A 57671-nucleotide genomic window follows, 5' to 3' on the forward strand; every position below is an offset into this window, starting at 1 on the left:
CATCTGCCCGACTTTCTCCTCCAAAGTCATTAAAGGCAAAAGCAAATCTATACGTTGTTCAATAGTTTTATTTTTATCCAGATACGGCTTTTTTTGTGCATTCATATTTCCAACGGTAAACAGGGACAAAACCCCAATAATTATTATTTTTTTATTTTTCATGGTTAGTTTTTTTTTAAGATGCTAAGGTTCTAAGGCACTAAGATGCTAAGTTTATTTTGGGCGTGTCCCGCCGAAAAAGGCGGGTCGGGCTATCCGTTTCAAGTCCTCGCACTTCCTTCGTCAGGCTGTGGGCTTTCCACTTCTATCCCTCACGCGAACGGTTTCAAAATATTTTTTTAGTCTCTTATTTTCCAACACACAGTTTTGTCATTTCGACGAAGGAGACCCGAGCGATAGCGAACAGGCGAAGCAAATCTCCACAAGAAACTCCTCACCGAATGTCTCATCTTTGTCAAATCCCGAGTATGATTTCTCCTTTCAGTCGAAATGACAAAGACTAAAATCTAAAATTCTGTCGTAAAACAAGAAGCTGGTAAATTTGCTTTATTAAACAAATCAGATTGTATTGTATTTCCCCACGCAAACCTTACCTTCTCAGGTTTAGGAACTTTTTTGCTCGTCAAAATCACTTGGTTGTTTTTTATTAAAACTTCAGCAGAAAAGAAAGCGCCATCGGATCCAGCCAACTCAAATTGACTCGAAACTTTATTTTTGAAATATAATCCGTCAGCATAATCAAATGAAACCGTAACTTTATTTTTCTCAATTTTAAAGTCTTTAAAAAGCGGCCCATTAACCAAATTAGAATTGGTTTTGTAAACTTCGGCAAGCGCCAAATTAGCCAAACGAATTCCGACCTCCTTTTTATTCTTTGGATGAATATCAATCGTATCTGAAATATCAGAAGTCAAAACCATTCCGGTTTTTGAGACTTCATTTAAAAGTTTTCGTTGTGAATTTCGAACGGTTACATTCGAAAAATTATTGCTTCCTGTTTTAAATGGCGCAATCTGAACGAAATAAAAAGGGAAATCGTCGTTCCAAGCTTTTCTCCAAGAAGTAATTAAAGCCGACAAAGTTTTATCATAAACCAATGAACCAACATTCGATTCACCCTGATACCAAAGCGTTCCGGCAATTTTAAATCCGACAAAAGGATAAATCATTGCATTATACGCCCGTCCTGGTTGTCTTGGACCGTATTCCTGTTCGTTTAGTTTTTTAGCATTTTCTAATAAAACAGCATCGTTATTAACGACTTCTTCCGGCATCCATATTTCTGCAGGAGTTCCTCCCCAATTGGATGAAATTAATCCTATTGGAACATTTTTCAAATCTTCGCGCAAGCGTTTGGCAAAAAAGTAACCAATTGCGCTGAAGTATTTCATAGTTTCCGGTGTCGATTCGACCCAGTTTCCAAGTAAATTATTTTGTGGTGAAGTTGCAGTTAACTTTGGAACAGTAAAAAACCGAATATTTGCATTCGTTGCGTTTTTCATTTCTTCTTCTCCATTGTCAATTCCCCAACTTACTGACATTTCCATATTCGATTGCCCGGAACAAACCCAGACTTCACCAATTAAAATATTTTTTAAAACAACTTCATTATATCCTTTTATTGAAACTGTAAAAGGTCCGCCCGCTTCTGGAGTTTTTATATGAAGCTCCCATTTCGCCTGATTATTAGCAACGGTTTTGTATTCCTGATTGTTCCAACTTGAAACCAATTTGATTTCTTCTTTTGGATTTGCCCAACCCCAAACCTTAACTTCAGAGTTACGCTGTAAAACCATATTGTCGCCAAAAATATTCGGAAGGGAAACGTTTGCCATCATTGTACTGGAAATCAACAAAAAGAAAACAAACTTAAATATATTATTTTTCATTTAATAGCTTTTTTAAAAACGGGGCATATTGATCTGCCATCACTTTTTGATCTGCAACGTCAGGATGACCTAGACAGCCATTCGGTTTCATTGGTTTGAATTTGAAAATCAAAATTGATTTGTGCGCTTTATCATTTGCAAAAGCATTTTTGACTTTATTTAGACAATCTTCAAAAACAACTGCTTTTTCACCATTAACCATTGGACTGTTTGTAATTACAATCTGCGCTTTTGGATTATGCTCATAAAGCATTTTTATAAAATTAATGTAATTCGAAACATACTTTTCAGCATTAAAAGGAAGTCTTTCTTTTTTGCCATCTCCGCCAGAAAAATCATTTGTTCCCAAAGCAATACTGATAATATTGGGTTGAAAAGCAAAATCATATTTAGGTTTTGAATTGTCTTTTGTCAAATATAAATTTTGATACACATCCGGCATTATTGCTTCGTCTTTGTTTTCATCATTCCAGTTTCTGTACATCCCAATTCCTGATACAGAACTATTCAAATAATCAACACCAATAGTTCTCGAAAGCGTTGGGCCATAAGCATAATAACCGTTATGATGATCCATATATTCTCCTTTATCACAATCAACAGAATCGCTAGCGGCGGCGCATGTAATAGAATCACCAATAAATTCTATTTTCTTTTTCTTTTTAAAGGAAATTGTAGTCAGTTTTGCGGTTGTTCCTGCAAATAAAACACCTCCGGTGTGTGCTTCGGTATTTTTATAAATCTCTAATCTGTGTTCTTTTTTATTCGAAGTAATTTTGACTGGAAAAGACTGTGCATCTCCTTTTTCAATTTTAATTTTCCCAAGATACTTTCCATCTAAAACTAATGCAACATAATTATGATGTTCATAAGAATCAACGCTTTGAAGTTTAATCGAACATTCGTTTCCTTCAAAATTAAAAGAAACCGAAGAAGCAGTTCCAATTAAAACAACATTATCGTTTTGAAGTTTTTCGATTCGACCTTCGTATAGAAAAGTTTTATTTTGATTTTGGATTTGCGAAACACAAACGGTTGCAATCTGCAAAAACACAAATAAAAAAGATATTTTTTTGAGAAACATAAGTTATTTGTTAAAATATAAATAGGATTCACAAATATATTTGAATCCCGTGATTCAAAAAGATACTAAAATGTCAAAACGTAATAAAAAAACACCACATAAACACATCAGATTTCAAATTCTAATTATAAAATCTTACAAATTCTATTGTTCCCTTTGAATTCAGAAAAGAACAGTCTACTTTTATAAATTAATTATTTTCTGAAAATGAAATCATCCTTATATATATTTTTATTGTTTGTTATTCTATTTTCTTCTTTTAAAAATAAAGAAAAAGAAAAGCAAATCCATGTTCATTTTGAAACAAATAAGAATCAAGCTGATCGAGATTCAATTGTTGCTTATGCTAAAAAATATTTAGGAACTCCTTATGTATATGCAGGCAATGATCCAAAAAAAGGTTTTGATTGCTCTGGTTTTGTTAATTATGTTTTCAAAAACTATGGAGTGACTTTACCAAGAAGTTCTGGCGAATACAAAAACATTGGAACAAAATTAAATCCTGAAGAATTTAAAGTGGGCGATATTTTAGTTTTTTACGGGTACAAAGACAAAACAATTATAGGGCATCTGGGCATTATTTGCGAGGCGAATGGAATGAAGTCAAAATTTATTCACGCATCGTCAGGAAAGGCACAATGCGTTACCATCACCTCATTAGATACCGAACATTATACCAATCGTTTTTACAAATGCATTGACGTTTTGACAAAATAGTTTTTGCTGCAAATTACACGAATTGGTAGCAAAATTTTTTATTCTTCAGTCAATAATTTAATCAGGCTTTCATCTCTTTGATAAATGTCTTTATAAAAATTTAGATTTCCTTTTCGGTCCACCCAAGCAGTAAAATAGCCAATATAAACAGGAACTTTCTTTTTCAATGTGCACCAGCTTTCTTTTCCGGCATGCATCGCTTTGTCAATTCTTGCTGGTGTCCATTGCGGATCATTTTTCAACAATTCTATAGCCAGTTCGCGAGGTTTTGCGACACGAACACAACCATGACTAAAAGCTCTGCTTTCTCTTTCAAACAAACTTTTTGCAGGTGTATCATGCAAGTAGATATTACTTGAATTTGGAAATAAAAACTTCACTAAACCAAGTGAATTATTTTTCCCTGGAAGTTGACGAACAGCGCCGTTATTCCATTCCAGATTTTTCTTTTGCAAATAATTTTTATCCTTTGCCATTCCGGGTTTAATCTCCGAATTGATAATACTTGTTGGAACATTCCAATACGGACTAAAAACAATATTATTCATCATTCCGCTGAAAATAACCGTTTTTGTCATCGCTTTTCCAACCACAACTGGCGAAATAAAAGCGATTTTTCCATCCTCAATTATATACAATCTAAATTCAGGAATATTGACTTCAATGTATTTTTTCCCTTTTTCCAACTCAGGATCAATCCATCTGCAACGTTCCATATTTACAATAATTGTTTTAATTCGGTCAGAAACCGGAATATTCAAATCCTCAATATGTTCTTTCAGAATAGTGTTTTTTGGTGTATAGCCATGACGCAATTCATACGTTTTCATTGCATTAATCAAAACCGTATCGCAAACCGCACTTTTACTATCTTCTTTAATATCTTTTGTAACAAAAAGCCTTTCTCTAATTTGAGTTACAATTGCAGATGAATCACCTAATTTCAAGTTTTTAAACTCTTCTTCAGTTTCAATTGTTTTCCAGCCTCCTTTTTTTTCAATATCACGATATTGTTTTAAAACATCGCGCAGTTTATAATACTGGCTGAACATTTTGCTCTTATGATCATCATTGATCGTTGATTTTTGAAAAATAGAATCCGTCAGGGCACGGTAATTCAGTTTTTTTCTTGGCAAAAGCCATTCAAGCGAAATACTAGTTTTTTCGTCAACACCAGAATATACTTTTTCGGCATAATAGAAATACAGATTAGAAATCATTAAGTCTGTACTTTCTTTTGAAAGTTTATTATCGTTGTTGCTTTCAAAAACAGCATTGATTTCTTTATATGGAAAATTGGCTTTTAGTCCTTCTTCATCAAGACCTTTATATTTATTGAATAAAGTATGTGCAAACTCATCAATTCCTTTATTGTCTTGCCACAATTGAGTCGATTTATTTTTTTTATATAAAGCCTGAACCTCATCCTGAAATTTGTCAAGTTTGGGATATGCAGTATAAAATGCAGCAATTTTTGTACTATCTATTGACAGTCTGAGTTCCGGTAGCTCTGCTTTGACTTTTACTTGATTTTCTTCTTTTTTATCCCCTTTCGAATTACATGAAACAACAATAAAAAGGCTTATAACGGCAATAAACTGATACCAAATTTTCATAATACAATTTTTAATAAAAATAGGAAAGTTTTAATAAATACAAACTTTTCTAAAATGAAATTTTCGATAAATCACTAGCATCCAAACAAATAAAAAAAAAGCCCCAAATACGCAACATATTTGGGGCTTTCGATATAACCAACCTATTAAAATTCTATTAGATAACAGTTCCTTTTAAAGTAAGAACTTTAGGAGTCGTCTCGGCACTAGTTGTAACAGTTACCGTTTTTGTAAAACCGCCTTTGTTCGCTGCATTATAAGTTGCAGTAACTTTAGCTGTTTTTCCTGGCTGAATTGGCTCTTTTGTATAATCTGTTGCTGTACAACCGCAAGAACCTTGAACATTTGTAATTACTACAGCTGTTTTTCCGGTATTTTTGAATTCATAAACGATAGCTTTTGGAGTACCCTGAGGAATTTGTCCAACATCTATTGTTTCAGCTTTCCAAACAATTGTTGAAGCTGTTTCAAATTTTTCTGTTTTAGAAGTTAACGATTTTACAGGCGCAACTGCAGAGAAAGACATTAAGCCTAATGCCAAAACTAACATGGAGATTTTAATCATTTTCATAGTTAAATATTTTTAATGGTTTATTGTTCTAAATTTCTATTTCAAAAGTATTTCAGATAAATTCAAATCGCTGTTAACCGGTCTCAAATCTTTGTTAACGACTTGTTAAGGGGTGTTTTTAAGCATAAATTTGATTAATATTACACTTTTAAAAAGCCATTTTTCTTGAAAATAAACAGACTTAATAGTATTATCCTCCTCGGATTAATTGCCATTATTAGCATATTGGTAGCGCAATTGCTTTGGACAAAAGAGGCATTTACATTAGAACAAAAAAAACTGAGCCAAAAAGCTCATATTGCCTTGCTTGAAGTTTCCCGAAAATTATATGAAGGAACTGATCACGAACATTCTTGCCAAAATCCTGTTCAAAAAATTTCGAACGATTATTATATTGTCAACATAGAGAATGATTTTGAACCCGATATTTTGGAATTCTATTTGAAATCGGAATTCAAAAAAATGAATATTACGACCGATTTTGAGTACGCTATGTACAATTGCCAAAGCGATGAAATGGTTTACGGCGATTATGTTTCTTTGTCTAAAAAAGGAAAACAAAACAAAACCGTATATTTTCCTAAACATAAAAATCTGGTTTATTATTTTGCCGTTCGTTTCCCAAATGAAACTACTTATTTGTTTAGTTCTATGCGTTTTTGGTTTGTGCTTTCGACTGCGCTTATTCTGATTTTGCTCATTTATGTGTATTCTATTTTTAAGCTTTTACAGCAAAAAAAATACTCAGAACTGCAAAGGGATTTTATCAACAATATGACGCACGAATTTAAAACGCCTTTATCTTCTATTTTGATTGCTTCGAAATATCTAATCGAACAAAATCCGATTAAGGAAGACAAAAAGCTGCATACTTATACTGATATTATCATCAAACAGAGTCATAAACTGAACAATCATATTGAGAAGATTCTCAACATTGCCAAATCAGATTATGTGCCTTTGGAAATAAAAAAAGAAACCGTTTTAATTGTTCCTATTATTGAAGAAACGATTGAAAACATTCGATTAAAATATCCGGAAGCCAATGTTAGAATTGAATCGGCATCGGCAGAATATAAAATTGAAACTGATGTTTTTCATTTCCATAATTTGATTTACAATTTATTAGACAATGCTATAAAATACTGTACTGACAAACCAGATATTCTGGTTCAGATAACTTCGCATAATCAAACTTTAAAATTGGCTTTTATTGATAATGGAATCGGAATTCCGGTTAAAAACATTTCTTTTATATTTGATAAATTTTATCGCGTAAAAAACGAAAAAAGCAATGAAGTAAACGGTTTTGGTCTCGGCTTGTATTATGTAAAAGAAATATGCAACCTTCAAAACTGGAAAATAAAAGCCGAAAACAATTCAGAAAAAGGCGTTACAATAACTTTGTCCATTCCTTATAAAAAATGAAACAGTTCAAAATACTTTATACAGAAGATGATGAAACTCTAGCTTTTTTAACCAAAGATAATTTGGAACAAAGCAATTATGAAGTTGTGCATTGCTGCGATGGAGAATCGGGGCTTCAGACTTTTAAAAAGGAAAAGTTTGATATTTGCATTTTTGATATTATGATGCCAAAAATGGATGGTTTTGATTTGGCTACAGAAATCAGAAAATTAAATACTGACATTCCAATTATTTTTCTTTCGGCCAAAACTTTAAAAGAAGATCGAATCAAAGGACTTCGTTTAGGTGCCGATGATTATTTGGTAAAGCCTTTCAGTATTGAGGAATTGATTTTGAAAATTGAGATTTTTTTAAAGCGTTCGCAGAAAAATATTCCGTTAGAAAAATCGGTTTATGAAATCGGAAAATATCATTTTGACATCAATAATTTTATTCTTTTTAATGAAAGTGAAAAAATCAGCCTGACGCAGCGCGAAGCCGAATTGCTAAAACTCTTTCTGGACAACAAAAATCTAGTTTTAAAAAGAGAACAAATTTTGACCGCACTCTGGGGAACCGACGATTATTTTATGGGAAGAAGCCTTGACGTTTTTATTTCCAGACTTCGTAAGATTTTAACTGGTGAAAAAGGAATCTCGATTGAAAACCTACACGGAATTGGTTTTCGTTTTTCAGTTGAATAATTCTTTTTCTTCGAATAAATCGTAACAATTCTGCTAAAAATAAAGAAAAATCTGTAAATGGATTTTAAAAAATCTTTGTATTTTTAAGTTCTAATTTTGTCAGATATGAAAATACATCATTTGCGAAATGCGACCTTAGTAATTGAAACCGAAAAGCATGTAATTCTGGTTGACCCAATGTTGGGGAAAAGAAAAACAATTGCTCCATTTACTATTTTTCGTTACAAACCAAAAAGAAATCCGCTTGTTGCTTTGCCAAAAAACAGTCGGGAAATTTTGAGTAAAGTGACGCATTGCTTAATTACGCATTTACATCCTGATCATATTGACAAAGCCGGAGAAGTTTTTTTAAGACGAAAAAGCATTGCTGTTATTTGCAGTGCAAAAGATGAAAAAGAACTCTCAAAAAGAGGTTTGAATATTGTTCAGACGCTTAATTACTGGGAACCTCAGCCTTTTCTTGATGGAAAAATCATTGGGATTCCGGCGCTTCACGGTTACGGATTCATTGCTAAACTTATGGGCAATGTAATGGGATTTTATATTGAACTTGCCGATGAAAAATCTATCTATATAAGTTCTGACACCATTTTTACTGATGATGTTCAAAAAGCATTAATCGAACTTAAACCCGATATTGCAACCGTTGCCTGCGGAACTGCACGATTAGATATCGGACAACCTTTATTAATGCAAATGAACGACATTTTAAAATTTACAGCACTTGCGCCAGCAAAAGTTTTTGCTAATCATCTTGAAGCTTTAAATCATTGTCCCACAAGACGCGAAGAATTAAAAAAAGCGCTTTTAGAAAATGATCTTTTATCTAAAACGGCTATTCCTAGTGACGGGACTTTTGTGGAATATTGATTTTTTTTCTACACCTCTTCAAATCTTTGTCGAGCTACTTACGGAGATTCCTCGTTCCTCGGAATGACATACTTTGAGTGTATACTTTTTAAATAACAACTTCAATGAAGGATTTTCCGTCTAGTTTGTCATTCCGAGGAACGAGGAATCTCCACAAGAAACTCCGCAATTCTATTCAAATAAAGAATTCAAAAAATAAAGTTCCGGATTAATTGTTTTTATTAATTCAAGTTTTTTGCTTCTATCCCAACCTTTAATTTCCTTCTCTCTAGCAATTGCTTCTTGAATCCAAGTAAATTTTTCATAAAACAACAAAAATTGAACATTATACTGTGAAGCAAATGTTTTATTTTTTGATAAAATGTTGTCTTGATGCTAACTTAATCTTTTCCTTAAATTATTGGTAACTCCTGTGTAGAAAACAGTTTTTGCTTTATTCGTTAAAATATAAATATAATAAGTATGATAGCCATCTTGATAATGCATAAAGAGAATTTCAAATTTCAATAAAAATAAGAAAATTCCTAAAATCACAAAACTAACAACCCAAATTCCCTCAACGTATTTATTGGTTTTGAATACCAAAACAATTCAAAATCTTCCAATTGCGTTTCGAAATCATTTTTCACTTCTTGAAAAGTATAATTTTTAGTAGCTGAAACTGAAATATTTCTCAAAATAGAAAGTAGCCATTCGCCTTCATCTTTGCTGGTTTGAATGGCAAAGCTTTCTTTTTTATCATGAAAAGTCAGCGACATCATTTCCCAACTTTTGCCTTTTTTGGACTTTGTGAAAATTTCTGCTGATGGTTTTCCTCCAAGCCAAACTACTTTTGCATTTGGTTTTGTATTGAAATCATTTTGCTCTTCTAAAGCATTAAAAATAAAATCGGGATGGATTTTTGTTTTTGGAATTTTAAAATCGAACCAATCCTGTAGTTCGTAATCAAAACAGATTCCGTGCATAAAATTAAAAAGTGATTTCTTTAATCCGAAACTAAATTTATCGTGATTGATTCCTGTTGAATCTGTGTAATCAATATCATTATTAGCAAAAGTTCCAATTGTTTCTGTTTTTTTAGTCACGCCAAATTTCTCCGGATATAACCCAACTGGACTATGCGCCGTAAGTGCAAACTGATGCCAAAATCCAGATTGCAAAACTCCTGCTTCAAATAATTGACGAACCATTTCTAAGCTGTCAACCGTTTCCTGAATTGTTTGTGTCGGATATCCGTACATCAAATAGGCATGCACCATAATTCCGGCTTCGGTAAAATTTCGCGTAACTTTTGCAACTTGTTCAACGGTAACGCCTTTATCGATTAATTTCAGTAATCGATCTGATGCAACTTCTAAGCCACCAGAAACGGCAATACAACCGGAAGCTTTCAATAATAAACATAAATCTTTTGAAAAACTTTTTTCAAACCGAATATTTGTCCACCAGGTTACAGCTAATTTTCGTTTCAAGATTTCAAGCGCCACAGCACGCATTAATGCGGGCGGAGCAGCTTCATCAACAAAATGGAATCCGTTTTGCCCTGTTTGTTCTATTAATTCCTCCATTCGATCGCAAAGCAAGCTTGCGGCAACTGGTTCATACACTTTTATGTAATCTAAAGAAATATCACAGAAAGTACATTTCCCCCAATAACAACCATGCGCCATTGTGAGTTTATTCCAGCGTCCGTCGCTCCACATTCTATGCATTGGATTTACGATTTCGATAACCGAAATGTATTTATCCAAAGGCAAATCTGAATAATCTGGCGTTCCAACTTGTGACTGTTTATAATCGTGTTTTAAAGAATTGTTTTTGTAAACTACTTCTCCATTTTCTAACAAAAATGTTCTTTTAAAAGAATTGGAATTTGGGTTTTCTAAATTGAAAATTAACTCTTCAATTGGAACTTCACCGTCATCTAAAGTAATGAAATCAAAAAACTCAAAAACACGTTTATCTGAAAGCGAACGTAATTCTGTATTTGGGAAACCGCCACCCATTGAAATCTTAATTTCCGGATGATTTTGTTTGACCCATTGTGCACATCGAAAAGCACTATATAAATTTCCCGGAAAAGGAACTGAAATTAAAAAAAATGTTGGTTTTATGGTTTCGATTTTAGTTTTCAAAAGTGAAATTAAAATCGAATCAATATAAGTTGGTTGCTGCTGAAGTGCTTCGTATAATTCATCAAACGAATTGGCGCTTCGGCCTAAACGTTCGGCATATCGGCTGAAGCCAAAATTATCGTCGACACATTCAACAATAAAATCAGAAATATCTTCAAGATATAAAGTCGCCAAATGTTTTGCTTTATCCTGCGTTCCCATTGTTCCAAAAGCCCAATCGAGTTCTTCTAACTGTGCAAAACGAGAAGCTTCCGGAAGAAAATCTTCCTGGCAAATTTGAAGAGCCAATGTTGGATTTTTCCCTTGCAGAAATTGAATTACAGGATCAATTGTTTTTACATATTCATCTTGAAGAGCAAAAATTCTTTTTGAATTATCTGAGATTTCAGAGTTAACTTGAAACCTGAAACTTGAAACTTGAAACAAATCCAAAAGCCCTTTTTTTGAAAATAATTCCAAAATCACATCAATACCTAAATCTGCCTGAGCGGATTCAATATTTTTGGTGTTTAAAAAACCTTTTATATACGCCGTCGCCGGATACGGAGTATTCAGTTGCGTAAATGGAGGTGTAATTACAAAAAGTTTCGTTTTCAAAAGGGAATTATTTTTCTGCAAAAATACGGGTTATTAAGGACTTTTTCAGGAAAAGATTTTGTTGAATGTCGTTTTGATTTTTTGACTTGGTTTTGTAGATAATTAATTACATTTGTCTACCAAACTAATTTGTCTACATGCAAAACAAAAGCACTTTATTTCGTTTTTTTATCCTTTTTATTCTTCTTTTTTCAGCTACAGTCCAAGCACAAAATTTCAAATGGGTAAGACAAATAAAAGGAATCACATATGATTATAGTGATTTTGCAAACGAAATGGAATTAGATCAGGATGGCAATACTTATGTCTTTGGTGAAACTGAATCTTTTTTATTCGATCTTGACCCTACTGTTTCTGGTGTTGAAATTATAAATAATTCTCATATACAAAACTTTAGAAGCTTATACTTAATAAAACTTGATAAAGATGGAAATTATTTATGGGGAAAAATGTTAGGCAATTACAAAAGAGGTGGTGAGTATACATACGGAATGAAAATAGACAAGGACGGTAATTTGAATCTTTTTGCTACTATTTCAGAACTTAACACTTCTCAAAATATCATTGATAGTTTTATAACAATAATGAAATTAAAACCAAATGGAGATTTAATTTCAACACAAAAAATACCAAGAAATTTTAGCGGCGGCGCTAGTATAAATCCTTATTCTTTTGATATTGATAATCAAAATAATATTTTCGTTACGGGATATTTTATTGGCAGCATAATTCTTGACCCCTCAAATCCTTCAGTAAATCTAACCGCAACCGGCATTGACAATTTTATTCTTAAAATTTCAAATTCAGGAAAATTTGAATGGATTAAGGCTTTTGATAATCCTAGCGGAAGTATTGGTTACTCTAAAGTTATTGTAAGAGAAGATGGAAATTTAAATTTATTAAATGGAGAGAGTTTATATAAAATCAATTCTGCAGATAATTCAATTATGTGGAAAAAGGATTTTATTGATCAGGGAACTGATACCTTCAGCGTTACTAAAAATAATATAGTACTAGTAAACCATAAAAATGACATTAGTGCGATTGTTGATGTTGACCCGTCTCCAACTTCGACTGTAAATGTTTTCAATAACCATTTTATCATATTTTTAGATTTAGAAGGAAATTTTCAGACAGTAAAAAAATACACAAAACCTACTAATGGCAATATTCAATTTTATTCACTTGCCGAAGACAATAAAGGAAATTTTATTTTTGTTGGAAGTTTTAAAGACAAAGTTAATTTTGATCCGCTGAATAGTAATTTAACCTTAACTTCAATTAGCGACTATGGCGAAGGATTTTATTTAAAACTCGATGCAAACAAAAACTTTGTAGATGCTTTTAAATTAGGTCATGAACAGCCACAGTTAAGCCCTTACAACAACTGTTATTTGTTTCAAATGAAAAGAATAAAGCTTTTGGGCGATGATAATTACATCGTTGGTGATTTTATGTGGACTTGTGATTTTGACCCGTCATTAACACAACAACACACTTTAGGAACTGTAAATGCTGGAACAATAAACCGAGATGGTTTTGTTTTAAAACTTGGGTCTTGCCAAAGCTCAAAACCAAATGGTGATGAAAATCAATATTTTTGTGCCGCGAGCAATACAATTGCGAATCTTCTCCCAAATTCAGCTAATATAAAATGGTACAGTTCTTTAAACTCGACAACTCCACTTTTAAAAACCGATCCGCTTGTTGATGGTCAAACCTATTACGCAACTCAGCAAAGTGAAAATTGTCCCGAAAGTACAGAACGTCTTGCTGTTTTAGTTCATGTTGTTTCAAAACCATTAATGCCAACGATAATTAATTCATCCTTTTGCAAAAAAGAGAATCCAACATTAGACAATATTCAAATGTCTGGACAAAATATAAAATGGTATGATTTGGCAACAAACGGAAATATTTTACCTAATACAACTCTATTAGAAGATAACAAAACGTACTATGCTTCACAAACTGTCGGATGTGAAAGCGACAGAACTCCTGTTTTGGTTAGAATCTATGACAATCCTTCGCCAACCGGAATTAAGGATCAGCAATTTTGTATTCAGCAAAATGCAACTCTAAGCAATATCAATGTTACAGGCCAAAATATAAAATGGTATGACGCTTTGACGGCCGGAACGCTTTTACCAACGACAACGGCTCTTCAAAATGGTATAACTTATTACGCTTCACAAACCTTAAACGGTTGCGAAAGCGAACGAATTCCTTTTGCTATTACAATTCAAAACACTTTAGCGCCAGCAGCAAACGCAAATCAGTCTTTTTGTACAAATCAAAATCCAACAATCTCCAGTATCCAAATCACCGGAACTTCAGTAAAATGGTATGACGCTTTAACAAACGGCTCTCTATTAACCGGAACTACAAATCTTGTAAACGGAAAAACGTATTATGCTTCACAAACTATAAATAATTGCGAAGGACCGAGATTTGGAATAACTGTTTCGGTTGTAAATACACCTTCTGCACCAACAGCAAATGCTACTCAATCATTCTGCAAAAATGAAAATGCAACGCTAAATACTATTCAAATTTCAGGACAAAATATAAAATGGTTTGATACAGCAATGTCTGCCTCAACTTTGCCAAGCACAACTTTGCTAGAAAACAATAGAACTTATTATGCATCGCAGACTGTTGGATGTGAAAGTGACAGAACTCCTGTTTTAGTTCATGTTTATGATACGACATTGCCTACTGGAAATAACAGCCAACTTTTTTGCATTGATGAAAACGCAACAATTGCAAATCTCGCTGTTACTGGAACAAACATAAAATGGTACGATTTGGCAACAAATGGAACTATTTTACCAAATACGACTTTATTACAAAATAAAATTTACTACGCGACCCAAACATTAAACAATTGCGAAAGTGAAAGATTTGCTGTTATCGTAAAAATTCAGGATACTCAAAATCCAATTGCCGATTCGCCACAAACATTCTGTATTCAGCAAAAAGCAAAAATCAGCGACATCAATATTTCCGGAGAAAACATAAAATGGTTTGAAAGCCCAACTTCGACAATAAGTTTGTCTGAATCAACTTTACTTGAAAATGGAATTACATATTATGCTTCAGAAACTATAAACAATTGTGAAAGTGAAAGAATTTCAGTTGCAATTAATATTCTTGAAGCAACTGCTGGCAATTGTATTAATTTAGTTGAGGAACTTCCCTTTCCTAAATTCTTTACCCCAAATGGTGACGGATATAATGATTATTGGACAATAGATTTCGAATACTTAGCGCCAAACACAGGAATCAAAATATTTAACCGATACGGAAAATTCATTAAAGAGCTAAACAACAACGGCTTTTGGGATGGGAATTATCTCGGACAGCAACAACCGGCATCAGATTATTGGTTTATTGTAACGAGATTAAATGGCAAAGAATTCAAAGGACATTTTAGCCTAAAGAGGTAACATTATTTTATGAAACGCATTTTATTTTTTCTATTCTTTTTATTTTTCATTCCTGTATTTTCTCAAAATAAAAACCAATCTATTGGTTTCAAAGAGAATAAAGGTCAGATTATTGATCAAAAAGGAAAATCAAATTCTTCCGTTTTATATTTATTAAATTCTAATGGTTTAAATGTTCAATTGAAGAAAAATGGATTTTCATATGATGTTTATGAAGTAAAAAAAACTCCCGTAACACAGCCAAATGATCCAAGAAATGAACGAGAAAATGCTTCACATTTTCAAAACAAGAAAAACGAGCAAGAAACTAATTTTAAACTAGAATATATTTTTCACAGAATTGATATTGACTTTGTTAATTCAAATTCTAAAGTTGAATTAATTGCAGAGCAGAAATCTTCTGATTTCGACAATTATTACAATGTTCCGAGTAAACCCGAAGGAGTTACTGCTGTTTATCAATTCAAAAAAGTTACTTATAAAAACATTTATCCAAATATTGATGCTGTTTTTACAATTCCAGCTGATCCACAAAAAACCGTTGAATACAATTTTGTAATTCATCCCAAAGGAAAAATATCTGATATTCAATTAAAATTTAATGGTGTCGAAACAGATTTGGTTGACAACAAAATCCAAATGAATGTTCGTTTTGGAAAAATGGAAGAAACACTTCCTGCAAGCTGGATTGAAGATAGAGGAAGCAAAAAGGAAATTGAAGTTGGATACAGAAAAATTAAGAAAAATATTTATGGATTTAGTTCTTCAAATTCTATAGATGGCAAAACTATTGTAATTGATCCTGTGCCTATTAGATTGTGGGGAACTTACTATGCCGGAAATAATAGTGAGTATTCTACTGATATTTGCAACGACTTAAAGAATAATGTATACTTTTCTGGCTATACATGGAGCACTACAAATATTGCTACTACCGGCAGTTATATACAATATTATTATGCTCATTTTTATGGAAACGGGTTTGTTGCTAAATTTAACACGGATGGTGTCAGAGTTTGGGGAATTTACTATGCAGCAGTTCCGACAGCTATAAAAGTCGATACAAATGAAAATTTATATTTTACTGGAAGTGTGAATGTAGGCAGTGATATAAACAACTCTTTAATAGCTACACCAGGTTCGCACCAACCAGAATCTAAAGGATATTATTTTAATGCTTTTTTAGTAAAACTTAATTCTTCTGGAAACAGAGAATGGTCAACTTTTTACGGAGGTGATTATATGGATATAGCATATGACATTGCTATTGACGCACAAAATAATACATACTTAGTTGGACAAGCCATGAGTTCTACTAATATTGCTTCTACAAATGCCCACCAGCCTAAACATGCCGATGATTATTATGGAGATGATGGCTTTATTGCAAAATTTACACCACAAGGAGTTAGAGTCTGGGGAACATATTTTGGAGGAGAAAGAGATGAACGAATCCTCTCTGCCAATATTTCTGACGATGGTTTTTTATATGTAACAGGAAGAACAAGTAGTACTGGCGGCATATCAACAACAAACAGTTTAGTTGGTTTTGTTTCAGGGATGATTTCAAAATTTAATTTAGATGGGCAACAAATTTGGGGAAGATACTTTAATGGATCTACATTCAGTTTAATAGACAAATCTACCTTAAAAGGCCAATTTTTATATTTTATCGGTACAACAAACGATCATAATAATTTAAAGAGTACCAATACTTTCAATGAAAGTTTTATGGACTTACCAATGAATTTTGGCACTAGCAGTTATATCGCCAAATTTGATGTCAATACGCAAAACCTAGTATGGGGAACCTATTTTGGAGAAATTATTCAAGATATAGCTATAAACTCTAAAGATAAGATCATAATTGAAGGCTGTACTAGTTTAAAATCTGGAATTGCTACTGCCGACGCTTATTCTACAGCACCTCAATATGGTGATGCTTACATGATCAAGCTAAACGAAAATGGGCAAAGAGAATGGGGTACATACTATGGAGGAAATGCCAGCGAAGGTATTAATGGAGCTGCAGATGTAAACAATAAAATTTCTTTAGATCTCTTAGATAATATTTATTTGATAGGAAACACTCAAAGTTCGTCTGGCATTTCGACCCCTGGCGCACATCAGGAAAATTATTCATTAAATTCCGTTGGAGGGCTTTATAATGTATATTTAGCTAAGTTTCAAGATTGCTTATCAAATCCAATAGCGTCAAGTAACTCTCCAGTCTGCATTGGAAAAACATTAGAGCTAAAAGCATCTGGTGGAACAAATTATTCATGGACTGGCCCAAATGGATTTACTTCGATAGATCAAAATCCTACTATTCCAAATGCAACAGCCAGCAATAGTGGCGAATACAGCTGCTTAATTACAGGAACTGGCGGTTGCGACGATACAAAAAAAATAAATGTCGTTATTGGTGATATTGAAAAACCAATTCCTGATTTAACAACTCTTCCAACCATAACGGGTGATTGCAATACAACTGTAACAACAATTCCAACAGCTAATGACGTTTGTGCAGGAGTAATAAATGCAACAACCACAAGTCCGTTGTCTTATGCTTTGCCAGGAACATATACAATTGTTTGGAATTACAATGACGGCAACGGGAATTCAGCAACACAAAATCAAACCGTAATTATCGTAAGTCAGCCATTACCAACAGCAAATTCTCCACAATCTTTTTGTGTTCAGCAAAATGCAACTTTAAATGACATTCAAATAACAGGTCAAAACATAAAATGGTACAGTAACTTAACAAACGGAACAATTGTTTCATCCTCAACTGTAGCTCAAGACAAGACAACCTATTATGCATCACAAACTATAAACGGTTGCGAAAGCAGTAGAATTCCAGTTACCATTAATATCCAAGTCACTTCTGTGCCAACAGCAAACGCAAATCAGTCTTTTTGCACAAGTCAAAATCCAAAAATATCGAGTATCCAAATCACTGGGACTTTAGTAAAATGGTATGACGCTTTAACAAATGGTTCTCTATTAGCCGAAACTACAAATCTTGTAAACGGCAAAACGTATTATGCTTCACAAACTGTAAATAATTGTGAAGGGCCGAGATTTGGAATAACTGTTTCGGTTATAAATACACCTTCTGCACCAACAGCAAATGCTACTCAATCATTCTGCAAAAATGAAAATGCAACGCTGAATACTATTCAAATTTCAGGGCAAAATATAAAATGGTTTGATACTAATATGTCGGCTGCCCCTTTACCCAATACTACTCCATTAGAAAACAACAGAACATATTATGCGTCGCAAACTATTGGATGCGAAAGTGACAGAACTCCAATTTTAGTTCAGATTTATGACACTCCTTTACCAACTGGAAGTAACGCCCAACAATTTTGTATTGATGAAAATGCAACTATTTCAGCGATCAATATTCAGGGAACGAATATAAAATGGTATACTGCCCAAACTGCGGGAACGCTTTTAGCGAATACTACTTTGCTTCAAAATGGAACTTATTACGCTACGCAAACATCAAACAATTGCGAAAGTGAACGATTTGCTGTGAACGTAAAAATTCACGATACTCAAAATCCAATTGCCGACTCGCCACAAACATTCTGTATTCAGCAAAAAGCAAAAATCAGCGACATTAATATTTCCGGAGAAAATATAAAATGGTTTGAAAGCCCAACTTCGACAATAAGTTTATCCGAATCAACTTTGCTTGAAAACGGAATTACTTACTATGCTTCAGAGATTGCAAATAATTGTGAAAGTGATAGGATTCCTATTGTTGCCACTATTCTTGATGCAACTGCTGGCAATTGTATTAATTTAGTTGATGAGCTTCCTTTCCCAAAATTCTTTACCCCAAATGGTGACGGATATAATGATTATTGGACAATAGATTTTGCGTATTTGGCTCCAAACACAGGAGTCAGAATATATAATCGATACGGAAAATTCATTAAAGAATTAAACAATAATAGCGTTTGGGACGGAAATTATCTTGGACAACAACAACCGGCATCGGATTATTGGTTTATTGTTACCCGAGTTAACGGACAAGAATTTAAAGATCATTTTAGTTTGAAGAGATAAATTGAATTATAAAGTCCACATTGATTTAAAAAAAGCTAATCAATGCGGACTTTTTTCTTAAGTAACAATTTATCTATTTCGTTTGTACCATCATCCAGTTTGATATTTCTTCTAAAGCTAAAGGCGAAAAAGTCTGTTCAATTTTTTCATATTCTTCGGGAGAACCTGTTTTTGACTCTTGAAAAAGATGATTTAAATTAGGAAGTTCTTTTGTTTTTACATTTTTATTTCCTGCTTTCAGCAACGTTTTTTCAATAGCTTCTAAATCAACAGTTGCAGGAACTTGTATATCTTTGCTGCCGTTAAGGGCCAAAACTGGGCATTTTACTTTTGCTAAATTTACTGCCGGATCCATTTTTAAAAAATAATACATCCAGTTATTTGTAAATTGTGGCGTTAATGATTTTGCAATTTCTTCATTATATTTTGATGCAAAATAAGTCGTAACATCTTTTTTCAAATTTTCATCATTTGTTTTAGATACAAGAATGATATCATAAGCACCTCTAAAAATTTCCTGTGCTTTTTGAATATCATTTTCGGGAACTCCACTTACTCTTTCAACCGCTTCTTTTTGCAGAAGCAGTAATTTATCTCCACGAAGTCCTGGTCCTGCCAACAAAACAATAAAATCAATTGCCTTTGAATTTCCAGCAACAATTGGAGCAATTACTCCACCTTCGCTATGGCCAATCAATCCAATTTTATCTTTATTAATTTCCTTTCTGGTTTGTAAATAATCAACTCCAGCCTGAACATCTCTTGCAAAATCGGCACTTGTGGATTTTGAAATATCCCCTGTAGATTGCTCAACACCGCGATCGTCAAAACGCAATACAGCAAATCCTTTTTTGGTCAAAAAATCGGCTAAAACCAGAAAAGGTTTATGCCCTAAAATTTCTGAATCTCTATTTTGTCCTCCACTTCCAGAAATCAAAATCACTGCAGGAAAATTGCCATCTTTTTTAGGAAGAGATAATGTCCCTGCTAAAACTACTTTGTCCGTTTTATTTTCGAATTTCACATCTTCAGTATAATAAGGATACGGTTTTTGAGGTTCCTGAGGTCTTGCATAAACTTGTTTCTGAATAATTTCCTTAGATAAATTAAGTTCGGTAGATTGTCCTCGTTGCGTAAATTTTCCAACAATAATATTGTCTTTATTCAAAATTCCTTCGTAAGAAATTTGAGCCTTTGGCATTTCTAATTTTAAAATAGAATTATCAAAAGAAGCTTTTTCCATAGGAATTCCTATAACTTTCTGATCAGGACTATCCATTGTCGCACCATATCCTGTTTCGGTTTTATTGACATGAAACACAACTCTTAATTGAGTTCCCGGCACCTTTAAAAGTCCGTTCCATTGTCCTGCAATTTCTTGCCCGTTCATTATAAAAGAAAGTAAAGCCGTAATTATAATAAGTATTGTTTTTATCATTTTTATTGAAATAAATAAGGTATTATTAGTAATTAAGAATTGTGATTTTTTTGTTTTTTCTCCAATTGTTTAAATTTGATGAAAGAGTATGCAATTGGTACAAAAGCTAAAGTAAATCCAATGCCAACAAAAGCTTTTGCAAAAATAAAGCCTGAAAAAATGATACCACCAAGGACGATAATCAAACCGCCAAAAAACCAAAGCTTCCCGGCAAATGTATGTGTAGCTTTCCAAACTTCCTGGCTCTCCAGTGTCCAAGGTGTTCTGATTCCGATAAAATAATTGGGTTGAATCACTTTAAAATAATTTCCCATTACCATCAACAGAATCCCTACTAGAATATACATTAAATTTGGATTTGAAGCCGACTGATTTTTTGAAACATATAGAAGAAATACAGCTAATAAAGACATAAACGAAACCATAAAAAACTTCAATTTATAAAACTTTTTTCCCATTAAAGAAATCCTTTTTTTAGGATCTAATTTTGCTGCAGCGAACATTACAGCATACATTAATACAGGAAGGATAAAAACTATTACAACCAGAAAAGACTTATTTCCCCAACTATCAATTTCTCCTTTCATATTCCAATGAACTGGAACTCTTTCTGGAAGACTGTTCCAAATAAAAGCCAAATACGCAAACGGAATCAGAACAATTCCAATAATTGGAAGCTCTTTTTTAAATTCTAAATTCATTATTTTATTTCTTAAAAGTTAGTATCCATTGCAAAACATCTTCCATTATTGTGGTATTAATAGAGTAAATAATGAATTGCCCTTTTTTTTCGGATGTAATTAAATCGGCTCGTTTTAAAATATCTAAATGATGAGAAATACTAGGTTTCGAAATATTAAAAGCATCAGCAATTTCTCCCGCTGTCAAATCTTTCTGCTTCAACAGTTCAAGAATCTCTCTGCGGGTTGCATCATTTAATGCTTTAAAAATCTCATTCATCATTTATATATTTAGACAAATATCTAAATACTTTTTTAATTGGCAAAAAAAAAGCAGTATTTTTTTACATTACTGCTTTTTAATATTTATAAATATTCTTTTAAAACTTATGTTCGTCTTTACTTATTACCAAAAATGAAAATAAAGAAATACAAGCAGCCGCTGTCAAATACAAGCCTACGTAATTCACACTATAAGTTGATGCCAACCAAATTGCTATCATAGGCGCAAAAGCAGCTCCTAAAATTCCCGCCAAATTAAAAGTTAAAGATGCGCCAGAATAACGAACATTCGTAGGAAACAACTCTGATAGAAAAGTTCCCAACGGACCATAAGTAAAGCCCATTAAAGCCATTCCGATACAAGCAAAAATAGTAACCAGAGTAATATTTCCTGAACTCAAAAAGTAAGAAAAGAAAAATCCGAAAATTGCAATCGCTATTGTGGCCAAAATAAGCATTTTGCGACGACCAATTTTATCAGCAACCACAGCCGAAACTGGAATAAAAATGGCAAAAAACAATACCGAAAATAATTGAATTAACAATCCGTCTCTTTTAACAATTCCTAAATCTGAAGTTGCCCAGCTCAAAGTAAAAACAGTCATCAGATAAAAAACCAAAAAAGTTGTAATAGCGCAAAATGTTCCAAAAATCAATTGATTTTTATACGATTTAACCAAAGTCAAAAATGGAACTTTTACTTCCTCATGCTCTTTTTTTGAATTTTCAAATGAAGGAGTTTCACTAATTTTTGTTCTGATATAAAACCCAACAACAACTAAAAGTGAACTAGCAATAAACGGAATTCTCCATCCATAATCCATAAAATCTTCATTGCTCATTGAATCAGTCAACAATAAAAAAGTACCGCCTGAAAGCAGCAATCCAATTGGAGCGCCTAATTGCGGAAACATTCCATACCACGCTCGTTTATTTGGTGGCGCATTTTCAATTGCCAACAAAACTGCTCCTCCCCACTCTCCGCCTAAACCAACACCTTGTCCGAAACGACATAACATCAATAATAAAGGAGCTGCAATACCAATACTGGCATGACTTGGCAAAAATCCAATTGCAACCGTAGAAATTCCCATAGTTAATAACGCTGCAACTAAAGTAAATTTACGTCCAATTTTATCTCCATAATGTCCAAAAAAAGCAGAACCTAAAGGGCGCGATAAAAAGGCGATTGAAAAAGTTGCTAAGGACTGCAGAGTCGCCATTGTTGAATCGGCACTAGGGAAAAATAATTGCGGAAAAACCAATACTGCAGCATTGGCATAAATATAAAAATCAAAAAATTCAATTGTGGTGCCTATAAGGCTTCCAAAAAGAACATGTTTTAGAGAGTTTTTCTGATCAGGGCTAGTTTTCATGTAAAATAGATATAACTTTTTTTTGATTACAAAAATATAGTTTCATTATTAATAATTCATGTTTAGCCAAAATAGTTTTAAAACAACAATTACTTTTTAACAAATTTAATGTGTTTTATGTTTTATAGATTTTCATTTAAGCCAAAATTAAAAACTTGATTTTATGATCTTTAATAATCGTTAACAAAAAATCAAATCATAAGCAATCGTTAAAAACGTTTTTAACTGTATATTTTCATTAAATTTACAGCTATCAAAAATAAATCTAAAATTATGCCTACCGACTGTATCAGCTATCAAAATTCAGGATATTTCTCTACCTTGATACAAGATTATTTAGATCAAAAACCAGCACTGCAATCTTTATATAATAATTTTCCAACATTGGAGAATTTCGAAAAACAAATCCAGGAAAAACAATCCAATTTTGATAACAACAACCGAATTCCTTTGGTTGAAACGCTAAAAAAACAATATCAAAATAGTGAGATTTCAGATTTAACTAAACAAAATATTGAGCTTTTAACATTAGAAAATACTTTTACAATTACAACTGGCCACCAATTAAATTTGTTTAGCGGTCCTTTGTATTTTTTATATAAAATCATTTCGACAATTAATTTGACCAAAGAATTAAAGTCAAAGTATCCATCGAATAATTTTGTTCCAATTTATTGGATGGCGACCGAAGACCATGATTTTGAAGAAATCAATTACTTTAATTTTAAAGGAAAAAAATTCAGATGGAACAAAGAAAGCACTGGTCCGGTTGGCCGACTTTCGACTGAAGGTTTAGCCGAATTTTTCGAAATTTATTCCTTAGAATTAGGATCAAATACAAACGCAAATATTTTAAAAAAGCTTTTTGAAGATGCTTATTTAAAACATGATAATCTAGCGGATGCAACGCGTTTTTTAGCCAACAGTCTGTTCGCAAATTACGGATTAGTGATTTTAGATGCTGACAATGCCAATTTAAAACATGCTTTTATTCCATTTGCAAAAGAAGAGTTAGAGAAAAACACTTCTTATAAAGCTGTTCAAAAAACAATTGAAACTTTAAAAGATTATACGGTTCAGGTAAATCCCCGTGAAATTAATTTATTTTATATCGAAGATAATTTGCGTGAAAGAATCATTTTTGAAAACGATAAATATCACGTTAACAATACCAAAATATCATTTTCTAAAGATGAAATCTTCACATTATTAGAAAGCAATCCAGAGAAATTCAGCCCAAATGTAATTATGCGTCCGCTATATCAAGAAATTATTCTTCCTAATTTATGTTACATTGGCGGAGGCGGAGAAATTGCGTATTGGCTGGAATTGAAATCTTTTTTTGATGCTGTAAATATTACTTTTCCAATAATTTTAATACGTAATTCAGTTCTTCTTTCTACAGAAAAACAAGCTAAAAAAGCCGATAATTTAGGTTTAACCTGGAAAGATTTATTTACAAAACAGGAAAATCTAGTAAATGCGATTACACACAAAATTTCAGCTTTCCCAATTGATTTAGCACCTCAAAAAGAATTGCTGAAAACACAATTTGAATATCTTTACAATCTAGCCAATCAAACTGATAAATCATTTTCCGGTGCCGTGAAAGCTCAGGAAGTAAAACAGACAAAAGGTTTAGAGAATTTAGAAAAACGTTTATTAAAAGCACAAAAAAGAAAATTAAGCGATCAATTAGAACGAGTAATCGACTTGCAATGTGAATTGTTCCCAAACAACAGTTTACAGGAACGTCAAAGCAATTTTTCTGAATTTTATCTGGAAAAAGGCGAACAGTTAATTCCGCTTTTAATCCAAAAACTAAAACCATTAGAAATGAATTTTAATATTATAACAATTTAAAAAACAATAAAATAATAATTCTTGAGAGCCAAATAACCACCTATCTTCTCAAAATTATTATCCAATAAACCAAATAGCGATTTTTAAAATTATTAACTAACCTATTTACCCTAAACCAATGGTAAAAGAACGCTTAATTTCGCTAGATGTCTTTCGCGGACTCACTATTTTATTAATGACAATTGTCAACAATCCCGGAGACTGGGGCAATGTTTATCCGCCGTTACTACACGCCGAATGGAACGGTTGCACGCCAACCGACTTAGTTTTTCCATTTTTTGTATTTATTATGGGAGTTGCCATACCACTTGCAATGCCTGATAAAATCTACGACAACACCACATTCAATAAAATTCTCATTCGTTCCTTAAGAATGTTCTGCCTTGGAATCTTCTTTAATTTTTTTGGAAAAATTCAGCTATTTGGACTTGAAGGAATTCCCCTTTTGATTGGCCGTTTAGCCATCACTATTGCTGTTGGATATGCTTTAATGGGAAGTTTTAGTTCAAAAGTTAAAAACATTTTAGCATTTTCAATTCTGATTATTTACTTCTTTCTGGCTTATAGTGGTATTGAAGCTTATCAAGATGTCAGACTTCCTGGAGTTTTACAACGAATCGCAATTGTCTATTTTGTAGTTTCTCTTCTATATTTAAAAACTTCTCAAAAAACGCAAATTATTACCGGAATAGTTTTGTTACTCGGATATTGGGCATTAATGACACTAATTCCAGTTCCCGGAATTGGAGAAGCAAATCTCGATAAGGGAACAAATCTCTCTGCGTGGCTAGATGGCGTTTTATTAAAAGGACACATGTACCGAGGCACCGTAACTTGGGATCCTGAAGGAATTTTAAGTACCCTTCCGTCAATTGTAAACGGAATTATAGGATTGTTGATCGGGAAAATTCTGCAATTAGATACAACCAAAATTCAAAAAGCCCAAAAAATGGGTATTGTAGGAACCACGCTTATATTTTTCGGTTTGCTTTGGGATGTTATTTTCCCAATAAATAAATCAATCTGGACCAGCAGTTATGTTTTATATACAACAGGACTGGCGACAGTATTTTTAACCATTTTATATTTAATAATCGACATTAAAGATTATAAAAAAGGATTTAAACTGTTTTTAATCTGGGGAGTAAATCCAATGATTGTATTTTTTACATCACAGATTATTCCGCAAGCTTTAGTAATGATTGAATTCCAAAATCCGCATGCTCCTTCAGAAAAAATCAACTTATTAAATTATCTGTATAGCTTCTGGATTGCACCATTTTTTAATAATCCAATGACAGCTTCATTAGCTGGAGCATTAGTTTATGTAGGCATTTGGACATTTATCTTATGGATATTCTACAGAAATAAATTAATATTTAAAGTATAATTTTCCTTATCAAATTATCAAGAGGTGGACAGTTGTCTGCCTCTTTTTTTATGGCAATATTCATAATTGAGACTTTTCTTAATCAAAACATCATTCTAACCTATTTAAATTATGAATTTATTAAAATCAATTCGCAAAAAAAGTCTACTTTTGCACAAAATTAAAAATAAGCAATAAAATGGCAACAAATAGAACTTTTACAATGATTAAACCAGATGCTGTTGCAAACGGACACATCGGGAATATCTTAGCAATGATTACTAATGGAGGTTTCAAAATCGTTTCATTAAAATTAACTCAATTAACTGTAGCTGATGCTCAAGCATTTTACGCAGTTCACGCAGAAAGACCTTTCTACGGAGAATTAGTTGAATTTATGTCACGCGGACCAATTGTTGCCGCAATTTTAGAAAAAGACAACGCAGTAGAAGATTTCAGAACTTTAATTGGAGCTACAAACCCAGCTGAAGCTGCTGAAGGAACTATTCGTAAAGCATACGCTACTTCTATCGGAGAAAATGCAGTTCACGGTTCTGACAGCGATGAAAACGCTGCAATCGAAGGTGCATTCCACTTTGCTGGAAGAGAGCAATTCTAATAATTTTAGATTGTAGAGTTAAAATTTCAGATTACTGAACTTAACGATCACAAATAAAAAAATCCATTCGCCATGGCGAATGGATTTTTTTTATACTGTAAAATCTAAAATCTAAAATCTAAAATCTAAAATCTAAAATCTAAAATCTAAAATCTAAAATTAACGAAGTACGACATCTTTCACTACTTCACGCCCCAATTCTTCATTAATCATTTTTACGATTTTTGATTTTCCATGGCTTAATTCTTCTCTTAAAACAGCCGAACCCAATTCAACATAAAGCGTACTTCCTTTCAAAACAACATTTCTCGTGTATGTTTTAACTCCATTTCCCATTAAATTTGTCCAAGCCTCTTTTACATCAATTTGATCCATTCCAGGTTGCAATTTATTCACCTGAATAATCTGCTGCAAAACAGCTCCAATCGTACTTTCGTTATTTAGTCTTTTCGCCATCATTCAAAATATTAATTGGTTCCGCTTTTTTATAATGATATTCTTTGTTCTGATCATTTTTAACTACAAATTCTTTATCAGAAATTGAAATTAATTCCTCGCTCCATTTGGCATAACTCGTTTTATAATCCAAAAATGTGCCTTTATCCGTAAACCTAACCGATACATTTTCAAAAGTATTTGTTGTCAAAAAAGTCCCATCAAGTTGCGCCATCACTTTTGTCCTTTTTCCTTTGGTCCCTTTAATTTCAAAAAAATCAAAATTCTCATTCATTCCGTACGCCTTCTCTTCTCCTTTATCAAAAACCACTTTTTCAATTTCCCAATATCCATTCAGTTTTGCAATATCTGCGGGTTTTATTTCTTGTTTGCAGCTCACAAACAAAAGTGATAAAACCAAAATCATAAAAGTGTTTTTCATAATAAATATAATATTAATAAGAAGCTGATACCTGCTGTCCGCTGTATCTTTTGCGCCGAACCCCGGCACAAAAGGATGTCGCTCCCATCAGGGCTAGGGCTCCCGTTTTCAAAAGAAAATTTAGCGAACTACAAAGTTAAACTTATAAATTTCAAAAGAAATAAAAAATTGCAAAACCCATTAAACTATTTTATATATTTTTGGTCAAACCCCAAACTAAAACCAAAAAACATGACTAAAACCTTTTGTACCATCCTGACAATCTTATTGTTTGCAAGTTGCAGCAAAGATTCTACTGAACCAGAAACAACTCCTTCAGAAAGTATGTATTTCCCGCCAATAACAGGAAATACTTGGGAAACGAAATCAATAGCTGATTTAAAATGGAATCAAAGTGCCGTTCAGCCTCTTTTAGATTATTTGCAGCTCAAAAACTCCAAATCATTCATAATCCTAGTTAACGGCCGAATCGTGTTAGAAAATTACTTCAACGGACATTCAGCAACAACACCATGGTATTGGGCCAGTGCTGGAAAAACATTGACTTCAACCGTTACTGGAATTGCACAACAAGAAAATTTATTAAATATAAATGATAAAGTTTCAAAATATCTAGGCACTGGCTGGACAAGCGAAACATTAGCACAGGAAAACCTAATTACCTGCAAACATTTATTAACGATGACATCAGGATTAGACGACAGCACAGACGATGTCGAACCTGCCAATTTAAAATACAAAGCCGATGCCGGTTCTCGATGGGCATATCACAATGTATACGTAAAGTTACAAGATGTTGTCGAAAAAGCAAGCGGACAAAAATGGGAAAGCTATTTCAACAGTAAATTAAGAGACAAAATCGGAATGAACGGTAATTGGGTTCAAATCGATGTCAACAGTGTCTATACCAGCAACACAAGAAGCATGGCGCGTTTTGGGCTTTTAATGCTAAACAAAGGAAAATGGGAAAACAACACCATTTTGAACGAAGCTTATTTCAATGAAGCCACAACAACCTCACAAAACATCAATTTAGGCTATGGCTATTTATGGTGGCTAAACGGAAAAGCTTCCTACCATTTACCACAATCGCAACTTACTTTTCAAGGAAGCGTAATTCCGACTGGACCAAGTGATATGTTTATGGCATTGGGAAAAAACGATCAAAAAATATATGTTATTCCGAGCAAAAAAATGGTTGTAATCAGAATGGGCGATGCAGCAGATAACCAAAATCTTGCACTATCCGATTTTGACAAAACACTTTGGGAAAAAATTAATGCTTTGTATCAATAAAAAAGTTTTTAAATGGGAAAAGCGGTTTAAAACTTTTCCCATTTAAAAACTCATATTATTTTCAGAAAATAAAACTGAAAATAATTATCGTTTGGTTTTCATTCTTTTTAGAACTCCCATAAAAAAGAATCCTATTCCAAGAACTAATAAAATATAGTAAAAAGAAAGACTGTTATCTCTTAACACATTCGCCAAAACAAAACAGATAACACTCGCGAAATAAAATACTACAGGCGATGCATTTTTTATAGATTCGAAACTCATTTTTAATTATTTAAAGAAACTGTCAACGAATTCATATTTATTAAAGACTTGCAAATCTTCAATTCCTTCGCCCACGCCAATATATTTTACCGGAATTTTAAATTGGTCCGAAATTCCAATTACAACCCCGCCTTTTGCTGTTCCATCTAATTTTGTTACTGCAAGTGAAGTTACTTCAGTTGCTGCAGTAAATTGTTTTGCTTGTTCAAAAGCATTTTGACCTGTTGAACCATCTAAAACCAAAAGTACGTCGTGCGGAGCATCAGCAACAACTTTCTGCATTACACGTTTTACTTTTGTCAACTCGTTCATCAAATTGATTTTATTGTGCAAACGGCCAGCGGTATCAATAATTACAACATCTGCATTTTGAGCTACAGCAGATTGCAAAGTATCAAACGCTACAGAAGCAGGATCACTTCCCATATTTTGTCTTACAATTGGCACATCAACTCTGTCAGCCCAAACCTGCAATTGATCAATTGCTGCAGCGCGGAAAGTATCAGCAGCACCTAAAACAACTTTGTGACCTGCTTTCTTAAACTGATAAGCTAATTTTCCAATTGTTGTTGTTTTCCCTACTCCGTTTACTCCAACAACCATTAAAACGTAAGGTTTTTTATCTTTTGGAACTTCAAATTCAGTTGCTTCGCCAGTATTGGTTTCAGACAATAACGCTCCAATTTCATCTCTAAGAATCTGATTCAATTCGTCAGTTCCTAAATATTTATCTTCGGCAACACGTTTTTCGATTCTCTCGATAATTTTCAAAGTTGTATTTACACCAACATCCGAAGCTACAAGAACTTCTTCCAGATTATCTAAAACATCATCATCAACTTTAGATTTTCCAGCAACGGCTTTACTTAACTTTGAGAAAAAAGTAGTTTTTGTTTTTTCAAGACCTTTGTCTAAAGTCTCTTTTTTTTCGGTAGAGAATAATTTTTTAAAAAAACTCATTTTTTTGTAGATTTTTTGATTATTAGATTTCTTGATTTTCAAATCAGAAATCTAAATCTTTAAAGAAAGTGCAATTGTTCCTCAAAAAAGGACCAATTGTTACGATTCTCTAAATTTTTAGACAAATATAGGTAATAAAAAAGCTACTTCCGAATGAAAGTAGCTTTTCTATATAATGTAATTGTAATTATTTCTTTTTCAAGAATTCATCAACTTCTTCAGGAGCCATAATAGATTCTACGAATGTATATGCACCAGTTTTAGGAGATTTTACCATTTTGATGGCTTTTGATAATCTCTTAGAAGATGTTTGTAACGATGCTACGGTTTTCTTTGCCATGATTCAAATGTTATTTGAAGCTTTTATAAAACTCTCATGGCTAAACCATTCGAGATTTACAAAAATCTCTAATTATTACTTAATTTCTTTATGAACAGTTACTCTTTTCAAGATTGGATTAAATTTTTTAATCTCTAATCTGTCTGGAGTATTTTTTTTGTTCTTAGTTGTAATATATCTAGAAGTTCCTGGAACACCAGAAGTCTTGTGCTCAGTACATTCTAAAATTACTTGGATTCTATTACCTTTCTTTGCCATCTTGCTATATATTTATTTAGGAAAAGATTATTTGATAAATCCTTCTGACTGCGCTTTTTTCAAAACAGCAGTGATTCCATTTTTATTAATTGTTTTTATCGTAGATGCTGCTACTCTAAGAGTAATCCATCTATCTTCTTCTGGAAGATAAAAACGCTTTTTAACTAAGTTTACAGAAAACTTTCTCTTAGTTTTGTTCATAGCGTGAGAAACGTTATTTCCTACCATCGCTCTTTTACCTGTAAGGTCACAAACTCTTGACATTATACTTATCTTTTATCGTTATTCAAAATCAGGGTGCAAAGAAAAGAAAAATAAACCATTGTAGCAAAAAATTATTGCACAATTTTTAAAATTTCTTTCTGTAATATTTCTAAACTCTTAATAGTCGCTCTATCTATCACTTTTTCACGTGGTTGACCAAAGTTAAATTCTTCTACAATTATATCATCTGGTGTTGCCAAAGCTATAAAAACAGTACCAATTTCAGCATCTGAGTCACCTTTTGACGGTCCGGCGTTCCCAGTTGTCGCAATTGCATAGTCGGTTTTAAGCATCTCTTTAACACTCAAAGCCATAGCCTTTGCAACCTCTGCACTTACAACCGAATATTCATCAATTAAATCTCGCGAAATACCCAAAACATTGACCTTCGCTTCTGTCGCGTACGAAACAACGCTCCCTTTAAAATATTTTGACGAACCTTGCACAGAAGACAAAAGCGAAGCAATCCTTCCTCCAGTACAGCTTTCCGCAGTTGAAATTGTTTTATTTTGTTTCGAAAGCAGTTTGCCAATTACGGTTTCAATTGTTTCATTTTCTTCGTAACCAACTATTATATCATGAATTATCGCATCCAACGACTGAACATTGTCTTCAATTGCTTTCTCCAATTCTTCTTTATCTGTTCCTCTTGCAGTTAAACGCAAACGCACCCTTCCAGGATTTGGCAAATAAGCCAATTTGATAAAATCTGGCAAGTTATTCTCCCATTCTTCAATGCGTTCAGCGACTAAACTTTCGCCTTGACCATAAGTTAAAATGGTTTTATGAATAATATAAGGACGCTTGTATTCTCTAACTATTTTCGGAATTATTTCTTCTTCAACCAAATATTTCATTTCATATGGAACTCCTGGAAGCGAAACAAATACAGTATTTTCCTTTTTCATCCACATTCCTGGTGCAGTCCCAACCTGATTATGAAGAACCGTACAAGTTGAAGGTACCAAAGCCTGATCTTTATTCAATTGTGAAATTGGTCTTTTATAAAAACCTTCAATCAGTTGTGTTACGTGCGCCAAAACTTCTGGATTTACAACTAACTCATCATCAAAATATTCGCAGAAAGTTTTTTTGGTGACATCGTCTTTTGTCGGCCCCAAACCACCAGTCACAATAACAATATCAACTTTGTTTTGAAGCTGGGAAAAAGTATCTAAAATTTGTTTTTTATCATCACTTATCGAGATCATTTCCGTTACCTCAACTCCAATTCGGTCTAATGATTTCGCAATAAAACCTGAATTCGTATCAATAATCTGACCTATTAATATTTCGTCCCCTATAGTTATAATAGTTGCTTTCATAACATTAAAATGCTTTATTATTTCTTACATAAGTAAGCCAAAAATTTACAATGGAATATTTTTAAATTTTGTCTTTGGAGAGAGGTATTAAAGCGCCTTTACAAGTTAAAAGCCGCTTTCACAAAATTCACGAATAACAATCTTAACTTATTCCTGTTTTTTTTCAACAGGAATAAATCAGATTTTAATTTTTAAAGATCAAAGTCTTTTTTGATTTCTTTTATTGCTTCTTTTACTTGTATCTTAATACTCTTAAAAGTTTCAACAATATCTTTTTTCTTGCCTTCTGCTTTTGTCCATGCTTCTACTTGAAGAATTTCTTCAAAAGCCACATTCAAGCCCATCAAATCTAGCGTAGGTTTTATTTTGTGCGCGTATGAATAGGCATATTTATGATCCTTTTTCTTAATTCCTTCTTTGATTTGCTTTAAATCTTCAGGAACTTCAGTAACAAATAATTTTAGAATTTCATTTACAAATTCCGGATCATTATCTGAAAGCGCATATACTTTCGAAAGGTTATACTTTAAAGCCATTATTTTACTTGTATTCTGAATAATTTTTTATCTTCTAAAAATCCTTCTAAAACATCATTTGGTTTTACCGCAGCAACACCTTCAGGAGTTCCTGTAAAAATAATATCCCCAATTTTTAATGTAAAAAACTGCGAAACATACGACACAAGTTCATCAATTTTCCACAACATCAAACTTGTATTTCCTTTTTGAACGGTTTTAGAATTGTTTGTTAACTCAAAAGTAAGATTTTCCATAGAAACGAAATCACTTTTTGGTAAAAAATCTCCAATGACCGCAGAGCCGTCAAATGCTTTTGCTTTTTCCCAAGGCAATCCTTTCGCTTTTAATTTGTCTTGTAAATCTCTGGCAGTAAAATCGATACCTACACTAATTTCGTCATAGTACTTATGAGCAAACTTAGGTTCGATATACTTTCCTACTTTGTTAATTTTAACAATTATCTCTATTTCGTGATGAATCTCCTCAGAAAATTCTGGAATTACAAACGGATGTTGTTTTAACAAAACTGCCGAATCCGGTTTCATAAAAACCACAGGTTCCTCTGGACGTTCGTTTTTTAATTCCGCAATATGATTGGTATAATTTCTACCGATGCAAATAATCTTCATTTCTTTTTAAGTTGCTAAGATTCTAAGACACTAAGATACTAAGAACTTAGCGCCTTAGAATCTTAGCACCTCAGAACCTTATTTCGTATTTAATTTTCTTAGTTTAATTCCTGTCAAAACTTTTTTCGTATACAAAGGAAAATCGGCATTTTGGATCCAGCTAAAATATCCAGGTTCTGTTTCCAAAACTTTTTCAACTTTGACACCTTTGTGTTTTCCGAAGGTAAAAATCTCCTCATCATCTTGATCAAAAGCAATCATTCCGGCAAAATCAGCAATTTTTTTACGCGTTGTAAATTCAGACAACACTTTCATATCATTTTCCAATTCAGGATAACGATCCAACTGCGCTTTTAAAATTTCGTAAGTCGCCATTGTATCAGCTTCTGCCGAATGCGCATTGTCAAGCGTTTTTCCACAGTAAAATTTCAAAGCCGCGCTCAAAGTACGCTCTTCCATTTTATGAAAAATAGTCTGGACATCAACTGAAACTTTATTTTTCATATCAAAATCAACCCCCGCACGAAGTAATTCTTCGGCCAAAAGCGGAATATCAAAACGATCTGAATTAAAACCTCCCAAATCACTGTCTTTTATCATATTATGAATATGTGGAGCCAATTCTAAAAAAGTCGGCTCATTTGCCACTTTTTCATCGGTGATACCATGAACAGCCGTAGTTTGTGGAGGAATTGGAATAGTAGGATTCACTAACCATGTTTTGCTTTCCTTATTTCCGTTTGGAAAAACTTTAAATATTGAAATTTCTACGATACGATCCTTACCGATATCAATTCCAGTTGTTTCAAGATCAAAAAAGCAAATTGGTTTGTTAAGTTTTAATTCCATTTTAATTTTTATAAGATTACAAATGTAAATTTTAAAGCCGACTTTTCCGACCCTATTTTTATTTTTTTGCCCACAATTAGACTATTTTTTAAATTTTAACTTCAAAAAAGAATCTAAAATAGCGTTGTCTAAAATTTATTTTTCTATTTTTTCACTAATAAAAAACCCGGAAAACGAAATCATTTTCCGGGTCTAAAATTTATTTATAATAGATTAGAAATCTCTATCTACATCAAAAGCTTCTAAATATTCTGCTACTCTTTTTACAAAACTTCCTCCTAATGCACCATCAACAACTCTGTGGTCATAAGAGTGCGATAAGAACATTTTTTGACGAATTCCGATAAAATCACCTTCTGGAGTTTCAATAACAGCAGGAACTTTACGAATTGCTCCAAGTGCTAAAATTCCAACTTGCGGTTGATTGATAATTGGCGTTCCAAAAACACTTCCAAAAGTTCCTACATTCGTAACTGTGTATGTTCCTCCCTGAGTATCGTCTGGTTTTAGTTTTCCTGCTTTTGCACGGTTTCCTAAATCATTAACCGCTTTTGCCATTCCAACAAGATTCAACTGATCTGCATTTTTAATTACAGGAACAATTAAATTTCCGTTAGGCAAAGCTGCCGCCATTCCTAAGTTTATATTTTTCTTTTTGATAATATAATCACCATCAACAGAAATGTTCATTCCAGGAAAATCTTTAAGCGCTTTTGCAACCGCTTCCATCATAATTGGCGTAAAAGTCAATTTCTCTCCTTCTCTTTTTTCGAAAGCTGTTTTAACTTTATCTCTCCATTTTACAATGTTTGTAACGTCAACCTCAATAAACGATTGTACGTGTGCTGAAGTCTGAACCGAAGCTACCATGTAACCTGAAATCAGTTTACGCATTCTGTCCATTTCAATAATTTCGTCACCTCCATTCACTGAAACCGGAGCAGCCTGCTGGCTTTTTTGAACCACTGGCTCTGCTGCTGGAACTACTTTTGGAGTTTCAGCAACAACTTTTGGTGCTTCTTCAATCGCTTTTGGTGTCTGAACAACTCCTGATTTGCGATCTTCAACATATTTTAAAATATCTTCTTTAGTAACTCGTCCATCTTTTCCTGAACCCTGAATTCCGTTAAGTTCAGCAACAGAAACTCCTTCTTCTTTAGCAATATTTTTCACTAATGGAGAAAAGAATTTATCCGATGAAGCAAAATCCTGAGGAGCGCTTACAGTTTCTTTTACCGCTTCAATTGTCTTTTCAATTTCTGCCGCCGCTACCGGAACTACTGCTTCTTCAACTTTTGTTTCAGCTGGAGCATCACCTTCTGTTTCAATAATTGCAATAGTTTGCCCTACCTGAACTAGATCATCTTTACCAAATAACTGTTCAACTAAAACTCCTGATACCTCGCTTGGCACTTCGCTGTCAACTTTATCAGTCGCAATTTCCAGTACAGCTTCATCAGCTTCAATTCTGTCTCCAACTTCTTTCAACCAGTTTGTAATAGTTGCTTCAGCGACACTTTCTCCCATTTTAGGAAGTTTTAATTCAAATCTTGCCATATTGTTAACCTCAAGGGTGATTTTGATTTTCAGATTGCGAAATTACCGAATTTTTTAAATATAAATTACATTTAATATAATTTTTTACTCAATTTTTACAATTTGCCCTCTGTCATTTCGAGAATTGCTTCCAATAATAAAATTTGTTTTTTTGGGGAAAATCTTAAAAGTAACGTTCTTATCTTTAAGAGTTTCTATGATTTTGATACATTTTTTGAATGAAACGTACTGATTATCTAAAATAATCTCAACCTTTTTACCCTTAAAAACGTGGCACGAATTTACCATTTTTTCTTTTTTGAAATCTAAAAACTCTACTTTATTTTTTAGAATTGCAGGCAATTTTTCAGACAAAATACTATTTGAAGAATAAAAAATATACTTTTCTGGTGAAAGTTTTCGTTTTGGTTTTCCTTGAAACATTTTAGCAAAAGCAAAAAACCAAATTCCGATTTGAATGAATGCGCTAAAAAACAATGATTTCTTGAAATGCTTTTTATAAAAGAAATTCATTGCTTCCTGAAAACGTTTCATATATTTTTCATCTTTTATTGTGCTCTCACCTTTATAATGCAAAACTGTTGTTTCATGAAAATAGTAATTTGACTTTTGTTTGAGCAACGCACGATATGACAAATCGATATCATCGGCATACATAAAACAATTTTCGTCGAAACCTTTTAAATCCAGATAAAGTTCTCGTTTCATAAACATAAACGCACCAACAAGAATTTCAACTTTTCCGTTCTCATTTTCGTCAATATGCTGTGCATAATATTGATTGAAATTTTTCAATTTTGGAAAGATTTTATACAAACCTAAAACTTTTGTAAAAGCAACCCAAGGCGTTGGAATACCACGTTTACTTTCAGGCAGAAAATTTCCCGTTCCGTCGATTAGTTTACAGCCAATTATTCCTAGATCGTTTTTTTCTTCGGCGAAAGCCAAAATTTTAGCAAAAGTATCTTCAGCAACTATGGTATCGGGATTCAAAATACAAATGTATTTGCCTTTTGCTTCCGCAACTCCAATATTGTTTCCTTTTGGAAAACCAAAATTTTCTTTGTTTTGAATGAGTTTTACTGAAGGAAACTTTTCCTGAATCATCAAACAGGAATTATCTGCCGAATTATTATCGACAACAATAATTTCAGCATCAAGCGTTGCAATTGCTTCCTGAACACTTAAAACGCATTGTTCCAGAAAGTATCTTACATTATAATTAAGAATTATTACCGATAATTGCATGAAAATTTTGGGCTGATGATTTTTGGGGAAGTTAAAAATTTTCTGTTAATCCCAATCGTAAAGACCAATCGTTTTTACTTATTCCGTAATCCAAAGCTAAATTGCTATTGTTTTTTTTATTCCATTTAATTCGGACTCCGGTTCCAACCGCTGGATGCCATTTGTCAAATTGATAGGTATCCAATTTTGAAACCGATGAAATATTGGCAAAAAAAACGGCTCCAAAAAAACCATTTCTGGTTATATCAGTTCGATATTCGGTTTCAAAATAAATCAATGCGTTGCTTCGGTATCTGTTTTTTGTAAAACCACGTCCCGTTTTCCCATCACGATCCCAGCCAATACTTGGTAAATCAAGATAATGAGGTTTTCCTCCAAAAGTTGACCAATAAAATGCTCGCGACGCCCAAACGCGATGTTTGGTTTTACTGAAAGAATGGTATTTTCTTGCATCAAAATACAATGATTGCCATTTGTCGCCGTTTACACCGCTTGTATTTATTCTCAAATCAGCTTCTATATACATTCCTCCTTCGGGATTAACGATGTTTTTTCGGGAATCATACAAACCTTGAATCGCGAATCCAAAAGAAGTTTCATCTGAAAAATCTCCATTCATGTATTTTACATAGTCTGTTTCTTCATCTATATAAGATTCCTCAGAAATATTAGTGTAATTATCATAAAGAAACCCCATTCCTAACCGATAATTACCAACAACTTTTCGTGTAATAAATTGATAAAAACGCCATTGCTTATAATCTAAAGTTGACATTTCTTCTTTTGAATTATTATCGCCCAAGCCGTAAGTAAGCTGCGGATAAATTAGATAACGATAATCGCCAATGAAATTCCACTTATTGTCTTTTGTATAAATATAAGATTGAATTGGAAACACATATTGATTGCTAAAACTAAAATAAGGCGAAAACGAAACCTGTGACATATTTGTTGTTTCATGATCCTCACCCAAATAAAAAGTAGTCAAAAAAGAGATTACGAGTCCGTTTGAATTATTTGCACCAACCGGAACTGGCAATAGAGAAAAAGCCAATTTTCTATCTCTGCGTTCGTTGATTGTATCATTTTTTTTAAAGATTTTTTGAATGACGTCTAAAATATCTTGACTTTGCACAGAAATACTATCATTTTGCGAATAACAAAATGGCGAAACAAAAATTAAAAACAAGATAAATTTTATTTTTAAACCACTCATTAAAAAGAAGTTAAGAATACATCCTAACAAATTTAAAACTTTATTAAGACAATAGCATCTTTTCAAAAAGAATTACAGAAAGAAAATTAAGTCAGTAGAAAAAGTATCTTTGAAAGAACGAATATTGATTTCAAAAACAAATTTAATTATGCTTCGATTGTTTTATCTGCATATCGTATTTATCTTTTTAATTTCCAGTTTTAACAACAAATCCAATTTGGAATCAATAAATCTTGTAAAATCAAACACTTGGTTTATTGCTGGTCCGGCCAATGAAAATCAGGAAACGATAAATGCTGTTCGCCAAAAAGAAGGCATTATAAGAGTTACTGCCAAAGATTTTCCGAGAGGTGAAATTGAATTAAATGTTACTATTATTCCATCAGAAACAAATGACGGAATTCCGAAAAATTTATCTGCCGATTCTGGTTTTGTTACTATTATATACAAATCGACTCAGCTGATAAAATTACAGGCGCGAGAAGGAAATCCGGAGGGAACAGGTTGTATACATGGAGGTTCGCATCCCATGACTGATTTACCGGCATCTCCTAACAGTTTTACTACCTTAAAAATTCCCTGGAAAAACTTCAGGCAAGATGGATTAGTTGATGGGCGACTTTTGAATATTCATAACCTGTGTAAATTCAATTTTGTGAATTACAAACCAATTTCGGGAGCACTATTAGAAATAAAATCTGTTATAATTCAAAATTAAAAAAACATGAAACCAAGACTTTTTCTTTTACTTTTTATTACATTTTTAAACTTCGCCTACAGCCAAAAAAAAGCTGCAACTCCAAAAATAGACATTAATGGTGTTTGGGAAGATATCAATTCTGGCGTTCAAAATGCTGTTGCGATTATTTCAGATCAAAATGGAAAAATTATATTTTCGCATTATTTAGAATGGAAAGGTCAAAAATTTGTAGAAAGCGGCACAGGAAAAAGAACAGGAAATACAATTACCTATACAGTAAATGTGACTTTACCAATTGAAGGCTGGGCAACTGCCGGAACTCATACTTTGGTTTTATCTGAAGATGGAAACACACTTGAAGGAACTTTTAAAGACAACAAAGATCGAAATGGTCCAATCGCATTTAGGCGAGTTAGATGATTTTGTTTCAAGTTTCAAGTTTCAAGTTTCAGGTTTCAGGTTTTGCTTGTGAAACTTGAAACCTGAAACTTGAAACTATTTTTTCTATAAATGCAATTGAATTTTATATCTGTTACAAATTTTCATTACAAAAAGCATAATTGTTGAAAATAGCAGCGACCAGATAATTCCTGGAACTCCCACCCTAAAATATCCTGGAATAATATGAAAATTAAGTGCTTTACAAAAGTAATAAATAACGCCAGGCAAAATATAAATCAACAACGGATTTGCTGCGGCTGGCATAAAAAATTCGCTCCATTTTGTTTGCTTTTTAATTTCCATAATCCAATACAGAAGATAAAACAATGCTGTACAAATTGCTGCTGAAAACATGGTCCAGGAAGGTGTTCCTTTAATTTTTGAAATTCCAAAATAAGGACGAAGCAAATATCCTGTTATTAAAAACAAGAGCGTAAGGCCAATTACTGGCCAATTAATTTTTACTTCGGTTTTGCGATCAAAAAATAATAACGAAATTATAACTCCGCTAGTTACCAAAGTAGCATGTGTAAGATGCCCGGCAATAAAACCAAACCAAGGCAACTGATGTAAAGCCGTATCTTCAGTAAGATTGATTGAATTACAAACGACACATAAAACTAAAAATGCTGTCATGGCCCATAATCGTCCACAAACCAACCAATAATAAACCACGGTAAACAAATAAGCCCAGCCTATAAGCCCCAGAATTCCCCACCATTTTGGCGTCATTCCTCTTTCGCCATTGTCCTGAATATACAGAAAATACAGAATTACCAAAACAAGCATACCACCATATTGAAGTGTGTATTTTAACCCAATCGGGAAATCTTTTGTGTATTTATTCCAGATTGGAATTGGCATCGCATATGCTAAAAGCGCCCAAATAACTGGAGTAATCAACATTTTTGAGGCGTCATAACCATATTCTGCATTAACCATAAAGACACCAATAATAATTAAAGCCAAAGCTCTTTTGAGTGTGTGAATCCAAATTGTCTTAGGACTATCTCCTTTTATTAATCTTGCATTAAATGCAAATGGAATCGACATTCCTACAATAAACAAAAAAGCAGGAAAAACTACATCAACAAAAGTCATTGCATCGGCATCGGCCGGCATGTGTCTCATCCATTGCGGCACGTTCTTTATACTTGCAAGTTCATTTACAAAAATCATTACAAAAATGGTAATTCCGCGCAAAGCGTCTATAGAAAAAACCCTTTTACTAGATAAATTTTCTTTTATTTTCATAAATCATTAAATTATTATTAGAAACAAATATAAAATAATACTTGAGATAGAAAAATTAGATGACCATTATAAACGTATCTGTAATAAAAAGTTTACTCTTTTTGATATAAAATACAAGGTACTTTACTTACTTTTGCAGCATGTTATCATTCTTAAAGTCAAAACCGTATTTAAAGGACCTATTAGCTGGAAATTATGTTGATATTCATTCACATTTATTACCAGGAATCGATGATGGTGCCAAAACCATAGCAGATACAAGCAAACTTGCCAAGTCCTTTCAGGAAATGGGTGTCGTTCAATTTATTACAACACCGCATATTAGCCATTATATTTGGAATAATTCACCTGAAACTATCATTACAAAACATCAGGAAACCCAAATTTTGTTGGAAGCCGAAAATATTAAAATCCCCTTTCAGGCTGCTGCAGAATATTTCATGGATGACTGGTTTGAAACCCATTTTCAAAATGAAAAATTATTAACACTAAAAGACAATTATGTATTGGTTGAAATGTCATATATGAATGCACCGATACAATTATACAAGATTCTTTTTGATCTTCAGGTTGCAGGATATATTCCGGTTTTAGCACACCCAGAGCGCTATTTATTTTATCATAAAAATTTTAGTGAATATGATAAATTAAAAAAAGCGGGGTGTTTATTTCAACTTAACTTGCTTGCAACAGTAGGTTACTATGGTGGAGAAATCATGAAAGTTGCAGATGAACTTCTTAAAAAAGGAATGTATGATTTTGTTGGAACAGATGTACATCACAATAATCACATCGCATCATTCAATCAGAAAGTAAAGATTGACAACAATAATATTAAAACCTTAAAAGAAATTATTGCGAATAATCAATTCTTTAAATTTTAATATTATCTCCTCAATTAAAAATATTTGATAAAAAAAAACGGCTCAATTACTTGAGCCGTTTTTTTATAAAATCCCTTTTATTATTTTGAGATTATTCTTTTGTACCAAGGTTTCTTCTCTACCCTAACACCATAGCCGTAACCATAACCATAGCCTTTCGTAGAATCTGTATCATTAAGTACGATACACATATTTGGTAATTTTTTCTCTTTGTAGAAAGTATTTGCAATATTCAGCATACGTTTTTCAAGAACATTTGCACGCATTACATATACAAACGTATCAGCATTTTTGGCGATTAATAATGTATCGGTAACCAAACTAACTGGTGCAGTATCCACAATTATGTAATCGTATTCTTTTTTAAGTTCTTCAAAAAGCTGATCCACTTTATTACTCATCAACAATTCAGCCGGATTTGGCGGAATCACACCTGATGGAAGAATAAAGAAATTCTTATATCCTTCATGTTTGATGATATAATCTCTAACGTCTTTATCAGTTGATGACAAATAATTTGTCAAACCAACACTTGGAACATTAATATATTCACCAAATTTAGGGTTTCTAATGTCAGAACCAACCAATAAAACTCTTCTTCCAGACAAAGCAAAAGTTGCTGCAAGATTTACAGATATAAAAGTCTTACCTTCTGACGGGAAAGTTGACGTAACGAAGACTGTTTTTGCAATTCCTTCAGGAACTTTTGTAAGCATGAACTCCAAATTGGTTCTTACAATACGAATTGCCTCCGCTGAACTCGTTCTACTTTCCGATTTTATTAATTCCGCAATATCATCTGAAGTTGGTACATCTCCAATAAATGGAATTTGTGTTTTTCCTTCCAGATCCAATTTGCTTTTAATTTTTGTATCTAAAAGAGCATTACTATAAATAATTCCAAATGGGATCAATAATCCAAGCAACATTCCAGCCAAATAAATAATTTTTTTCTTTGGACTGATTGGATCTTTTTCTGCTTTTGCAACATCAATTACACGAGCATTAGGTTCAGTTGCTGATAATGAAATTGCAGTCTCTTCACGTTTTTGAAGTAAATATAGATATAGTTCTTCTTTAACTTTTTGTTGTCTTGCAATTACTCTAAACTGACGTTCCTGAACAGGAATTTTACCAATTTTACTATTTAAAAGACTTTCCTGACCTTTTATATCACGATTCTGTATTTGCAAACTAGCCTGCATACGTCTAAGACTAGTTGCAACATTTGATTTTAAAGAAGTTATTTGCTGATCTAATTTTACAACAGATGGGTTTTCTTCAGTAGCTGATTTTAGAATTCTGTTGCGATCCAAAACTAACTGATTGTAAGATGAAATCAATCCACTTGCATCAGCATTATCAGATATCATGTTAGTTGGTAACAAATCTGAATTATTGCTTTTTTTAATGAAATCTAAAAGTGAAGAAACTACATTCAATTGAATTTCAGTTTCTACTCCTTTTTTATCATATTCAGTAGAACCTTCAATAAAAAGTTTTGCCTCAGATTCAATATCTGTTAGTTTGTTTGTCTTCTTAAAGCTTTCTACATCTTGTTCTACACCATCTAGTTCTTGTGCAATTAATGCTAATCTGCTTGCAATAAATTTAGACGTATTTTCTGAAATGTAATTTTTATCCTCAGCTGCATTTTCATTATAAATCTGAATCATATTGTCAAGGAAATTTTCAGCTTTCTTAGCAACAGGATCAGAGATTGAGACATTAACAACACTGCTGGTTTTACTTATAGGCTCAACCTTCAATATTTTCCTAAAACTTTCTGTTAATTCATCCAAAGGATTAATGACAATACGAATTTCTTCAAATCTTCCAGTATGGTTTTTAGCGTAAAAAGCCGTTTTTTGAATAACTAACACGCCAATTTTTGTAGCTATTTTTTCTCCAAATTTAAATTCATTCTTTGTAGATAAAATAAAATTCTCCTTTTCTTCTGATTCTTCATCATCTAACGTAAAAGAATTTGAATTTAATAATTTACAATTTAAGACAATTTTTGCTTTATCAAATGAAGTTGTTTTGCTCAAAAAATAAACATTAATAGGTGTATCTACATATATATCACGATCAATAACTTTTCCTTCAACAAAGAGACCAACATTTAGATTCAAATTTTTAATAGTATTTTCAACTAATGTTCGAGACTTTAAAATTTCAACTTCATTGTCCACATTATTTTTCATACTTCCACCTAAACCTAAATCTGCAAAAGCGGATAATTCTGAAAGCATGCCGCCTTTTTTCTCATCTTTAACTAAAATAGAAGTAGTTGCTTCATAACTTGGTGTAGTATAACGTAAATAAAGAAACGCTAAAACCAAGCCAATAACTACACTTACTAAAAACCAGCGCCAATGGATTAAATATTTATCTAATTGTTCTCTTAAATTAACATCTTCGATTTCATCATCAAGTATATCATTATAAAAATCTTGCTTTTGCATTTTTATTTCAATTTTATTTAAAGATTAGGACAGAAAGCGATACTAAAATAGAAATCGCCGAAATAATTACTGAGGTATTAGGACCAACTGCAGATGAATTTATTCTCGTCTGATTTGGCTCAACATACACTACGTCATTTTGAGCTAAATAATAAAAAGGAGAATTAATAAAATCAGATTTTGTTATATCAACTCTATTATATGATTTCACCCCATTGGTTTCTCGAATAACTAAAATATTGTCTCTTCTTCCATAAATTGTAAGATCTTTTGCCATACTCAAAGCTTCAACTAGTGTAACTCTTTCTGAAGCAATTGGATAAGTACCTGGTAAATTAACTTCGCCTTGTAATGAAATTTTAAAATTCATTATACGAAGGTTTATAATAGGATTTTTAATATAAGTACTAATTTTATCTTGCAATAATTTTAACACTTCGGTACGTGTTAGTCCTCCTACATGTAATTTCCCGATAACAGGAAATTCTATATTGCCACTTTGATCAATCAAATACAGTTGAACAGTTTCCTGGCCTCGAGCAATATCCAGTCTATTGTTAGTTGTTGTACTATAAGTCTTTAAATTAAAAGGAAGTGCAACTTCAGGATCATCGGCTGAAACTAAAATCATCAACAAATCATCAGGCTGAAGTTTAATTTCAAAAGAATTTGCATTTTGCTGTGCAGTCATATTATCAATGTTCTGATAGTATACTACATCTTTTTTGGATCCACAGGAAAAACATAAAAATAAAAGCAATAAAAAGCTACTAGCTTTCATAAAAAAAGAAGGGTTCAATTTCATCAGGTCTACAATTTACGGGGGCAAAGATAAGGATTAAAATATTTTATTTAGATAAAAGCTTAGTAAGCTCTAAAGTACTATCATTGAAAAAGTTTATACAAAATCAGAATGAAAACTTAAAAGGCATTTTCTTCACCTTTAAATACATTAATTACTGTTTTTATTATTATTTTAATATCGAGCAACAAACTCCAATTCTCGATATACCATATATCATATTCTACTCTATTTTGCATGTCAATAAGCTCTTTCGTTTCTCCACGAAAACCATTAACCTGGGCCCAACCTGTTATACCTGGTTTTGCATATTGGCGTACTAAATAGTTGTTTATTAATTCACTGTATTGCTTAGTATGATTAACCATATGGGGTCTTGGCCCTACAACTGACATATCTCCAAAAAAAACATTAAAAAACTGAGGCAGCTCATCTATACTTGTTTTCCGCATAAAAGCTCCGAATTTCGTTACACGACTATCGCCTTTCACAGCTTGCTTGTTATCGGCAGCTCCATTAAGGCGCATACTCCTAAATTTTAAACAAGTAAAAGATCTATTGTCTCTGCCAGATCGTTCTTGTTTGAAAAAAATTGGACCTGGAGATTCCATTTTAATAATGAGCATTATTATAGGAAACAGCCAAGGGAATATTAAAACCAGAACAAATAAAGAAAAACAAATATCAAATACTTTTTTCAAAATTCTATTTACAGCAGCCTCTAAAGGTTCCCGTCTAAACATTAATACCGGCGTATTTTCATAAAAAGTCATTTCGACTTTATTGGATTTTGTATACAATTGAAAATCTGGAATAAACTTAATTCGCACCATATGGTGTTCACAAATTTTCACTAATTTATTTATAACTTCAATATTATCGATGTGTAAGGCCACATACATTTCATCCACTTCTTCATTAATTATAAACTCTTCTATTTGATTAAATCCTCCCAATATAGGATGGGAAATAAACGCAAAAGGATCTACTTTTTCATCAAAAAAACCAAGAAAACGATAACCATAAGTTAAATCTTTAGCCAGAATTCTTCGCATTCTCTCGCCGGTATCATTAGCGCCAATTATAATAAAACTTCTAAAATTATAACCTTTTGCTCTGATATATCTAAGAAGTTTCATTGATAAATATCTTGAAAACATAAGCAACACAAAGAAAATAAAATAGAAATATACCAGTCGAAGTCTTGAAATATCACTATATTTTAATACCACGACAAAAAAAGTTGTTATAGCAATATGTATAACTACTTTTTTAATTGTTCTTCTCAATATGGATTCAATAGGTTCAACCCTCACAATTCTGAAGGAGTCTTTGTATAGCAAAAGCCCAATCCATATTAGATTACCTAATAAGGAAATAGTTTCTACCTCTTTTAAAAATAACTTATCAATGTTTCCAAATCTCAATAATGCAGACAAAAGAATCGCTGCATTCAACAATGCTACATCCCATACCAAAAATATAGCTTTGAAATAACGCGAAAAACGATATTCTGAGAGTTCTTGCAGAATTTTCATAGTTAGATAATACTTTTTTTCACTTTTAAAATATCTTTAAAATGATTAGTATATTGATCAACAATAATTTCCCAATCAAATTGATCAACAATTTTTCTTTTATTCTCACTTAACATTGACTGAAATTGATTTTCTTCATATTTAACGTTTACTAAATGATTTACTATATCATCGGCATTTTTGAAATAAATAGCATCATTGCCTAAAATATATCGGTTGAAATCATTGTCGTTTGCACAAATCAAAGAATTGGATGCCATAGCTTCTAATAATGATGGATTCGTCCCTCCAACGGTATGTCCATGGAAATAGATATTTGAGTAATAACGTAAATTGTTCAGAACGTTGATATCATATATTCCGCCAACAAATTGAATTTGTAAAAAAGATGAAAATTTTTGTTTTAAGTATTTTCCATATGGCGTATCATGATTACCCACTATTAAGAAGGGACGATTCAATTTAGCTTTAGCAACACCATCTAGAATAATTTCAATACTGTTTTCTGGTTCTAAACGAGCAATAAGCATATCGTACTCGTAAGATCTTAAATCGTAATTTTTCAGAACATCCTCCTTATTATTTTCAAAAAGGGTTGCACCATAAGCTATATAAGTTGAATCAACTTTATAAGTTTCTTTCAAATAATTCTGAATACCAATTGAATCAGAAATAAGATAATCACTATATTTAACTCCTAGTGATTCGGCATATCTTAGAAATTTTTTCACCTTTTCTGAGTATTTGGTTCTCTTCCACTCTAAACCATCCATATTTGTTGTTACGATGGTTTTTTTAGGCATTAACCAACCCCAAATAGAGCTACTTGTGTAACCCAATTGTAAAACAATGTCGCAATTATGTTTTCGTAAATCAAAAATGCAATTTAAATCATAAATAAATTGGCCCGCTGTTCCTATTTTATTTTCCGGATCATAACAATGTACAATCTTAACTCCTTTCCATACATCTTCTTGGTAAGGATGATTATGCGAGTTATAAACAATAACTTCGCATCCTCTGTTTACCAATCCTAATGCAAGATATTCAGCACATTGTTCAAAGCCACCATAGTGATTTGGAATTCCTCTTGTGCCTATTATAGCAATTTTCAAAATTATTTATTGATTTTTAGCTGTTCCTATTCCGAAAAATTTGTTTTTAATTTGAACAGCCGAATTATAATGCTTTGCTGCAAATTTTTTAAACGCTGAAGAGTCTTTATTTGGAAACCAATCTGTAGTACGTGGAGTCTCTAAAATATTCTTATGATTCGTATAGGCATATGTTGCAATTGAAGTTCTATTTTTACCTTCTGGAAAGGTTGTCATGTCATAGCCATGTAATGAATAAGGGCGACATTGCTGAATAATCATCCTATTAAAAGGAATATCCAATTCTCTTTTTACACCTGATCTTAAATCTTCAATTTTCAATTCTCCTTTATATTCTTTTTTCCAATCTTTATTTAAGTAAAATAAAAGATTCATATTACGATACCAATTCTTATTGATTGGATGATAATTAAAATCTAAGTGCATATCCAGAAAACTGTTCTTTTTCCCTTGGTGCAAACCTCCTCCATGGTTTTTTGGATCCACAAAAACTTCCTCACATGCTATATAACTCAAAAAGTTATTAAACCTTTCAGATTTAAGATCTTCATAAAATTCATTAAATACAGAACCCAGTTCTTTATAATTTGATTTTTCAAACTTATTATTAGCAAACATATAATCTCTACTTTTATTTTCGAGTTCAGGGATCAAATCTAACATTTGATTTGTTTTTTCTATATCACAGAAATCATCAATTATTAAATGAGGAAAAGGAATTGCTGTTAAGTATTGTTCTCTCAGTAAATGCTTATTTTCTTCAAGTTTATCAAAATTTATCATATCAAATAGTGTTTAAAATTTTATTTATATTTTCTGCTGATTCGTCCCAGCTATAAAAAGTTTTAATCTGTTTATATATATCGTTTAGATCATCAATATTGTTATTTTTCAATCTATTAATTAATTTATCTTGAAATTCATTTATTTTATCAGGATCAAAAAGATTCTCATTAAAAAAATAAAAATCGCTCATTGCGGTTTTTGAAGAACATAAAACTGGAGTTTTCATAATTGCTGCTTCAAGAGGAGGGATTCCAAATCCTTCAGCCAAAGAAGGATAAACAAATAACTCAGCTCCATTTATGAATTCTCTTAAATCTTTTTGTTCAATTGATTCAAAATAAAAATAATTTTTCAAATTTGGATTATCTACAAGTATGTTATCCAATATTTCATTTTTTATCGATTCTTTACCTATAAAAACAAGTGAATAATTTTCTTTAAAAAGTTTTAAATCAATAAATGACTTAAGTAAAAGATCGTGTTTTTTCCTTGGCTCAATTCTGCTTACATATAATATATATTTACTAATTCCGTATTTCGATTTGATAAAATCTCTACTGATTTCTTTATCGCTCAGATAAAACACATCTTGGTTTACTGCATTTGGAGTAATAATAATTTTACCACTAGTAAAAGGAAAATAATGTTCTATTCTATTTTTTGAATAATTGGAAACAGTTAGAATATAGTTAGATAATTTTGCAGATATCTTATAAAAAAAACTTTTTTGAAGTATGTAAAATTTACTAAATTCAGATCTAAAATCATAAAACAATACATCGTGAGTTGTTATCATGAATTTACAAACCTTAATAAAGGGAGTTATATACTGAAAATGAGCCAAATCTATTTTATTATACAATAAAATAAACGGCAATTCAAACCCAAGACGCAACGTACTGCTTTTAAATTTATATTTAATATATTTTACATTCGGTGCCTTTCCAAAAATTTTCTGTAAATTCTCAATATCATTTGCTGCAAGATAAAAAATTATATCTGGGCGCTTTATTATTAAAATACTATAAATCTCTTTTATATACGTCCAAGTCCCTTGAAATTCACCATCGAAAACATGCGCATCAACAAATACTCTCTTTTTCATTATAATTTAAACAGGTAATATTTTTTTTAATTCTTCAAAGCTTTTTTAAGTCCTTTTAATGGATTAAAACTACTTTTTGTTGGCGTTAGATATGCACCTTCTCCATATTCATTCCAAGCATAAATAAATCCTATTTTCTCTTTCATTGTACTATTTGAATTTACTTGCAACCAATTTTTACAAGCGAATACTGAATTATATATACTATTTTCAGAAAATCCGGTAAAATAAGGACTATCCGAATAACCTTTACTTGTTGAGGCCCAAGGTCTAGGATCCCAGTTTAAAGTAACCACGGGAATATAAGGCAATGAACTTATCTTAGAAAATTGATTCCAAACATCTACTTCTTTTTTTTGCAGATTCTCTATAGGAACAATTCCCTTTCCTGAAACAAAACCAGCATTATGATAGTTGTATCCAGTTAAAATATCAACTCCACAAGCTTCGGCACTAGAAATATCTTTTTTATTTGGACCTAAAGCAACTGCAATCAAAACTCCTTTTAAACCTGCTTCAATTGCTTGTCTTCTTAATTGATTAAATGCATCTTTGACTTTATCTTCTGTCTGAAACTTATCTACCAAAGTATTTAATGTGAAAAACGTAATAAGTGGTTTCCCATCAATTTTTAAATATGCTTTAGATTTAAATTGGTTTATCCATTCTGCACAAACAGTTGACCAATCGTCAGGACCAATTATGAAGCCCGCATGATTTGCTACAAGCAAATTATAACCAAGCTTGCCAATATTTGGTGAATTAATATAAAAGGACAAACTTCTATTTAATGGTTCGTTTTTATATTTTTCTTTACCATTGTAATACCAACAAAAGCTAAAAAAAGAAAGTCCTGAATTTGAAGCTAGATCAATTTGCTCGTTCATTATTTCTTGCGAGCTAGTAATCCAACCCCATTTTGATTCACGATTAGAGAAAGATTTTGTTAATTCTGGTGTAATATGATATGGGTATGTCCCTGTCCAGCCATCAAAATAATACGCTCCCCATTTAATTTTTTGGTTATTTTTTTGAGAAGTTTGAGAAAACAAATTTTGCCCACAAATAATAAAAATCGAAATAATCAAATATGATCTATACACAAGCATTTTTATTTTTAATTATTAATCTCCTTTATTATCGCATTTTAAGAAAAGTCAGTTTTTGATACCAAAATTGGTCTTATTCGAGATATCCTTTTCCGTATTCATTCATAATTTTTAGATGAACCTTTTTTTTCTCATTTTTCAAAACCTTAATCAGAAAAAAATGTAAAACAACCGCCAGTACAGATTTCATTTTTTTAGTCCTCACTTTTCCTGTAGAAATTGTTGTATCGATGATCCTTTCAGATTTCCCAAGTTCCTTTGAATAAGTCAATACATAATTTATATTTAACTTATCATTAATTTTATGATAGACAATTAATTTTGGAGAATAGAATACAATACTATTTATAGAATGAATTCTATTAAGAAAATCGATCTCCTCGCCTCCTGCAAGCTTATTGCCATTTCGTCCCAATCGAACATCAAAGCCCCCAATTTTTTCTGCAATGCTTTTACGTACAATAAAATTTGCTCCCATCAAATATTTAACAATTTGTGGTTGTTCACTTGGACTAAAAACACTTACTAAATAAAAATATTTCTCTGGTAACCAAGACGGAATAGAAACATTAAAAGGCAATACTTTCCCTCCAACTGCCGAAATTGAATCATCTATTAAAATCGAGTCTAAAACTTCAAAATAATCGCTTTTTAGTTCAACATCATCATCTAAATAAACCAATATTTCTCCAGATGCTTCTTCCATTCCCCTATTTCGAGCATGGGATAATCCTTGTTTAGTTTCAAGGAAATACTTTACTGTTTTATCGAAGCTGTATTTTGTTTTTAGGCTGGAAGTAAGATCCGTTGATTTATTGTCGATAATTAGAATCTCTGAATCTTGTCTATTTTGCAAAACACTTAAAACAGAATCAATTGTTTCAACTAGTAATTCAAATCTATTGTAAGAGCAAATAATTATACTGTATTTTAGCATATGTTTTTATTGAAAATATCTTCTTATTTTAAAAATCTGTATCTTACAATTAATTTTAACTATCGAATATATCATAAAAAACAGGAAAAAATATTTCAATAAAATACCGGACCTAAGCTCTTTGCAAACATAAAAAGTTAGATTAATTCTTTGAAGAACAGTTAGCTTTGAGATCTTCACTACTTCTAACAACCATTTGATTTTTATATATATTGAAGTCTTATCAATCAATCCATTCTCTTTAAAGAAAAATTGCAACCAAGATAAATAGCTTAAGCTTGCATTAATCTTTCTGTAAACAAAATTTATATCACCATTGCTTGATGAAATATTAGATTCGCTGTAACGCCATTTAACAAATGTATTCTCTATTGTTCTTAATTGCTTAGTACCCAAAAATTTTATCCATGTGGCATCGTCAGAACCCCAAGCTAAATCAAAATACTCGAATTTACCTTTAGTCTCATACAAATCCCTACTAAATATATACTCAACAACGTAACTACATAATTTCCCCCTCATCTTCAGATCTATTAGATCTGGAGAGTGCAACACTGCAGGAAATTCATTAACATTGTATAAATCGTTACTTTTAGAATCAATTACTTTTACATTAAAATGGAATAGTTGATCATCATACTTTAATTTGTTCTTATAAAATTGTTCAACACAATTTGCTTCCATTACATCATCATCAGAAAAGAGCCAAATCCATTTTTCATCTTGAATCATATCAATGCATCTGTGCCATTGAGCGACCAAATCTTTTCCTCCAATATTTTGATCAAACCTTTTATAAACAATATTAATTTCATCCTCAAATTCTTTAACTATCTCGTAGATGTTAAATGGACTATTATCATCACCTATATAAACCGTAAACCCTTTATGAGTTTGATTAACAATTGAAGATAATGCTTCATGAAGATAAGTTTCTTTATATGCTGGTATAACTATGGCAAGTTCAGCATCATTATCTTTATTAATATTATTTTTCACAGCATTATTAGTCATTATGAATTTACAAGATTTAGTTCTTTTTTAAGAAAAGAGGAATTCACTTTTTTTGACGACAATTGAATTCCTTTTAGATTTACGCCTAATAATGTCATAAAAACCATAAAAGATCCCATATCGCTAGTACCAATTATAAAAGATAAAAAACTAATTGTCATACTTATGGTTAGATATATTAGTCTTTTACCCATTAAATCGACTTTCTTCCTCATCTTAAAAAGATAATTAAACAGATAGATAAAGAAGAATAAATTTGCAAAAATACCTATCGAACCTTGCTCAATCAACAATTTGTAAATATAGCTTTCAAAACCTGCAAAATCAATATCACTAGATCTTTTATCGTCCTCTGTTGAATATCCTAAATCCTCAGAAATATAGTTAAATCCATTTCCAAAATAAGGGCTTTTATTAAAGATTATTACAGACGCCGCCATTTGAACCTGTCTCATTTCAAGCGAACTACCCTCTAATTTTGAGCCTTTAGAGGTAAATGTATTGATACTTTCATCGATTAGTTTTAATGACTCTGGTGAAATTGAAACTATACTGACGATAGCAATTACACCTACTAAAGCAATTCTAATTTTGCTTTTCGCTTTTACAGCAAAAAGATAAAAAAAACTTAACCCCATTATCAATGCCAAAAGTGGTGTTCTCGAATTTGTCCAAAACAAGTTCAAACTCAATAAAAAAAGCACTATAATGTAAAAAAAACGGCTATAAATCTGCATCCTTTTTTCCATAAAAACTAAAGCTACGATTAGAATTGCATTAGACAATAAAAAACCATAGTAAATAGGATGCCATGCAAAGGAAGCTATTCTGAATCGAGAATCTCCATTGATAGTATATCTGTTTCCATAATCCACAGATTTATAAATTTCAGCTATAAAACCACTATAGGAATCATATTTTGTTATATAATTCACTATCCCATAAATTGTAAATAAACAGAAACAAACTAAAATAAAATTATATATTTTTTTTACCTCATTCAATGATTTGATATAAAAATAAGCAAGAAAAACGACAATAAAATTTTCCAAAAAATAATATATGGGCCTCATAATCTTTGAAGCAAAATCAATTCTTTCATCAAATAGTCCTATCAAAAAAAAGCAAACAAAGGTTATTAATAATGGTAACGAGAGTGGAAATTGATTAAACTTTGTTTTTGTTCTACTATTTTGGATAAAAAAGCATAAACAAAAAAGAACTATTATAAATCTAGGGAAATTTGTATATGGATACTCAATAACAACTACTGACAAAGGAATAAATAGAATTCCAATAAAAAACCAAATCAGTTTTTTATATCTCTTTTGAATTACAATTTGTGTAGATAAAAAAAGTGTAATTAATATAAATAATATTTTACCCATTTAAAAATTTGCTATCTATAATTATATATTAAAAAAAACTTTTTAATCAAACTTATTGTCGGTAGAAGCACCTAAAATCTTTTGAACATTGAAGTAAAACAATTCTTGATTTGAATCAAGATATTCTGCCCCCCACATTTTAGACAATAGATTTTCCCTCTCATTATTAACCTCCAATGTCATGTTTTTGAAATTTGATGTTGCCAAGAGCTTTACCAATTCCTTATAAGAATAAATAATATTCCCAAAGACAATTTCTTCATAATCAAAATACATATTTCTTGAGTTCAACTTATAATCCTCTAAATCAAAAGCATAAAATATGATTGGCTTTTTCATTAATAGATAATCAAAAAACACAGATGAATAATCCGTAATCAACAAATCACTAAGCGCTAATATGGGATAGAAATCTGCCTTACTATCATAAAAAATAATATTAGTTAATGACTCTAAACCTTCTGGCATTTTGGTCATAAAATGAACCTTAACAATTAGTAATGCATTATTATTTCTAGCAATCTCGTCAAATTCATTCCAATCTTTAATCGCTTCTGTTATAAAGGAAGGATTAGCATCACGCCATGTTGGCATATAGGTCCATATATTTTCATATTTATTGGCTTTATCTAGGATTGTTTTTACATAATCCGTTTCAAAATCCCGTATCCAAGTAAATAATTCTGTTTTGTCCATTAAAAACAACATTAACCTAGGATAAGGAGCAATGAGCAACGAACTTGAAGAAACTCTAAAAGCAGAAGAAAAAAATGGATAAACAAATTTAGATGGCACAAGCACCATCTCTTTTGCTTCAAAAATATACGGACGATTGTTAATAGCTTCTCGTAAAATAGATGGTTTAGTAGGCGGATAACAATCTGCCCCTATCTTCTTTAGAGGAATACCATGCCATAAATTTACTCTATTAGCATTATGCGTTATAAAAAATGAAGTATCCCATACCGATTGAGTATAAAAATGGGACCCTGCCATAAACTCATAGTAAACCCCTTTTAGACTAAATTTATGAAATGCCTTAAAACCTTTTGATCTTATTTGCTTGATATCTTCTCTGTTTGTTGAAATCCAAACATGAATAATATCAGAACGCTTCTCATTTGAAATCAAAAACAAGTACTTGCTATTATCAGAAAAACTTTCCCCAAAAAAGCTTCCATAAAGAAATATCTTTTTATTACGAGGAATAACAAAAGAGAATAAATAAATTAAACAATGTAAAGGAAAATACAATAAGAATAAAAACTGTTGGGCGCGATGCTTTATTTGCTTCATGATACAAAACTATATTTTTTGATCCCCCAAAGCCTAAGTCCCAATACTACTGATTCTGTTGCAATCACCAAAGTCGCAACAGTATAAATAGTAATAGAATTAAAAATCAACAATAAAGCCAATATCGAAATATGAAATATCGAGGCTACTATAACGGTGAAATTCGTGAATTTTGCGTGTCCAAATGCTCCCAAAAAAGGATATCCTAACAATATTGAAGGTATAGTTACCATGCACACCCCTAAAAGTATTTTAAAAACCGTCACACTTTCTATAGCAACATTTTTGTAAATTATAGACAAAATGAAATCGGCATTAAAAATACAAATTGGCAATACTATACAATTGATTACTACTACTACAACATAAATCTTTTTAAAAACAATCTTGTTTTTTGTTTTTACCATATAAGGATATAACGCATTTACAAGAGGACTATAAACATTTTGTATCGCTAAATATAATTTTTCTGCTGCAGCATAATATCCAACAGCCGCATTTCCGAGAACTAAACCTAACACAAAACTGTTACTTACAGTATATAAAGAAACCGAAATTCTAGAAACAAAAAATTGCGAACTCTCTTTTAAACATTCTTTTATTCCGACAACAGAAGCTTTTGCAAAATCTAGATTTACATTAAAACGATTTTTGGCAACATATAGAGCAATAACTCCAGAAGCAATAGATCCTAAACCGTAGAAAAAAGGCACCATTAGAAAATCCTTCTCAGATTTTACACAAAAGAAAATAGGTACGATAGCTAATGTCCTTGTTACAATATTTATTTTGGTAATATATTTCATTTGTTCTATTCCTTGAAAGAACCAAATTGGCATTAGTACTGAGCCAAAAACTGTTCCGAAGGAAAGTAGATACAACCATCTATCTGTATAAAATTTATCGAAACTAAAGATTATGAGAAATAATATAATCAAGCTTGCTAAAAATAATAAGAGTTGTGTCACTACAACATTAACAAAGAAAGTGTCACGCAATTCCTTATCGTCTCTTTTGGCTGAAATATATTGTACTCCATATAAATTAAAGCCAAAATCAGTCAATAGAATAAAATATTGAGCAAAAGCAGTAGCAAAACTAACTAATCCAAAAGTATCTACACCTAGGGTTCTAAATAAATAAGGAACTGTTAATAATGGGAAGATATAATTAGCCCCTTGCAATATCAATAAAGAAAAGAAATTAGATATTAAAGAAGAATTTAATTTAATTTTTTTGAAATTCATTTAATTTTATTTGTTACTATTCCAGAGAATACCCACCATCGACAACCAATATTTCACCGTTCATGTAATTGTTTGAAATTAAAAACCAATATGCATCTGTTAATTCATATGGCTCACAAAAACGTCTCAGCGCAATTTTTTTATTTATATTCTCCTTTTGTTCTTCACTTTTGCTTTTTTGCCATTCGGTATTTACAAATCCAGGAGCAACAGCATTTACTCTAATCTTTTGAGGAGAAAGTAACTTTACTAAATTTTTCACTAAGGCATGAACAGCTGCTTTTGTTACTCCATACGATAAAGAAACTGCATGAGGATGAATTCCCATTAAAGAACCTGTAAATATAATAGCTCCTTCATTTGTAACTCTTGATATAATTTTTTGCAACAAAAATGTTGGAAAATTTACGTTGACATCAAATACGCGTTGCCAATTTTCTTGAGTAATATTTCCAAAACTATTTCTGTCTGTTGCTCCAGCATTAAAAAGAATTGCATCTAAATAAATATCATTTTTAACTAAAAAATTTTCAATTTCATCCACATTATCCAGGTTACCACAATCAACTTTCAAAACAACTATATCAGCAACGGGATACAAAACAGCAAGATTTTCTCTTACTTGATTTGCTGAATCTTCATCATTAAAATAAGTTAGAATGACATTCCATCCTTCTTGCAATAATCTTTCTGCAATTGCTTTTCCTATTCCCTTTGTCCCCCCAGTAATTAGAGCAGTTTTCATTTTTTCTTGATTTCTGGATTAGCGTGTTTATCGCTAACATCTTTTAATTCTTTATATTTATGAAAAATATCTTCTTTAAGTTTAGATGAAGATACGCCGTCTCCATAAGGAAAATAAAAGACCTTAATTCCTAAATCTCTTAAATAATCATACTTACCCACCCAATCATCACCAACTACAAAAGCATCTATATTTAAATTCTTAACTAATTCAGTATGATCAAGTGAACGTTGGGGTATAACAACGTCAGGATATTTCAGGGATTCCAAAATAGCCAATCGCTCTTCAAACGGGATAATGGGAGCTTTTTTATAAGAACAAACTAATTCATCTGTACTTACACCAACAATTAAAGTCTTTCCTAATCCTCTAGCATATTTAATCATCTTCAAATGATTAGAATGAAACATGTCAAATGTTCCAGATGTGTAAATAATTTTTTCTTCTGACATTATATTGTTTTTTACTTTAAAAGATTTCTACTGAAAT

At 31.9% G+C, this 57671-nt stretch carries 52 protein-coding genes and 1 pseudogene (1 of these 53 cut by a window edge); 13 read left to right on the forward strand and 40 right to left on the reverse strand.

Translation table 11 applies throughout. The annotated features are described in order from the left end of the window. The 3 genes from bglX to FN795_RS14070 all read right to left on the reverse strand — a co-directional run. Positions 1-162 carry the 5' portion of a beta-glucosidase BglX gene (gene bglX, locus FN795_RS14060; RefSeq protein ID WP_142451180.1) on the reverse strand. 2133 nt of this gene lie to the left of the window's left edge, so the window shows 162 of its 2295 coding nt (coding positions 1-162); its start codon is at positions 160-162; its stop codon lies off the left edge, out of view. 344 nt (positions 163-506) lie between these two features. Next, positions 507-1889 carry a sialate O-acetylesterase gene (locus FN795_RS14065; RefSeq protein ID WP_142451181.1) on the reverse strand — a complete coding sequence of 461 codons (1383 nt, stop codon included), beginning with the start codon at positions 1887-1889 and terminating at the stop codon, positions 507-509. Continuing rightward, entirely contained in the window at positions 1879-2973 is a 1095-nt protein-coding gene (locus tag FN795_RS14070; protein ID WP_142451182.1) for an SGNH/GDSL hydrolase family protein, read from the reverse strand. The genes FN795_RS14065 and FN795_RS14070 overlap by 11 nt, the downstream gene beginning before the upstream one ends. A gap of 207 nt (positions 2974-3180) precedes the next feature. On the opposite strand from FN795_RS14070, the gene FN795_RS14075 reads away from it, so the two are divergent. Then, positions 3181-3690 carry a C40 family peptidase gene (locus tag FN795_RS14075; protein ID WP_142451183.1) on the forward strand — a complete coding sequence of 170 codons (510 nt, stop codon included), beginning with the start codon at positions 3181-3183 and terminating at the stop codon, positions 3688-3690. 38 nt (positions 3691-3728) lie between these two features. Here the strand turns inward: FN795_RS14075 and FN795_RS14080 are convergent, their stop codons facing one another. After that, entirely contained in the window at positions 3729-5306 is a 1578-nt protein-coding gene (locus FN795_RS14080; RefSeq protein WP_142451184.1) for a L,D-transpeptidase family protein, read from the reverse strand. 157 nt (positions 5307-5463) lie between these two features. Beyond that, positions 5464-5877: a DUF1573 domain-containing protein gene (locus tag FN795_RS14085; protein WP_142451185.1), complete on the reverse strand. Its 414-nt coding sequence runs from the start codon at positions 5875-5877 to the stop codon at positions 5464-5466. Between the two features lie 165 nt (positions 5878-6042). On the opposite strand from FN795_RS14085, the gene FN795_RS14090 reads away from it, so the two are divergent. From FN795_RS14090 to FN795_RS14100, 3 genes are all read left to right on the forward strand, one after another. Continuing rightward, a complete protein-coding gene (locus tag FN795_RS14090; protein WP_142451186.1) occupies positions 6043-7305 on the forward strand; it encodes a sensor histidine kinase in 1263 nt (420 codons plus the stop codon). After that, positions 7302-7988 (forward strand): response regulator transcription factor, encoded by a 687-nt coding sequence (locus FN795_RS14095; RefSeq protein ID WP_142451187.1) that lies wholly within the window; start codon positions 7302-7304, stop codon positions 7986-7988. The genes FN795_RS14090 and FN795_RS14095 overlap by 4 nt, the downstream gene beginning before the upstream one ends. A 105-nt stretch (positions 7989-8093) precedes the next feature. Continuing rightward, entirely contained in the window at positions 8094-8858 is a 765-nt protein-coding gene (locus tag FN795_RS14100; RefSeq protein ID WP_142451188.1) for an MBL fold metallo-hydrolase, read from the forward strand. Between the two features lie 171 nt (positions 8859-9029). Here the strand turns inward: FN795_RS14100 and FN795_RS14105 are convergent. Together FN795_RS14105 and FN795_RS14110 are read right to left on the reverse strand one after the other, a co-directional pair. Beyond that, positions 9030-9344: pseudogene (locus tag FN795_RS14105) on the reverse strand (GIY-YIG nuclease family protein). Positions 9345-9388: 44 nt separating this feature from the next. After that, positions 9389-11590, reverse strand: coding sequence for a B12-binding domain-containing radical SAM protein (locus tag FN795_RS14110; protein WP_142451189.1), 2202 nt, complete (start codon positions 11588-11590; stop codon positions 9389-9391). Between the two features lie 137 nt (positions 11591-11727). Between FN795_RS14110 and FN795_RS14115 the strand changes: the two genes are divergently transcribed. Both FN795_RS14115 and FN795_RS14120 read left to right on the forward strand, forming a co-directional pair. Then, entirely contained in the window at positions 11728-15039 is a 3312-nt protein-coding gene (locus FN795_RS14115; RefSeq protein ID WP_142451190.1) for an Ig-like domain-containing protein, read from the forward strand. A 9-nt stretch (positions 15040-15048) separates the two neighbouring features. Beyond that, positions 15049-19125, forward strand: a complete 4077-nt coding sequence (locus FN795_RS14120; protein ID WP_142451191.1) for a DUF7948 domain-containing protein — start codon at positions 15049-15051, stop codon at positions 19123-19125. A 73-nt stretch (positions 19126-19198) separates the two neighbouring features. Here the strand turns inward: FN795_RS14120 and FN795_RS14125 are convergent, their stop codons facing one another. The 4 genes from FN795_RS14125 to FN795_RS14140 form a co-directional block, all read right to left on the reverse strand. Continuing rightward, entirely contained in the window at positions 19199-20563 is a 1365-nt protein-coding gene (locus FN795_RS14125; RefSeq protein ID WP_142451192.1) for an alpha/beta hydrolase family protein, read from the reverse strand. Between the two features lie 32 nt (positions 20564-20595). Next, positions 20596-21264 (reverse strand): SdpI family protein, encoded by a 669-nt coding sequence (locus FN795_RS14130; RefSeq protein WP_142451193.1) that lies wholly within the window; start codon positions 21262-21264, stop codon positions 20596-20598. A 4-nt stretch (positions 21265-21268) separates the two neighbouring features. Beyond that, positions 21269-21523 (reverse strand): autorepressor SdpR family transcription factor, encoded by a 255-nt coding sequence (locus FN795_RS14135; protein ID WP_142451306.1) that lies wholly within the window; start codon positions 21521-21523, stop codon positions 21269-21271. Between the two features lie 100 nt (positions 21524-21623). After that, positions 21624-22901, reverse strand: a complete 1278-nt coding sequence (locus FN795_RS14140) for an MFS transporter (RefSeq protein WP_142451194.1) — start codon at positions 22899-22901, stop codon at positions 21624-21626. A 273-nt stretch (positions 22902-23174) separates the two neighbouring features. On the opposite strand from FN795_RS14140, the gene bshC reads away from it, so the two are divergent. From bshC to FN795_RS14155, 3 genes are all read left to right on the forward strand, one after another. Next, a complete protein-coding gene (gene bshC, locus FN795_RS14145; RefSeq protein ID WP_142451195.1) occupies positions 23175-24764 on the forward strand; it encodes a bacillithiol biosynthesis cysteine-adding enzyme BshC in 1590 nt (529 codons plus the stop codon). Between the two features lie 118 nt (positions 24765-24882). After that, complete coding sequence (locus FN795_RS14150; protein WP_142451196.1) at positions 24883-26154, forward strand: acyltransferase family protein; 1272 nt, start codon at positions 24883-24885, stop codon at positions 26152-26154. A gap of 178 nt (positions 26155-26332) precedes the next feature. Then, a complete protein-coding gene (locus FN795_RS14155) occupies positions 26333-26752 on the forward strand; it encodes a nucleoside-diphosphate kinase (protein WP_129052660.1) in 420 nt (139 codons plus the stop codon). Positions 26753-26911: 159 nt separating this feature from the next. Here FN795_RS14155 and FN795_RS14160 read toward each other — a convergent pair whose 3' ends face one another. Both FN795_RS14160 and FN795_RS14165 read right to left on the reverse strand, forming a co-directional pair. After that, entirely contained in the window at positions 26912-27208 is a 297-nt protein-coding gene (locus tag FN795_RS14160; RefSeq protein ID WP_142451307.1) for a DUF721 domain-containing protein, read from the reverse strand. After that, complete coding sequence (locus tag FN795_RS14165) at positions 27189-27629, reverse strand: hypothetical protein (protein WP_142451197.1); 441 nt, start codon at positions 27627-27629, stop codon at positions 27189-27191. Before FN795_RS14165 ends, FN795_RS14160 begins: the two co-directional genes overlap by 20 nt. Before the next feature lie 231 nt (positions 27630-27860). Here FN795_RS14165 and FN795_RS14170 point away from each other — a divergent pair, with 231 nt between their 5' ends. After that, positions 27861-28925 (forward strand): serine hydrolase domain-containing protein, encoded by a 1065-nt coding sequence (locus tag FN795_RS14170; RefSeq protein WP_142451198.1) that lies wholly within the window; start codon positions 27861-27863, stop codon positions 28923-28925. Between the two features lie 84 nt (positions 28926-29009). Here the strand turns inward: FN795_RS14170 and FN795_RS14175 are convergent, their stop codons facing one another. The 12 genes from FN795_RS14175 to FN795_RS14230 all read right to left on the reverse strand — a co-directional run bounded on the left by FN795_RS14175 (position 29010) and on the right by FN795_RS14230 (position 38353). Further along, complete coding sequence (locus tag FN795_RS14175) at positions 29010-29189, reverse strand: hypothetical protein (protein WP_142451199.1); 180 nt, start codon at positions 29187-29189, stop codon at positions 29010-29012. Between the two features lie 6 nt (positions 29190-29195). Beyond that, a complete protein-coding gene (gene ftsY, locus FN795_RS14180; protein ID WP_035647842.1) occupies positions 29196-30149 on the reverse strand; it encodes a signal recognition particle-docking protein FtsY in 954 nt (317 codons plus the stop codon). Positions 30150-30336: 187 nt separating this feature from the next. Further along, positions 30337-30489: a DUF4295 domain-containing protein gene (locus FN795_RS14185; protein WP_008468081.1), complete on the reverse strand. Its 153-nt coding sequence runs from the start codon at positions 30487-30489 to the stop codon at positions 30337-30339. Positions 30490-30564: 75 nt separating this feature from the next. Then, complete coding sequence (rpmG, locus tag FN795_RS14190) at positions 30565-30747, reverse strand: 50S ribosomal protein L33 (protein ID WP_008253902.1); 183 nt, start codon at positions 30745-30747, stop codon at positions 30565-30567. Between the two features lie 27 nt (positions 30748-30774). After that, positions 30775-31011: a 50S ribosomal protein L28 gene (gene rpmB / locus FN795_RS14195; RefSeq protein ID WP_008468080.1), complete on the reverse strand. Its 237-nt coding sequence runs from the start codon at positions 31009-31011 to the stop codon at positions 30775-30777. Positions 31012-31082: 71 nt separating this feature from the next. Further along, positions 31083-32336 (reverse strand): competence/damage-inducible protein A, encoded by a 1254-nt coding sequence (locus tag FN795_RS14200; RefSeq protein ID WP_142451200.1) that lies wholly within the window; start codon positions 32334-32336, stop codon positions 31083-31085. A gap of 191 nt (positions 32337-32527) precedes the next feature. Next, positions 32528-32872 carry an Hpt domain-containing protein gene (locus tag FN795_RS14205; protein ID WP_035647847.1) on the reverse strand — a complete coding sequence of 115 codons (345 nt, stop codon included), beginning with the start codon at positions 32870-32872 and terminating at the stop codon, positions 32528-32530. Beyond that, positions 32872-33483: a fumarylacetoacetate hydrolase family protein gene (locus FN795_RS14210; protein WP_142451201.1), complete on the reverse strand. Its 612-nt coding sequence runs from the start codon at positions 33481-33483 to the stop codon at positions 32872-32874. The genes FN795_RS14205 and FN795_RS14210 overlap by 1 nt, the downstream gene beginning before the upstream one ends. Positions 33484-33561: 78 nt before the next feature. Beyond that, the gene (locus FN795_RS14215; protein ID WP_035647851.1) at positions 33562-34332 is read right to left on the reverse strand and encodes a 3'-5' exonuclease; all 771 of its coding nucleotides are present in this window, start codon (positions 34330-34332) and stop codon (positions 33562-33564) included. Between the two features lie 213 nt (positions 34333-34545). Further along, positions 34546-35889, reverse strand: coding sequence for a dihydrolipoamide acetyltransferase family protein (locus FN795_RS14220; protein ID WP_142451202.1), 1344 nt, complete (start codon positions 35887-35889; stop codon positions 34546-34548). Between the two features lie 84 nt (positions 35890-35973). Further along, complete coding sequence (locus FN795_RS14225) at positions 35974-37137, reverse strand: glycosyltransferase family 2 protein (RefSeq protein WP_142451203.1); 1164 nt, start codon at positions 37135-37137, stop codon at positions 35974-35976. A 31-nt stretch (positions 37138-37168) separates the two neighbouring features. Further along, positions 37169-38353: a BamA/TamA family outer membrane protein gene (locus FN795_RS14230; protein WP_244289985.1), complete on the reverse strand. Its 1185-nt coding sequence runs from the start codon at positions 38351-38353 to the stop codon at positions 37169-37171. Positions 38354-38570: 217 nt separating this feature from the next. Between FN795_RS14230 and FN795_RS14235 the strand changes: the two genes are divergently transcribed. Both FN795_RS14235 and FN795_RS14240 read left to right on the forward strand, forming a co-directional pair. After that, positions 38571-39071 carry a hypothetical protein gene (locus tag FN795_RS14235; RefSeq protein WP_244289986.1) on the forward strand — a complete coding sequence of 167 codons (501 nt, stop codon included), beginning with the start codon at positions 38571-38573 and terminating at the stop codon, positions 39069-39071. A 6-nt stretch (positions 39072-39077) separates the two neighbouring features. After that, positions 39078-39473, forward strand: a complete 396-nt coding sequence (locus tag FN795_RS14240) for a hypothetical protein (protein WP_142451205.1) — start codon at positions 39078-39080, stop codon at positions 39471-39473. An 84-nt stretch (positions 39474-39557) separates the two neighbouring features. Here FN795_RS14240 and FN795_RS14245 read toward each other — a convergent pair whose 3' ends face one another. Beyond that, positions 39558-40748 carry a DUF5009 domain-containing protein gene (locus tag FN795_RS14245; protein WP_142451206.1) on the reverse strand — a complete coding sequence of 397 codons (1191 nt, stop codon included), beginning with the start codon at positions 40746-40748 and terminating at the stop codon, positions 39558-39560. Between the two features lie 140 nt (positions 40749-40888). On the opposite strand from FN795_RS14245, the gene FN795_RS14250 reads away from it, so the two are divergent. After that, positions 40889-41632, forward strand: coding sequence for a tyrosine-protein phosphatase (locus tag FN795_RS14250; protein WP_142451207.1), 744 nt, complete (start codon positions 40889-40891; stop codon positions 41630-41632). Between the two features lie 80 nt (positions 41633-41712). Here FN795_RS14250 and FN795_RS14255 read toward each other — a convergent pair whose 3' ends face one another. The 14 genes from FN795_RS14255 to FN795_RS14320 form a co-directional block, all read right to left on the reverse strand. Next, positions 41713-44100 carry a GumC family protein gene (locus tag FN795_RS14255; protein ID WP_142451208.1) on the reverse strand — a complete coding sequence of 796 codons (2388 nt, stop codon included), beginning with the start codon at positions 44098-44100 and terminating at the stop codon, positions 41713-41715. A gap of 13 nt (positions 44101-44113) precedes the next feature. Continuing rightward, positions 44114-44905 (reverse strand): polysaccharide biosynthesis/export family protein, encoded by a 792-nt coding sequence (locus FN795_RS14260; RefSeq protein ID WP_142451209.1) that lies wholly within the window; start codon positions 44903-44905, stop codon positions 44114-44116. A 116-nt stretch (positions 44906-45021) separates the two neighbouring features. After that, a complete protein-coding gene (locus FN795_RS14265) occupies positions 45022-46440 on the reverse strand; it encodes an undecaprenyl-phosphate glucose phosphotransferase (protein ID WP_142451210.1) in 1419 nt (472 codons plus the stop codon). Between the two features lie 2 nt (positions 46441-46442). Further along, entirely contained in the window at positions 46443-47555 is a 1113-nt protein-coding gene (locus tag FN795_RS14270) for a DUF1972 domain-containing protein (protein WP_142451211.1), read from the reverse strand. A 6-nt stretch (positions 47556-47561) separates the two neighbouring features. Continuing rightward, complete coding sequence (locus tag FN795_RS14275; protein ID WP_142451212.1) at positions 47562-48338, reverse strand: 2OG-Fe(II) oxygenase; 777 nt, start codon at positions 48336-48338, stop codon at positions 47562-47564. 1 nt (position 48339) lies between these two features. Beyond that, entirely contained in the window at positions 48340-49446 is a 1107-nt protein-coding gene (locus FN795_RS14280; RefSeq protein ID WP_142451213.1) for a glycosyltransferase family 4 protein, read from the reverse strand. 26 nt (positions 49447-49472) lie between these two features. Beyond that, positions 49473-50555 carry a glycoside hydrolase family 99-like domain-containing protein gene (locus tag FN795_RS14285; protein ID WP_154275338.1) on the reverse strand — a complete coding sequence of 361 codons (1083 nt, stop codon included), beginning with the start codon at positions 50553-50555 and terminating at the stop codon, positions 49473-49475. A 73-nt stretch (positions 50556-50628) separates the two neighbouring features. Then, a complete protein-coding gene (locus FN795_RS14290; RefSeq protein ID WP_142451214.1) occupies positions 50629-51492 on the reverse strand; it encodes a glycosyltransferase family 2 protein in 864 nt (287 codons plus the stop codon). Positions 51493-51498: 6 nt separating this feature from the next. Continuing rightward, a complete protein-coding gene (locus FN795_RS14295; protein WP_142451215.1) occupies positions 51499-52506 on the reverse strand; it encodes a glycosyltransferase in 1008 nt (335 codons plus the stop codon). Beyond that, positions 52506-53894 carry an O-antigen ligase family protein gene (locus tag FN795_RS14300; RefSeq protein WP_142451216.1) on the reverse strand — a complete coding sequence of 463 codons (1389 nt, stop codon included), beginning with the start codon at positions 53892-53894 and terminating at the stop codon, positions 52506-52508. Before FN795_RS14300 ends, FN795_RS14295 begins: the two co-directional genes overlap by 1 nt. Positions 53895-53936: 42 nt before the next feature. Then, a complete protein-coding gene (locus FN795_RS14305; RefSeq protein WP_142451217.1) occupies positions 53937-55190 on the reverse strand; it encodes a CDP-glycerol glycerophosphotransferase family protein in 1254 nt (417 codons plus the stop codon). After that, on the reverse strand, positions 55187-56437 hold the full coding sequence (locus FN795_RS14310) for an oligosaccharide flippase family protein (RefSeq protein WP_142451218.1): 1251 nt from the start codon (positions 56435-56437) through the stop codon (positions 55187-55189). The genes FN795_RS14305 and FN795_RS14310 overlap by 4 nt, the downstream gene beginning before the upstream one ends. 16 nt (positions 56438-56453) lie before the next feature. Then, the gene (locus tag FN795_RS14315; RefSeq protein WP_142451219.1) at positions 56454-57182 is read right to left on the reverse strand and encodes an SDR family NAD(P)-dependent oxidoreductase; all 729 of its coding nucleotides are present in this window, start codon (positions 57180-57182) and stop codon (positions 56454-56456) included. Then, complete coding sequence (locus FN795_RS14320; RefSeq protein WP_154275337.1) at positions 57179-57634, reverse strand: adenylyltransferase/cytidyltransferase family protein; 456 nt, start codon at positions 57632-57634, stop codon at positions 57179-57181. The genes FN795_RS14315 and FN795_RS14320 overlap by 4 nt, the downstream gene beginning before the upstream one ends. Positions 57635-57671: the final 37 nt, after the last annotated feature.

This window comes from Flavobacterium resistens (assembly GCF_900182645.1).
In the GTDB taxonomy this organism is placed as follows: domain Bacteria; phylum Bacteroidota; class Bacteroidia; order Flavobacteriales; family Flavobacteriaceae; genus Flavobacterium; species Flavobacterium resistens.

Bases quoted from the DNA above. Each gene is read 5' to 3' on its own strand.
- FN795_RS14320 (WP_154275337.1), bottom strand. From the start codon at position 57,634: ATGTCAGAAGAAAAAATTATTTACACATCTGGAACATTTGACATGTTT.
- FN795_RS14265 (WP_142451210.1), bottom strand. From the start codon at position 46,440: ATGAAAATTCTGCAAGAACTCTCAGAATATCGTTTTTCGCGTTATTTC.
- FN795_RS14170 (WP_142451198.1), top strand. From the start codon at position 27,861: ATGACTAAAACCTTTTGTACCATCCTGACAATCTTATTGTTTGCAAGT.
- FN795_RS14080 (WP_142451184.1), bottom strand. From the start codon at position 5,306: ATGAAAATTTGGTATCAGTTTATTGCCGTTATAAGCCTTTTTATTGTT.
- FN795_RS14240 (WP_142451205.1), top strand. From the start codon at position 39,078: ATGAAACCAAGACTTTTTCTTTTACTTTTTATTACATTTTTAAACTTC.
- FN795_RS14220 (WP_142451202.1), bottom strand. From the start codon at position 35,889: ATGGCAAGATTTGAATTAAAACTTCCTAAAATGGGAGAAAGTGTCGCT.
- FN795_RS14155 (WP_129052660.1), top strand. From the start codon at position 26,333: ATGGCAACAAATAGAACTTTTACAATGATTAAACCAGATGCTGTTGCA.
- FN795_RS14140 (WP_142451194.1), bottom strand. From the start codon at position 22,901: ATGAAAACTAGCCCTGATCAGAAAAACTCTCTAAAACATGTTCTTTTT.
- FN795_RS14065 (WP_142451181.1), bottom strand. From the start codon at position 1,889: ATGAAAAATAATATATTTAAGTTTGTTTTCTTTTTGTTGATTTCCAGT.
- FN795_RS14165 (WP_142451197.1), bottom strand. From the start codon at position 27,629: ATGAAAAACACTTTTATGATTTTGGTTTTATCACTTTTGTTTGTGAGC.
- FN795_RS14135 (WP_142451306.1), bottom strand. From the start codon at position 21,523: ATGAATGAGATTTTTAAAGCATTAAATGATGCAACCCGCAGAGAGATT.
- rpmB (WP_008468080.1), bottom strand. From the start codon at position 31,011: ATGTCAAGAGTTTGTGACCTTACAGGTAAAAGAGCGATGGTAGGAAAT.
- FN795_RS14255 (WP_142451208.1), bottom strand. From the start codon at position 44,100: ATGCAAAAGCAAGATTTTTATAATGATATACTTGATGATGAAATCGAA.
- FN795_RS14085 (WP_142451185.1), bottom strand. From the start codon at position 5,877: ATGAAAATGATTAAAATCTCCATGTTAGTTTTGGCATTAGGCTTAATG.
- bshC (WP_142451195.1), top strand. From the start codon at position 23,175: ATGCCTACCGACTGTATCAGCTATCAAAATTCAGGATATTTCTCTACC.
- FN795_RS14200 (WP_142451200.1), bottom strand. From the start codon at position 32,336: ATGAAAGCAACTATTATAACTATAGGGGACGAAATATTAATAGGTCAG.
- FN795_RS14310 (WP_142451218.1), bottom strand. From the start codon at position 56,437: ATGAATTTCAAAAAAATTAAATTAAATTCTTCTTTAATATCTAATTTC.
- FN795_RS14100 (WP_142451188.1), top strand. From the start codon at position 8,094: ATGAAAATACATCATTTGCGAAATGCGACCTTAGTAATTGAAACCGAA.
- FN795_RS14075 (WP_142451183.1), top strand. From the start codon at position 3,181: ATGAAATCATCCTTATATATATTTTTATTGTTTGTTATTCTATTTTCT.
- FN795_RS14315 (WP_142451219.1), bottom strand. From the start codon at position 57,182: ATGAAAACTGCTCTAATTACTGGGGGGACAAAGGGAATAGGAAAAGCA.
- ftsY (WP_035647842.1), bottom strand. From the start codon at position 30,149: ATGAGTTTTTTTAAAAAATTATTCTCTACCGAAAAAAAAGAGACTTTA.
- FN795_RS14175 (WP_142451199.1), bottom strand. From the start codon at position 29,189: ATGAGTTTCGAATCTATAAAAAATGCATCGCCTGTAGTATTTTATTTC.
- FN795_RS14305 (WP_142451217.1), bottom strand. From the start codon at position 55,190: ATGAAGCAAATAAAGCATCGCGCCCAACAGTTTTTATTCTTATTGTAT.
- FN795_RS14290 (WP_142451214.1), bottom strand. From the start codon at position 51,492: ATGCTAAAATACAGTATAATTATTTGCTCTTACAATAGATTTGAATTA.
- FN795_RS14285 (WP_154275338.1), bottom strand. From the start codon at position 50,555: ATGCTTGTGTATAGATCATATTTGATTATTTCGATTTTTATTATTTGT.
- rpmG (WP_008253902.1), bottom strand. From the start codon at position 30,747: ATGGCAAAGAAAGGTAATAGAATCCAAGTAATTTTAGAATGTACTGAG.
- FN795_RS14070 (WP_142451182.1), bottom strand. From the start codon at position 2,973: ATGTTTCTCAAAAAAATATCTTTTTTATTTGTGTTTTTGCAGATTGCA.
- FN795_RS14280 (WP_142451213.1), bottom strand. From the start codon at position 49,446: ATGAAAAAGAGAGTATTTGTTGATGCGCATGTTTTCGATGGTGAATTT.
- FN795_RS14130 (WP_142451193.1), bottom strand. From the start codon at position 21,264: ATGAATTTAGAATTTAAAAAAGAGCTTCCAATTATTGGAATTGTTCTG.
- FN795_RS14215 (WP_035647851.1), bottom strand. From the start codon at position 34,332: ATGGAATTAAAACTTAACAAACCAATTTGCTTTTTTGATCTTGAAACA.
- FN795_RS14275 (WP_142451212.1), bottom strand. From the start codon at position 48,338: ATGATAAATTTTGATAAACTTGAAGAAAATAAGCATTTACTGAGAGAA.
- FN795_RS14295 (WP_142451215.1), bottom strand. From the start codon at position 52,506: ATGACTAATAATGCTGTGAAAAATAATATTAATAAAGATAATGATGCT.
- FN795_RS14210 (WP_142451201.1), bottom strand. From the start codon at position 33,483: ATGAAGATTATTTGCATCGGTAGAAATTATACCAATCATATTGCGGAA.
- FN795_RS14205 (WP_035647847.1), bottom strand. From the start codon at position 32,872: ATGGCTTTAAAGTATAACCTTTCGAAAGTATATGCGCTTTCAGATAAT.
- FN795_RS14185 (WP_008468081.1), bottom strand. From the start codon at position 30,489: ATGGCAAAGAAAACCGTAGCATCGTTACAAACATCTTCTAAGAGATTA.
- FN795_RS14120 (WP_142451191.1), top strand. From the start codon at position 15,049: ATGAAACGCATTTTATTTTTTCTATTCTTTTTATTTTTCATTCCTGTA.
- FN795_RS14230 (WP_244289985.1), bottom strand. From the start codon at position 38,353: ATGAGTGGTTTAAAAATAAAATTTATCTTGTTTTTAATTTTTGTTTCG.
- FN795_RS14245 (WP_142451206.1), bottom strand. From the start codon at position 40,748: ATGAAAATAAAAGAAAATTTATCTAGTAAAAGGGTTTTTTCTATAGAC.
- FN795_RS14150 (WP_142451196.1), top strand. From the start codon at position 24,883: ATGGTAAAAGAACGCTTAATTTCGCTAGATGTCTTTCGCGGACTCACT.
- FN795_RS14250 (WP_142451207.1), top strand. From the start codon at position 40,889: ATGTTATCATTCTTAAAGTCAAAACCGTATTTAAAGGACCTATTAGCT.
- FN795_RS14115 (WP_142451190.1), top strand. From the start codon at position 11,728: ATGCAAAACAAAAGCACTTTATTTCGTTTTTTTATCCTTTTTATTCTT.
- FN795_RS14160 (WP_142451307.1), bottom strand. From the start codon at position 27,208: ATGGCGAAAAGACTAAATAACGAAAGTACGATTGGAGCTGTTTTGCAG.
- FN795_RS14225 (WP_142451203.1), bottom strand. From the start codon at position 37,137: ATGCAATTATCGGTAATAATTCTTAATTATAATGTAAGATACTTTCTG.
- FN795_RS14095 (WP_142451187.1), top strand. From the start codon at position 7,302: ATGAAACAGTTCAAAATACTTTATACAGAAGATGATGAAACTCTAGCT.
- FN795_RS14300 (WP_142451216.1), bottom strand. From the start codon at position 53,894: ATGGGTAAAATATTATTTATATTAATTACACTTTTTTTATCTACACAA.
- FN795_RS14260 (WP_142451209.1), bottom strand. From the start codon at position 44,905: ATGAAATTGAACCCTTCTTTTTTTATGAAAGCTAGTAGCTTTTTATTG.
- FN795_RS14125 (WP_142451192.1), bottom strand. From the start codon at position 20,563: ATGATAAAAACAATACTTATTATAATTACGGCTTTACTTTCTTTTATA.